We start from the raw sequence: 57,671 nt of genomic DNA on the forward strand, positions 1-57,671 counted from the left end.
GATAAATCATTTATGATAAATCGAATATCAAAATTATCTGTTGCATCAATCATAACATCAGTGTCCTTCAAATGGACTTCCATATTATCTGCACTTGCGTCCATTACTAGTGCATTGATGTTTACATCTGAATTTATTTTTTGGAGACGCTTTTTAGCGGCTATTACTTTCGGCAATTTCTCAAATGCATCTTCTTCAGTATAAAGTTGTTGCCTTTGCAAGTTACTCATTTCAACATAATCTCGGTCAATTAAAGTTAACTTTCCAATTCCAGCTCTAACAAGTGCCTCCGCGCTAGCACTTCCTAACGCGCCAGCCCCAACAATTAAAACATGTTTCTTTCTAATTAATTCTTGTCCATTTTCACCGATTGGGGTAAAAAGCTGCTGACGTGAATAACGTTCTGACATAAGATATCCTCCATTAAGAGCAGGACCTAGCGAAAGAGATATAAAGTTTTCTCCGGGTATCCTCACCATTTTTTTGCTTTTCTTATTTCCCTCTATTAAATAAAGCAGCATTAAGAAATCCTCATCATATAAGGAGTTCTGAATGCTGCTTAATTTCTCTGCTTTACGTACAGAGATACCAATCATCACTTTCTAATTTTTAGTTAGAGCATCATACAGAAATTGCATAAACTCCAAACCTTCTATTATTGGTAATGATTAACCACCTATATGGGACATTTCAATTTTATGTGATGATTTATCATTCAATTTTTTCGTATTACTTAATCGTTCATCTGAATAACGATCAGTTCGATTGCTCCAAATCGAAAGAATCGTTTCTTTTATTTGTTCATCTTCTTGGTTAGACCTTACCAATTCTCTTAGATCATAACCTTTTGTTGCAAATAAACAAGTATATAATTTTCCTTCTGCAGATATACGTGCTCTTGTACAAGTTGAACAAAATGAATCGGTCACTGATGAAATAATGCCTATTTCATCATCACTATCTTTGTAACGATATCGATTCGCAACTTCTCCTACATAATTAGCTTCTGTAAATTCTAAAGGCATGACTTCATTGATCGTATCGATGATTGTTTGTTTTCCTACTACTTCATCGAGCCTCCAGCCGTTATAATTTCCTACATCCATATACTCAATAAAACGAAGAATATGTTTTTGATCTTTAAAATACTGTGCCATTGGGATTATATCTTGTTCATTTTTACCTTTTTGAACAACCATATTGATTTTAACCTTCATTCCAATATCAGAAGCAGCTTGTATCCCTTCAAGCACAGACTTTACATTTCCTCGATTACCAGTCATATATGAAAATCGTTCTTCATCTAAAGAATCAATACTTACGGTTACTCTTCTTAAACCGGCTTCAAATAAATCTTTTGCAAACTTTTTAAGTAAAGTGCCGTTTGTTGTTAAAGCAATATCTTCAACACCATCTATTTTATTTAATCGTTCAATTAGTTTAGGTAAATTTTTACGTAATAAAGGTTCTCCACCAGTAATTCTAATTTTTCTTACCCCTAAAGATACAAAAATACGCGTAAATCTTTCTATTTCATCAAAAGAAAGTATTTTATCTTGTGATAAAAAAGAATAATCCTGACCAAAAATTTCTTCCGGCATACAATAACGGCAACGAAAATTGCAGCGATCGGTAACAGATATACGTAAATCCTGTAAAGGTCGATGATGTTTATCCAATGCAACATTTTTCATACCCATTGCCCCACTTCTTTTTATTTCATAAATGATCTGTTTTTAGTCTCTATTTCACAATACGCTTTGAATGAGTATATACATTAAGTGACTGATTTCGAATAAATCCCACTGTTGTAATACCTAATTCTTCAGCTAATTGAAGAGCTAATTCGGTTGGAGCTGATTTCGTCAGTATAACCTCACAACCAATTTTAGCTACTTTTAGTAAAATTTCAGAAGATAATCGCCCACTAAAAACAATTATTTTATCTGAAATTCGAATATTATTTTTTAGACAATATCCATAGATTTTATCTAATGCATTATGCCTACCAATATCCATTCTATTCAAAACAATCCCATTTAAATCACATAAAGCAGCATTATGAACGCCGCCTGTTTCATGAAACAAAAATGCAGACTGTTGCATCTCGTTCATTAATCGAAAACAATCTTGAAATGATAGTCGAACATTCACTTCTTTCATTTTTTTTGCAGTTAATGCATCATTTACAAAAACAAACCCTTGTCTACTCATTCCACAGCATGATGTAATATATCTTTTACTTTGAATATCTTTATAATATGGATTAATATTCTTCGTTTTAACATGGACAAAGCCTTCTTTTTCTTGAAACCAGATGTTTTCAATATCCTCGTATTTTCGGATGACCCCTTCGGATGCTAAAAAGCCTACAACCATATCCTCAATGTATTCTGGGGTACTGACCATTGTAACGAATTCTTCTCCATTGATTTTTACTGTGACGGGAAATTCTGTGACAACGCTGTCTTCACTATCGTTTGTTTCACCATTTTCAAAGCGGAGAATTCTTCTTCTCACTTCAGTTGGTAGCATCGTTAAAGATTCCCTTCTTCTTGAAATATTTTTCAAATCGTGTTTTTTAGGAAAATATTCATTAAGAGATCAACCTTTCAATTCGTGTTTTGATTAAAAGGTTCATCTCTTATTATTAAACTCTTTTCTATTAAATACAAATTGTTTTTTCTATTATTCTTTTAGACCTTTTCCCATACCTTTTAGAAAATTAATACCAAAACCAACTGCACGATTTACATCAGGATCTTTTAAAACTTTTACTAAATCAAAAATTCCTACTTTGTCATCCTTTTCAAGATGTTTATTTCCTTCATCGATTCCTTTTGTTACGGAATTAATTAGCTTTGTTGTTGTTTCTGGATCCACATTTGAAAGTGCACCAGCAGCTTCCATAATATGATTGATGATATTCGTGACTGGCTCGCGGTTCATTTGTTCTAAAGCAATTTTTGTAATTTTCTCTTTAGATTGTATCATTGAATTTGCAGCTTCAAGGACACCTGTATCATTTAATTCAGAAACGATGTTTAAAATTTTATTTAATGAATCTTCATTTTCTGCTAATAAAAGCTTCAAATCCTCAAGTTTCTGTTGGTTTTGCTCTTCTTTAGTTGGTACGTATTTTTGAATCGTCGTGATTGGTTGTGCCATTCTTATTCCCCTTTATTTTGTCGTTAAGTGGACGTATCCTTCTCGTTCCCATTTACGCTGAACCTCAACTCCATTTTGAGGGTTTCTCTTTTTATTACGTGGGTTCGACTTTGACAACGGACTTTCACCTTCTACACATAATACTTCCATCCGTACTTTAGTTTGTTTATAAGCTGGTGTATTTGTACGGTGATCTTTAGCCGGACCTGTTAAGAAATTGATTGCAGATTCTTTATTTGTTGAATTCATCGGTAAGAACAACTCATTTTTTTGTACTCGATCAGTTACTAGTGCTGGTAATTTCAGCGCTCCATACGGAGATACTAATCGAACTAGTGAGCCATCTTTAATGCCACGTTCATTCGCAAGCTCTGGTGACACCTCTACAAAAATCTCAGGCACTTTTAATTGAATACCGTATGATTTATTCGTCATATTCCCTTCATGGAAATGCTCAAGCATTCGACCATTATTAATTAATAGGTCAAACTCTTCTGCAAACTCAACTGGTTCCATCCAATCAGCTAAAGCAAATCTTGCTTTTTTATCTGGGAAATTAAATCCATCCTCATAAAGAAGTGGCGTACTTGCCCCATCTAAACTCCCCCAAAGGAAACTATCCCAGCCTTCCATCACTTCGTAGCTGGCTTGAGAGAATAGTGGTGCTAAACTTGCCATTTCGGCGAATATTTCCCCTGGATGTTGATAGTTCCAATTTGCACCTAATCGGTTTGCAATTTCTTGGACAATCCACCAGTCCGCCTTCGATTCACCAAGAGTTGGTAATGCTTGATATAATCTTTGTACTCGACGCTCAGTATTTGTAAATGTACCTTCTTTTTCAAGTGATGGCGCAGCAGGTAAAATAACATCCGCATATTGCGCTGTTTTTGAGAAGAAGAGATCTTGTACAACAAAGAAGTCCAAATCTGATAAAACTTCATCTACGTGGTTGGCATTACAATCAACAAGCGCCATATCTTCACCAACTAAGTACATAGCTTTCATATCGCCTTTTTCGATTGATTGAAGCATTTGGATATTATCTAAACCAGGTTTTCCTCCGATTTCAACTCCCCATGCTTTTTCAAACTTCATGCGGGCCGCATCATCCGTTACATGTTGGTAACCAGGAAGCCAACCAGGAAGTGTACCCATATCACAAGCACCTTGTACATTATTGTGACCACGAAGCGGATAAGCGCCAGCACCAGGGCGTCTATAGTTTCCTGTTGCAAGCAATAAGTTCGAAATCGCCGCAGATGTATCAGAACCACCAGTGTTTTGTGTCACGCCCATGCCCCATAAAATACAAGTTCCATCCGCTTCATGAATCATTTCAGCTATTTGAATTAATGTTTTCTTTGAAATGCCAGTTACACTTTCGGCATATTCAAGCGTATATTTCTCAAGTACAACTTTAAAGTCTTCAAAGAAATGAACATTCTCATAGATGAATTTTAAGTCATGCCAGCCTTGGTCAATGATATATTTCGTTACAGCCATTAACCATACTTGATCTGTCCCTTGTTTTGGTCGAATAAAAATGTCAGAGCGCTCTGCCATTTCATTTTTACGAAGATCGGCAACAATCAGTTTTTGTCCATGTAATTTATGTGCTCGCTTAACTCTTGTCGCAAGTACAGGATGACCTTCTGCTGGATTCGCACCGACAATAATAACTAGCCCAGCTTTTGCGATATCCTTTATCGTTCCTGCATCTCCACCCATACCAACTGTACGGAATAATCCATCTGTTGCTGGTGATTGACAGTAACGTGAGCAATTATCAACATTATTTGTTTCAAATACTTGTCTTGCAAACTTCTGAATTAAATAGTTTTCTTCATTCGTAATTTTCGAAGATGAAATAAATCCAACAGATCCTTTTCCATATTCTTGTTTAATGGAACCAAGCTTACTTGCAACTAAATCAAGGGCTTCATTCCAGCTCGCTTCAACAAATACGCCATTTTTTCGAATTAATGGCTTTGTAATTCGTTCTTCTGAGTTTACAAAATCCCAACCAAATTTACCTTTTACACAAGTAGAAATTGCATTAACTGGTGCATCAGAGCTTGGTTGAACTTTTAAGATTTTTCGATCCTTCGTCCAAACCTCGAATGTACAGCCAACACCACAGAAAGTACAAACTGTTTTAGTCTTTTTCGTACGTGTTTCACGCATTGCTGCTTCAACTTCTGAAACTGCAAAAATACCACTATATCCAGGCTCTACTTTTTTTACTAAATCGATCATCGGATCAAGTAACTCGTCGTTTAATCCAGTCATAAAACCGGCTTCACCAAGCATTGACTTTTCCATTAATGCATTACAAGGACAAATTGTTACACATTGTCCACAACTTACACATGAAGAATCATTAATCGAAACACCCTTGTCCCAAATGACACGTGGACGCTCAGCTTCCCAATCAATTGATAATGTTTCATTTACTTGAAGATTTTGACACACTTCCACACACTGTCCACATGCAATACATTGATTTGGATCATATCGATAAAAAGGATGTGTCAAGTCAACCTCACAAGAAGCTACCTTTGGCTGATAAGGATACTTTTGGTGTTCAATGCCCATTTCTTCAACCGTATTATGTAGCTTACAATTTCCATTGTTATTATCACAAACTGTGCAATATAGTAAATGGTTTTCTAATAAACGATCCATTGCTTCAGTTTGAGCTTCCTTTGCTTTAGGTGAAGTCAATAGAATATTCATTCCGCTCATTGCTACAGTTGAACATGAGCGCTTTAGCTCACCATTAATTTCTACAATACAAGTATCACAAGTTTGAATTGGATCGACTTCAGGAACATAACAAATTTGTGGATGACTAATTTCGTTTTGATTGATGATTTGTAAGATTGTAGAACCTTGCTCTGCGATTACTTCTTTCCCGTCAATCGTGATTGTAACCATGTTATTTTTCACGGTTTTCCTCCCCTTTTTTCCATAAAAAAATCCACCATGAAATACACATACCCGATAAATAGGTTTAATGTCTTCATGGTGGAATAGTTTATTAGCAAATCGTACTAACATACCAATCCATTTTTTTGTTTACTAAATTGATAGAGTCATAACATCTCCCATACTATGATTCCATCTCAATAAATTAATTATAATCTTAAAATGATAATTAAACAATAGATTCACGATACGGAAGTAAAACGCTTACAAATGTATACTTTATTTGTTAACAGTTGATTTTAACTTCTCAGCATTTCGATTCAGTTTTTCTACTGCCTCAACATATTCTTCTTCCAGCTCATCAATAATGTTGGCAATTGAACTGATTTTTGTAATTGCCCCAACACCGTGACCAGCAGACCATATTTCTTTCCAAGCCTTTGCACTGGATTCATTTTTCATTCCATCGAAATCGACTTTGTCTTTCTTTTTCAATGTTTCAGGATCAAGGCCAGCTTTCACAATGCTAGGAATTAACATATTCGCTTTAACACCAGAGAATGCATCAGTTAATACGATATCATCTTGCGTTGCATCAACTAACATTTGACGGTATTCATCATTTGCTAAGCTTTCCTTCGCAACAATGAATCGTGTTCCCATATAAGCTAAATCAGCGCCCGCAGCTTGTGCAGCCAAAATACTCTTACCAGTTGAAATCCCACCTGCTAACACAATAATGCCGTCCCAGAACGTACGAACACTATCAACAAACGCAAATCCATTTAAATTTCCAGCATGACCACCAGCACCTGATGCAACTAAAATTAGTCCATCTACACCAGCCTCTGCTGCTTTTTTAGCAAACTTCATATCACTAACATCTGAGAATACTAGTCCACCATAACTATGTACAAGATCAACCACTACTTTTGGTGAACCTAATGAAGTAATAACAAGCTCAGGCTTATGTTTTTTCAACAGCTCAAGTTCTTCCTGTAATCTACTATAAGAGCTATGAACGACCATATTCATTGCCCATGGTGCAATTTTACGCTCCGGCTCATTTGCACGTGCTAAAGCAAGATGATCATTTAATTGCCCCATCCATTGATCAAGTACCTCAATTGGGCGAGCATTCGGTGCTGGAAAAGACCCAATTACACCATTTAAACAGGCTGCCTCTACTAGTTCAGGACCAGAAACTAAAAACATCGGTGCAGAAATAGCTGGCACCCTCAGTTGACTCCACCATTTTTCAGGAATTTGTTTACTCATTTACATGTCCCTCTTTTCTTTGCGGAATATTCAGATTATTAATAATGATACATTAGTAAACTATTATTTTCAACACTGTCTCTGTAAAAATGCTTTTTGAATGCTAAAACAATTAACTACGTTTCAAAAAAACGATATATCGATATACTAAAATGAATAATAAAAAAGGATCCTATAGACTTCAATTACACTAATAAATTCTTACATTATCATCAATTTAACGATTATATACTTTTTTAATTTTTCATAAGAAGATAGAAAATTATTATTAGGATTACGTGCGCTCTTAATAAATAAAGTATATTTTTTATACCGACCTGCTAAAGGTAGACTTTGTATGATGTTCTTATTTCGAATTACAATGCTGCAAGTTTAAAAAAAGGTCGTGATAATAGAGTCTGAGTTGCAAATAAAATGCAATTAAATTCTAAGTTTAGAATTTTTCATTTTACATTCACCACCTACATCAGTATTCAGTTTATATGAAACGCCCTATTCTCGGCCGCACATGCATACTTTAGTTGAATAAGAATGTGTCCTAGAGCCCTAGAGCCTTATAAAATAAAAAGGGAGACGCCCATGTATCAGTTAGCCTGACTTATAGAACGCCCCTTATTGATTAGCTTATAAGTATAGATTTGCTCTTATTTAAATGAAACTCCAGCTAATGCAACTCCAATTTTATTTTGTGCTTCAGTAAGAATGCTTGAAGATGACGTATAACCGTTCATCAGTATAGCAAAATACAGATGCTCTCCATCCTTAGTAGTCACATAGCCAGACAATCCACTTACACCAGTCAGAGTACCAGTTTTAGCATGTATATTATTTTCAGCAAGTGTTTGTACCATTCGGTTTTTCAATGTACCATCAACACCAGCAATCGGGAGTGATTGATAATATACATCAAAATAAGGTTCTTTACTCATACCTACAAGTACAGATCCGATTTGACGGGCAGAAAGCATATCATACCTACTTAAACCAGATCCATCTACCATTCTATATGTCGGATCAATACCGAACTTTAGTAAACTATCTTTAACAACTTGGGCACCTGCAGAAGAGCTTCCTTCCCCTTTCTTATCCGCTCCAAGTCGCTTAAGAAGCATCTCTGCATAGAAATTATCACTATTTTTAGTCATATAGCCAAGAATATCACTTAGCGGAGGAGATGATAATTGTGATATTTTCTCGTTTCCATCTGTCACTAGACCAGTCTTTACCTCAGCTCGCTTACTAAGTTTAATGCCTGCTTTTTCCATTTCTTCTTTTATGATCGTACCTGCATACAATGAAGGCTCTTCTACAGCTATCTGTTCATTATTAGGGTGAGCGCCAATTGGTAGGTCACCTTTTAAGTAAATAATGTTCTTACCTCGTTCCTTTTCAATTATAAATGTATTGCTTGAATCAGCTGATACTGTTTTAGATTCATTTATAATTTGTATATACTCGGTTTTAGGTTCTAAATGAAAGGTTACAGGTTTCCCAACTTCACTAGGTTGATAGTTTACTAGTACCGAACTCCTATTTATTGATAGGGCACTTAATTGGGCATTATATCCATATGTTTCATCATCCCATGCCCATCCAGTTCCTAAACGCTGGAAGTCATACTGACTGTCGTCAATTAAAATATTACCAGTGATTTGAGTAATACCCTTTTTCTTTAAATCCTCAACTAGTTTTGCAACCTTTGTACCGTTTTGTTGGCCAGATGGATCTTCTGACTGCAGTGTTGGATCACCATATCCTTTAATAATGACATCCCCGTCTACTTTTCCGTGTTTATTTGGAGGTGCATTAAGATATAGTTCTGTTTTAAACGAATAGTCTGGACCAAGTTCTCTTAGTCCAGTAGCTCCTGTCAAAAGTTTCATATTCGAAGCAGGCGTAAGTAGATCATCTGCTTCTCGTTGATACAGCACTTCTTCTCCACTCTTACGGTCAAGTGAACCAACAATTATTCCAGTCGTTACACCTTTTAAATTTTCTTGATCCAATATGGGATCTATAAGCGTAGAAAGTAAAAAGGTATCAGCAATTGATTGTACTCCTTCACCTGTTTGATTTGGATACTGACTCAGCAGAACTGCAACCGCATCCTGAAATGCCGTGGCTGACGTTGAAGTACGTACGCCATTTAACAAAATTGAAAATGCAAGCTTATCCCCATTCTGATCGGTTACATAACCAGATAAACTATTGACTCCTGTCATAGAACCAGTTTTAGCATGTACATTTTTTTCAGCACTCGTTCCGATCATTCTTGATTTAAGCGTTCCATCAACACCTGCAATTGGTAATGACTGTTCAAATACGTCCTTATATTCTTGTTGAGACACATATTTTAATAATTGTGCCATTTGCTTTGGTGAAATTAAATCCATACGCGATAAACCTGATCCATCAACCTGCCTATAGTTTGTATCGATTTCTTCCTTTTTGAGAAATTCCTCAATAACGTCTGCTCCTGCAGTAAAGCTTCCTTCATTTTTAACAACTACGCCTATTTCTTTCAAAAGCATTTCCGCATAGAAATTGTCACTTTGCTTATTTAACTGAACAATCAATTCACTAAGTGGTTGAGAATTATGTACAAGAATTGGAGTACCTGTTGTGATTTTGGTCTTTTCTATTTTCACTTTTGTCTTTGTTATGTCAATTCCTTCTGTACTCAAAGCATTTTTCCAAACATTGCCCGCAAAAAGTGCAGGGTCGTCTATCGCTACATCTTCAGTATAGGCCGATGATTGTTTACCAATCGTACCACTAATCACAATAGTATTCGTCCCACGAGGTCTATCAATAACAATTTTGTTATTGCTCCCTTCAACAATTTTTGCATTGTTTTGAACGGTTACATATTTATTAATAGGATTCATCTCTAATGAAGGTGTTTCCCCTATGGAATCATCTGGAGTAATAGACAGACTTATCATATTTTCATGCACAGCTAATGCACTGATTTGAGCATTATATCCATATGATTCATCGTCCCACATCCATCCTGCTCCAAGTCGAACGTCGTCATAGTAACTATCATCTACTAATAGATCTCCGCGAATAGATGTAATGCCCTTTTTTGACAGTTCTTTTGCCATATTTCGCATATCTTCTTCTGACAATGACGGATCACCATATCCTTTGACAATTACGTCGCCATGCAGCACTCCTTGTTTGTTAATTTGACCTGTAGTGTATACTTCCGTTTTAAAACGGTAATCTGGCTTAAGTTTATCTAACGCCGCTGCTGCAACAAACAGTTTTAAGTTAGATGCAGGAACAAATGTTTTGTCCGCGTCGTACTCATCCAATATTTCACCAGTTCTAGTGTTATAAACTGCAATTCCTGCATGCATACCAATCGTATTTAAACTTTTTGATAATTTATCGACTAGACTATCAATTTGCGGGATAGTCCTGACTACTGATGTAGTTTCCGTAGACGTCGCATATGCTGGTAGCACAAAAACTTGCATAGCAAGTGCGGAACTTAACAACAATTTGCTACCAATACGTTTCATTTTTTTCATAATACCTCTCCCCTTCTTTTGTGGTACAATTATAAACATTCAAAAAATTCCAAAGATTTCCTGTTTATTTATAAAAATATTATTAGAAATCCAATTGTGAATCTATATTACTTACATTTTAAAGATCTTAAATTATGTTTAGTTCCTATTTGTATTTTTGTATTTTCAAAATAAGCTAAAATAAATAGATAAAAATTTTTACCACTAAACAAATTGTGACAAAGTTCGACCGAAGAAAATTGTAGAATAGTCACATATAAGTAAATAATGTAATATAATTGTAATATTCTAATCTAAATTTCAGTAAACATTGATAGATGGACTACTTGGTTATGGGAGGAATTGTTTTGGAAAGTACTTTAAATGTTAAAGGAAATAATATTCAACGGGGAAGATCATTTAAACGGTCCTTGCCCTGGCATTTTATTTTGATTGGCATCATTATTATTATTACGCTGATCATTGTATTCAGCTATCGAGCTAACCATTTCAATGCTCAAATCAAAGTAAACGGCATAAATTTAGGTGGTCTGAATACTAACGAGGCACTAAAAAAATTACAAACTAGTGAACTTAAAAACATCGTTTATGTGGGCGACCAGAAAATCTTGGATGGAAAAGATACAAAGATGAGCTTTACGGAAAATGATCTGCCGGCTATTAAAAAAATAGTAAAAGACCAACGGACGTTTTTTCCTTCTTCAAAAGAAAAAAATTATTCTTTAATGCCGAGTAAGCGAGATGAAGATCAAATTCACACAATGAAAAAACAGATTGAAGATAAGCTCCTCACTCTTAATAAGAGCTTAAAAGCACCAAAAGATGCGACTGTTCAATTGAAACAAGGTAAAATTATTGTCTCTAAAAGCATTAGCGGTGAGCAATATGATATCGACCGTCTATTAAAAGACTATAATGGACAAGGATATACGAGTATCATCCGTCTAAAACCTGTATACATACAACCAATCAAAGAAGACAATCAAATTGTGAAAAATGAAAAGAAAAAACTTCAAGAACTACTAGGGCGTACAGTTCAATATAAGGTTCAAGATAAAGTTTATTCTTTAAATGCGGCTGAATTAATTCAAAACGCATCAGTGTCAAAAGATATGAAAATTACGATCGACTCTAGTAATCTTAAAAACAAAATTGCTGAAATAAATAATTCTCAATCTACATTAAATAAAAATTTTAAATTTAAGACACATTCAGGATCTGTCATTTCAGTTAAAGGAGAAGGCTATGGCTGGGCATTAGATGCTGAAAAAGAATCATCATTAGTTCAACAGGCTTTTGAAACAGGAAAAAAATCTATCTCTCCTACTCATATTATCGGAAATGGCTGGAACAATGAAGGTTATGGATATAATACGACCACGAACAATGGAATTGGCGATACATATGCTGAAGTCTCGATTGCCGAACAGCGTATTTGGCTTTATAAAAATGGCAAATTGGTTATCACAACGAATGTTGTTACTGGTAAACACATCACCGGTGAAGATACTTCAAAAGGAGTTTGGTATATTCTTTTTAAACGAACACCATCGATCCTTAGGGGCTCACATGTCGGTCTTGGTTCTTATGAAGTTAAGGTCGATTATTGGGCACCATTCACAAACAGCGGACAAGGATTCCACGATGCTAGCTGGAGAAGCAACTGGTCAAGCAATGCCTATCTCACTGCAGGATCTGGTGGCTGCGTTAACACTCCACCTAGTCTAATGAAAACCGTATATGATAATCTCAGCACATATGAGCCAGTAGTCATCTACTAATAAATAGCATAATAAAAACACTGAAACCCTATGTACCGTTTCAGTGTTTTTTTATGTTTAGTCTAAGATCGTTACTTTCACTTGTTTTCTTCCAAAATTAATCGCATCTTGTTTATTTGGAATAAATACATCAATTCGATTTCCCTTGATGGCACCACCAGTATCTCCGGCTATTGCTACTCCATAACCTTCTACATTCACTTTACTTCCAAGTGGGATGACACTTGGATCAACGGAAATGACTTTTGTATTTGGATTCTTTTTTAAGTCAATTCCAGTTGCTGTAATGCCAGAACACCCATTACAAGAAGCTGTATAGGCAGATGCTTCCATTATTATTACTTTTGATCCAGCTGAATCTTTTGTTTTAGATTCGCTTTCTTTTGCTGTTGAAGCGTCAGATTTTGTTACCGGTACACTTTCTTTTACTGCTGGTGCACTTTCTTTGGTTTTTGGTACACTCTCTTTTGTTGTTGGTGCACTTTGCTTTGTTATTGATGCACTTTCCTTTGTTGCTGGTACAATTTCCTTTGTTTTAGTAGCATCTTCTCTTGATGCCGATGCAATCTTTGGAGATTCTTGTACTGACTTCACTGTTGAAGTAGATTTAGAATTTGTTGCATTTATATTTGTCATTTTTGATTGAGCTATATTTTTTACGCCTTCAAAAATTACTAGGTTTAATCCTGGTTGAATTAGATCCGTATGTATATTGTTCCATTCTTGAATTTGCGATACTGTTACATCATGATTTTGTGCAATATCCCATAATGTATCACCTTTTTTAACTTCATAATGTTTTTCTGGTGCAATGATTAGTTTATCACCAGGATGAATTAAGTCTGAAGTAATCCCGTTTAACATTTTAGTATTTTCAACGGTGGCATTATTCGCACGTGATAGATCCCACAAAGTATCCCCTTTTTTTACTTCAACGGTAGCAGCTTGCGCATTAGCACTTACAGATACTGAGAGTGCAGCAGCTGCTAAAATGGTTGTAACTTTAATTTTGTTAATCATTTCTTTTTCCCCTCCATGTTCCTTTATTTGCTAATTTTTACTAATCGTAACATAGATTTTTCTCAAAAAAGTAACAGGGAGATGATAAATCATTTCCTTTCATCGCATGTTTATTACAGGTGTTTAACTAAAATTACTGAACAAACAGCAAAAAAACGGGCTTTTTCTCAAACTCTTTTCAAAGTAAATAGCCCATATTACTCGGTATATAGCCCTTCCTTTTATTCGTTACTGACTATTACAAAATCTGACGAAGGAAATTACATAGATTACAATAGATAAACAATTTCAACAATGTGATTTTTCTTTGAGGGCTCTGTTAGAGTAGATTGCTGATTTTCTTTTCAAGTAAATTGTTGTTTAGTTAAACATGAATATTAAATTAAAAACTAAAAGAGATAAATGAGATGCTTACTCATTTACCTCTTTTTTTAAAATATATGATACATACTTATTTTGATTTAATTGAATTAGCTGGTAATTTATCAAGCTCAAGATGATTTCTCAAACTATTTGTTATTGCATTTACGCTAGTTTGATCCGGCATATAATAGTAAATTCTGTTAATATAATCGTCTTTTCCTTCCAATTTTAATGTCGTGATGTTTTTAGGATTAGCTTCTTTCATGTCATTGAATAAGTATAAGCCTTCAGACAAGCTCATATTTGTTTTGACATTTTCACTAAATACACTTGCATATTTATCTATTTTAAATAATGTTTTCGGAGACTTTAATTTATCGATAATTGCCAGCATAGCTTGTTGTTGACGTTCTTCACGTCCAAAATCACCACGTGGATCACGCTTTCTCATTCGAGCATAGGCTAAAGCTTCTGTTCCATTTAGATGTTGAATTCCTTTTTTGAAGTAAACTTTATAACGTGGTTTAGTATCCGAATATTGCCAAAAATCAAATGGAACATCAACATCAATTCCACCAATCTCATCGACAATATTTTTAAAACCACCAAAATCTACAGTAACATAATAGTCGATTGGGACATGCAAAAAGTTTTCTACTGTATTTACAGTTGATTGAAGACCACTGTTATATGCACCATTAATTTTAGATTTTCTTTTTTGATCTGGAATTTCCACGTATGTATCACGAGGAATACTCATTTTTTGTATTGTTTTATCTTTGGGATTAACAGTTACTAATATGATGGAATCAGTTCTACCACCTTTCCCCTTTGTTGCGTAGTTTTCGATTCCAAGAAATAAAATGGAAAAAGGTTGAGTATCTTTTATTTCTTGTTTACGCAAACTTGAGTGAAGAACTTTCCCCTGGGTAGCATTCTGTAATTTATAATATGTTCTTATACCCTTATATCCAATAAATGCGATAAGAATTAGAACGATCAATAGCAATATTCTAAGAGACTTTCTTTTTGTTTTTCTGATTTTATTTCTCTGTTCTGTCATTTGTTTAGCAAGAGCTCCTTTAGAGATATTTGTATGAGGCCATTAATTTGACTGATAATATTTAAAGCATTGCTTATAAGTAGAGAATTGACTAAGAGTTATTCAGCATATTTAGTATTTAAAGGCAATGATTATTTTATATCCATATTGTTAGCGGCATTAGGGGAATTTATTATATTTAATAGGTAACAAATTTTTTTGCTGGTATTGTTACTCGAACTTTATAGACTAATTCCCCTCGAAACAAGAAAAAGGACCTAAAATAGGTCCCCTGCACAAAATTAAACGCGATACTCATCCGCTCGCCAATTTTTAATATTTTGTTTAATCTCTTTCGAACTCAGTCCTTCATTTACCGCTTTTTCACTTAACGCTACAAATTCTTCATCACTTGCAAAACGTAATGCAATGATTTGCCCCATTGTTAATTGAGGATCTAACGGTTTACCAGTTAGTGTAAAATGGCGAAAATTTTCTTCCATTCGAATGACACGGTCTTGTACTTTGTTGGAATATAGTCTTGTTAGAAAAAACGATACAACTAATAAAAGCGAAGTAACTAAAATCAAGACTGCTAACCAAATATGATCGCTATTCTTTATTGCGCTGCATAGGTTAACGATTGAACCAATGATTGTGATTAACGCTAATGGTGCTCCAAAAAAGTGGAAAACTGGATGATATCTAACGTGATGATCTAAGCTTTGCGGTTTCATATGTACATCTCTCCTCTAAAATTGTTTTATGTCCTTATTCTAACATTATTATTCTTACTACTTATTTATCATTAAAGAATTTTTATTTACAATAAAAAAATCTAATAAGTCAAAAAGACTTACTAGATTTGAATTTATATTATATCCTTTTTTCAGACACAGCCTCGCTTATTACACTATACATATTTTCAACACCTTCATTAGAAGATTCAAAAGTATAAGCATTTTCTTCTAAAATTCCTAGGCTGCTGGCTTCTTTTGCTACATCTATATTTGCTCCCATGAATATAAATTCCCAATTATACTTTTCTTGTTGGAGATGGATAAGTTGTTTCACTTTATTATAGGTAAATTCAACACTCGCATTCTCTAACCCATCAGTAGTAATAACAAAAATCACTTTACCAGGTCTTTCCATCTTGTTACATAAAGACAATCTGTTGCCTACATTTAAGATGGTTTTACCTACCGCATCTAAAAGTGCAGTAGTTCCCCTTACAAAGTACTCTTTATCTGTTAATTTTACTTCACGTGCATTTTTTCCATCCCATAAGACTTCATACTGATCGTCAAAAAGAACTGTTGTTACATTCGTTTCTCCATCAAAACTACTTTGTTTTTTCATAAATGCGTTAAATCCACCGATCGTATCACTTTCAAGCCCAGCCATTGAACCACTTCTATCAATTAAAAATATAATTTCTGTTTTATTCTTGTTCATTCTAAATCAGCCCCTTCATTCTTGATGTTATAATAGTAACTGAATTAAATTGTAGATAGGTCGCCTTAAAAGAGACATTTTGGAATGGGGAATTTAAAATGCTTAACCAAGAATTTTTGATTGAATTACAACAATATGTAAAACACCATTTAGATGAAGTAAAAATAGAAGAAATACATTTTAGTAAAAATGAAATGTTTGCTGCTGAGCCTTTAGAAAATATAGAAATTGAAGCATTTATTAAAAATAAACTGAAACCAACATTTAGAGAGCTCCTATTTAACTTTATTGATCAAAAAAATGTCAGTGATCCATTAATTTATAAAAAAGCAGGAATTGACCGAAAACATTTTTCAAAAATCCGCTCCATTCCTAATTATCTTCCAAAGAAAAATACAATCATTGCTTTATCATTAGCACTTGAACTAGATAAAATTGAAACGAACGAACTCTTAAGTTCTGCTGGCTATACATTATCAGACAGTGATTTAAATGATTTAGTCATAAAATTTTTCTTAGAGAACAACGTTTATGATATTGATTTAGTCAACGAAGCATTGAACCACTTTAATTTAGATCCACTAATAAAATAAAGCAGCAAAATAAATAAAAAAACATCTTAAATCACCTTTTTCTGAAGTGATTAATAGATGTTTTTTATATTTTAGTAACTCACTTGATCTCTTCCATTATGCTTTGATTTGTATAATGCCTGGTCAGCTTGCTTTACTAATTTTAAATAATCTTGTTCAGTTTCAGCAATCAATGATGCTACACCAATACTTAATGTAACTAGTTTTTTCTCTGATTGCTCATGTTCAATCTTTAACTTTTTTATATTTTTACATAATCGATTAGCTATTTTAAGTGCATCATTCAGATCAGATTTCGGTAATAAAATTGAGAATTCCTCTCCACCATACCGTGCAACAATACCTGATTCGCTTGTCGTCTCTAATTGCAAATTAGTTGCTACTTTTCTTAAGCATTCATCACCTTTTGGGTGACCATATAAATCGTTATATTTTTTAAAATGATCTACGTCAATCATTAATAATGTCATAGGTATTGATGATTCAAAGGATTTTGAACATCCATTTAAAAGTTGTTTTTCAAAGTATCTACGGTTATATAGTCCAGTTAGACTGTCAACATTTGCGATATTTTCCATTTTCTTTAATTTTACTTCTGTATTGCGTGTTTTATAGGCTATAAAGTAACTTAAGAATAATGCTGGAACAAACATTAGAATCCAAAACCCAATCGTTTGAAGTAATCTTCCTAATACAATGTCACCAATCGGTTTTAGCATCCATTTATCGATTAAGTAAAAACCGATACATCTATACAAAATAATAATTGTAGTCAAAATAAGTATTCTCTTTTTTTCATCCCATTTTTGATAATTCATATAGAATCCCAAAAATAAAACAATCAAAAGCAAAAGAGAATCAATTACATAAACATAATTCAATCCCTTAATAAAATAAAAAGCAATAATATCGAAGAAAAACATTGTCACTAAAGTTATATTCCCAAAAAAGATTGCTGCAATTTCCATTCCAAGAGCTCTAATTTGAATATTTGTTCCATGATCCGTGATAATCGGAAAATTTATTAATACAATCGTTAAGAAACTCAATAGAATCCCGATAAAAAATTCTTGAAATTTCGATTTCCCTGCGAACCTTTGTCTTGCTTCTCCCCATAGGATGGAAGAGGTTAGATAAAAAAAACTAATGATGATTGTATGGGTTATGAAAATATTTTTTAAAAGCATAATCCCCTCCAGGAATTATCTTAAAATAAATATGATTATTTATAAATTATTAAAGAAACTGATCTATGGATTAAATTATCTTATACTTAACTTTTCCGTAATATTATTTTAACATACTTACTCAATCGTTTGTATACAATTTTTATACAATGTTCTTAATTAAAAAAGACGTCTATCTGTCTAACAATGACCTTAAGACGTCCTTTTTTAGTTCCATTCACGTTTTAATAGTTCTTCTATTCATTCGAAACATGATCTATTCAACAATTCCTGTATGAAGTATATCTAAATTAACCTTTACTTTAATTTTTGCACTCGAATACTGTTTCTCCCATTTTTTTTCATCAAATTCCCTGTAATGTGCTTCTAATTTTGAGCCGAAACCAATTGGATCAACATTATTTTTTTGAAGGAGTGAAATAAGCTCTTTTGCATCTTTTTCAATATCCCTTTCAATTGCTTTACTTATTTGTTTAATATGTTTAGGAAGTACTATTGGTTTATCACCAGTATATTCTTGAATTCTGGCATTCAACTTCATATGAATTGTAAACTCTGGTTTTCCTTTTTTGATTTTGATATCATATTTACTTTTAGATTTTATATTATCAATTGCTACATAATCTCCATCAATTTTGAACTGATGTAATCCTTGTTTATAATTTTCTTTCATCCCTTTAAAAATGAAAGCATATTTCCAAGGAATAATTGTTATAAGTTTATCTCTTTTGAAAGTTGCAAAGCCATTTAATTTAATCTTATCATCCACTATTTTTAACACAGGTAAATACGGATCCTGCCCTACTTCAAAATATTGATAGACAAACGTTGAGAAATCAGTATAGGGAAAAGGTCCAGTCTCTGAATTGTGTACAAGCATATCGTAAAGATATAAAGCTATGTTTTCATTTTTATACTGTGGTAATGAAAGTAAATCACTTGATTCACCATCAACAATAGCTAATTGTATGATATTCCCAACTGCCGGGTCCCGATTAAACGTATCAACAATTGGGAAAAAACCTTTTTTGGCTAAGTCTAGACTAAATGTAACAACACGCATCTGACCTGCCATTAACCGATACCTCATTTGACTATCTAATCTTTCCCTTACTTTCTTTATTGTTTCTCCACTTGCAGAAGACACTTTAAATTCGATCTGTCCAGTTGGTCGAAACACAGGGAAAACAACAGTCCCTTTCAGTTGTTCTGGTTTTGGAAGGTCGAAACCAGCTGCTTCAATAATATTTAGTTCATTAACATTCGCAGACGGTACAAGTGCACAGCCATTTAAAGTTAATGCAATACAAATAATAAAAAATAGAAGATATTTTTTCATTTTACTTTCCCAGACTTCATTATCATAAATAGGATTGAAAAAAGTGGTATATAAATATAAAAAATGTATAGAGAAATTCTACTTGTATAATCTGTAAATACATTAATTTGATATCGAGTTTCAAGTAATTGACAAACGATAAAACTAATTACACTAATCAATATTAATGTATACTTCTGCTTCCATTTAAAAATTAATTTTAAGCCTCTGCTTGAGCTCCATAATAATAGAGCTAAAATTGAAATAACCTTTATTAAAAAACTGGAAATTAGTATATATTCAAATCTTTCTAAAAATGGAAAATGAATTAATTTAGCTATATAGAGTCTCGCCCAGATTACATGTTCAATTTGTTTTTCACTTAATAGTAAAAAAGTTGTATAAGCCGATAAAGTGAAGACTAAAGTTGAAAAAGCGATTCCCCATTGAGCATACTTTTGAGAAGAATTTCCATTACGAATAAATGGAAAAACCATTAGTAATATTTCAAATCCCGCCATTGTATAGATTGATTTTTTTGCAGACAATAACAAATCTTTAAACGAATGATCAAGAATAGGTAAAATATTATCCATATGAATATATTTATGTGGCAAATGAAATAGCAAAGCCCAAAGCAATGCCGTAAAGATTCCAGATAGAAATGCAATCCCAACTACTACACGAAACCCACCTGATACAATATAGTAGCATAATAATAAAATGATACTCGATAATAGCCACGTTGATATAGACGGAAACATCCAAACTTGAACGATTTCAATATATAATCTTAAAACAGATATTGCTAAAATTAGATAATAGATTAGAATAACTAAACTTAAGATTGATCCAATAATATTGCCAAAAAATTGCTTATGCGCATCAATAATATCTCCTTGTGCCTTTGTTAACATTTTATACATAAACCATACAACTGCGTTAACAAAGAACCCAGCAATTATGACACTGATCCATGCATCATAACCAGCATCTTGTGCGATGAGTCGTTGAAACCCTAAAACACCTACGCCTATTTGTGAGCTTGTAATAATAAAAAATAGGAGATACGGTGAAACTTGTTGTCTTCTATACGATGCCATTAATAAACCTCTCCTTTTTTATTCATCAAAATCACTCGGTGGACCAGGTCTTTTTATATCATTTGTTGATCGAAAAAGTGTAGCTGGTCTTAAATTCGTAGGTCTTTTTTTCTGCTTTGCAAATGGTAATCTGATCCACAAATCATTAAATGCCGTTTTCCTAAACGGATACGATCCAATATAGGGTCTTCCTAAAGAGGTTAATCGAAGCAAATGCGTCATTAAATAGATAAAGCCCATAAAAATCCCTAAAAGCCCAATTAGCTGAGCCATTATGATGACTGGAAACTTTATAAATCGAATTGTATTGTTAAATTTATAGATTGCAGATGTGTAGGATGCAAGTGTACCAAGTCCTACTAAGATTAAGAGAATATTACTCGTAAGCTTAGCTTCTACAACAGCTTGCCCAATTACAATACCACCAACAATACCAAGCGTTTGTCCAATTTTTGATGGTAATCGTAGTCCAGCTTCCTTTACTAACTCGATCGTAAGTTCTAAAAATAACACCTCAAAAATTGGAGGAAATGGTACAGATGCTCTAGATATGACTAATGATTCAAGTAAGCGAGGTGGAATTAGCTCATAATGATAAGTCAAAACTGCAACATAAAAAGGCGTTATAAATATCGAAAGTGCAAAACCGAATATTCTTAGTAAACGGAAAAATGTAGCAAGTTCCCAATTGACATAATAGTCTTCCATCGCGATAAAAGTCTCATCTATTAAAGCAGGAGTCAAAAGAACATTTGGAGAACCGTCAACAACAATGGCGATTTTCCCTTCAGTTAAACCTCCGATTGTACGATCAAGCCTTTCAGTTGGAATCGATTGTGGAAAAATAGAATGCGTGTTATCACCAATCATAGACGAAATAAATGAACTGTCCGGAATATGATCATATTGGATATCTTTTATCCTCTGTGTAACTGTATTAACATTTTCATCATCAGCAATTCCACTTATATAGATAACAGCAACATTCGTCTTTGATAGCTTCCCAACTACCAATTCCTCGACATAAAGATCAGAAATTGGTAATTTATTTCGAATTAAATTGATGTTTACATCCAAATCTTCTACAAATCCAACCTGCGGACCTAAAGTAGTAGCTTCCATTATAGGAGGACCAATCGTTCTGGAAACATTATTCGATATATTAACAAGTAAACAATCAGTTATATTCTCACCATACTGAATTACCATATAACCTTTTAGCAATTTACTTTTGATTTTAGAACTATCTGAAGTAATCGTAAGTTGTTGAACTGGAAGTTGAGACATCAAATCTTCAAGAGTATAATTCTTTGACAAATATGGAAGTATTTGATCATGCATGATCTCAGACCTAATTAATGTTCGGTAAAAATAAATACTATAGTAACTATCATTCTGAAGATCACTTGAAGTTTTAAATTTAATAAAATCATTTGATTTCGATAATTCATCAATCCAATTTTCTTTTGAGGAATCTTTTTTCATACCATCTTTATAAGTTCTCATACCATTCCCCTAATTTGATTTTATTTTATGATTTGAAATGGGGTTGGAAATTATTCTAATTAATGGAAAAAAATACATCGTTTAACTAATTGAACATTTTTAAATTCAGATAATAATCGACCTACTAATACTAAAATACACCTATATTCCTTTATCAAAAATTGAATTATTTTTTTCTATAGCTTATCAATTGGATTTTTAATGTATACTATTAAGGATTAAATAAGAAGATCTTTTATGAATCAGTTAATACATTTATAGTAGGAGAATAAAATGGCAAAAGAGAAAACTTTAGAACAAATTGCATATGAAAAATTAAAAAGTTTGATCCTTTCAGGTGAGTATCAAACTGGTATGCATTTGAAGGAAACTGCACTTGTATCTGAACTACAAATGAGCAGAACACCGATTAGAAGAGCACTTGGAAGGCTTGTATCTGAAGGGTTGTTATCACATAATAACTTTCATGGAACGACTGTTACATATACTCATTTTACTTTACATGAAATTATAAATATGATTGAAATTCAATGGTGCTTTGCTGTATTTTGTGTAGAAAAATCCCAAAGGAAGCATACTCCATTTAATGTCAAACTACTTAGAGAAATGACTGCCTCTATGGAAAAAGCATACAACGGGGATGATGCCTACAATTATCACCGAGCGTTGACAGAGTTTTATAAAACATTTTTACTAAATTCTCAAAATAATTTAATCATCGAAATGCTTGATAATCTATGGAAGAGATTTACTGAAGAAGCATCGTCATCGAATGTATTTAACGTAAGAAAAAATAGAATTCCACATACATTAGATTTATATAATTCTCTTATTGATCGTGTGGAAAAATCTGAATTTGATAAAGCAACTGAAATCTTAACTCAACTGAAAGAAGAAGCATTTATGGATTTAATGTTCTAATATGAATGCAATAAAAACATCTAAAGCTTTTAAGGCTTTAGATGTTTTTTTATTGATTATCGATAATTAACTAATAAAGTTATTTTTGTATACATTTTTTATACTCAAATCAATATAAATCTAACATACCTACTTCAGTATTCTTTAAACACCAGCCTACTTCATATATCATTTGATTCATTCAATTAGATATTTCCCTTTATTACCAAATAATTGAATCAACTATTTTTCTATACTATTTAGTCAATTTTATTGTATACTTTTTGTATAATATTAGTTCTATTGGTTTGTAAGTATAATGAGTGGATTGATAAAAAATTCCACTCTGTTTAGCTGGACATTAAAATAACACTAGAAAGTAGGATGGTGAAATACTTGCCAAATAATATAACACTAGAACAAAAAGCATATGAAGAAATCAAAAAATTTATCATACAAGGGAAATACTCTCCTGGAACATATATAACTGAAGCATCACTTGTAAAGGATTTGAATATGAGTAGAACCCCTATCCGAAGGGCGCTTGTCAAATTGGAATCAAGTGGTTTAGTTAAACATTTTAAAAACCAAGGCTCAATGGTGCAAAATATTCAAATTACATTGATAGATATCGTTAATTTTTTTGAATGTCGATTATTTTTAGGCATTGGAAGCATTGAAAAAGCTAAAAGGAAAATGCTTGATTTTCCAATTAATGAAATGTATGAATGTACTCAGTTATTGAAAAATGCGGTTGCTGATGATGATCATGATTTATATTACTTAGAAGCTAATCGTTATCATAATCTTATTTTACAAACGAGCCAAAATGATTTATTAATGGAAACAATCGGAGCTTTACAAAATAAATTTGAGATTATTGCAAGTAAATATTATTCCTATAGAAGAAGTTCTGTTGAAAATCATATTAAGCAGTATGAAGAATTAACTAAATTTTTTGAAGAAAAAGAGTATGACCAAGCATTGAAACTGTACAATGAAATCATGAAAGAAAAAATACAATCATTATTTTAGAAATAAAAAAACCTTATTCATAAATTAGAATAAGGTTTTTTTTGCTGTTGAAAAAAGAAATAACAACGAAATAAGAATGTCTTGTTGATTTCCACTACGGGTTGCTCGCTTTCCATGGGGCATGAGCTGAGCCTCCTCGTTCCTGCGGGGTCTCACCCTTCCTGCATCTCCCATAGGAGTCGAACATCCCTTCGTTCCAATCAACTCTTCAAATATAAAAATTAATCTTTAAATCATTAGAATAATCATTATATAAAAAATGCTGTTTTATTGACTAAATATATCTAAAAGTCAAATTCAATTTCTACTAATGCAACTTTACATTTGCAATTAAAGTAATCGCCTTTTTGACTTTACTTTTTAAAATGAGCGTATTCATTACTTTTACATTGATTTTTGAAAGAAGTCTTAAATAATTTTCATAGAAATCATTATTTAAACAATTAAGAACGTAAAAAATAATATTTAATCAACGGGTATTAGAAACTTCTGCATACTTTTTATATTGACTCCTATATCTTTCAATACATTGAAAAAACCTTATTCATAAATCAGAATAAGGCTTTTGTTTTTTTATTGATTTTAGTACTTAAAAAAGAACACTCTAACAACTTAAGCTGTTACATCTCGTTTTGAAAATACAACTATTGATAATCCTAGGAAAATAACAAAATAGACTAATAGCATAATTACTGAGAATGTCATTGTCATGCCTTCAACTGGTGGAGTGCCATTAACGTACTGCATTAAGTTTGTATTGGCAAATAAGATAAACTTTGTCCAGTCAAAGAATCCCGACAAAATAACTGTTACTGTATTTCCGACTGTTAATAGTAAAATTGAGATCCCGATCGCAATTGTATTGTTCCTAAATACTGTTGACACCATAAACGCCATCGTAGCAAGCATAAATGTTTCGATAAAACTCATTACGTAAAGCTTTGCAGAATAGACAAGCCTACTTTGCTCTTCAACATGGCCATCGACATATGCTAAATATGAAGTATTCCCACTTCCTGCACCAAAAAGTACTAAACCAAGTAGATTCGAAACTAGAAATAATATAAATAACATAGCAAAACCAAATAGAATACTAGTTAAATACTTTGACATAATTATTTTTTTTCTAGAAAAAGGACGGATTAGTAATAGTTTAATCGTCCCCCAATTAAACTCACTCGCTACTATATTACCAGAAACTATAATCGTAAATAAACTTACTAATATAATTAAACTTGATGAAGTATCCATAAAAGTCCAAACATTAGTCTTCTCATCTGGTGATATATTATGGTCTATTCTATACTCATTAATTGCAATTGATCGTTCTAAAAACTGTCTTTGAGGGTCTTTATTACTTATACCTTTTAATTGTTTTTTATCTTCTGCTGTTTGTACTTGTAATGTTTGCTTCCAATTCTGATCTGCATTTTGCTCTTTTTTATGTTCATAATATTTTACAAAAGCACCAGTAGCACCAACAAGTAAAACAATAAGGGCAACCATCACAATAGTACCTGGTCTTTTAATAATCTTTATCCATTCATTTTGAATCAATTTTAACATATTCTAAGTTCCTTTCTTTTGGAAATTCTAAAGCATCAACAAACTAATGAGACTACTAAAGAGTTGTTAAACATTCGTAATTTCTAAGAAACGATCTTCCAATGTTTTTGCATTTGCTTTAAATCCATATACGCGAATGCGATTTTCGACTAATAACTCAATTACATTCGGTACATCTTCTCTCGTTAATTCAATATGTATTTCTCCATCAACTAATTGCGCATTATGTTTAGATAATACTTTAAGTGCAGTTTCATTATTATTCACTTCAATTGAATACGTTTGAACATCTTCAGTTGTAAGCTCTGTTACTGTTTGTACATCTACAAGCTTACCTTGTTGAATAATACCAATTCGATCACACATCATTTCCATTTCTGCTAATAAGTGACTCGATACAATAATGGCCATGCCTTTTTTCTTCGTAAGAAGCTGCAAGTGATCTCTCATTTCTCGGATACCCGCTGGATCAAGTCCATTCGTAGGTTCATCAAGAATTAAAACCTTCGGATCATGCAATAAGCATTGAGCTAAACCAAGACGCTGTCTCATACCAAGAGAATACGTTTTAACTTTTTGACGAATAGCTCCTGTTAAACCAACAAGCTCAACAACTTCATTAATTTTCTCTTTTGTTACATTCTTATCCATTCGAGCATATTGCAGTAAATTATCATAACCACTTAGAAATTTATACAATTCTGGATTCTCTACAATTGCCCCTACATTCTTAATTGCTTCTTCAAAGTTGGACTTAATACTATGACCATTAATGACAACGTCACCTTCAGAGATATTCATCAAACCAACCATCATTCTGATCGTCGTCGTCTTACCAGCTCCATTTGGACCTAAGAATCCAAAAACTTCGCCTTCAAAAATATCAAAGCTTAAATCAGAAACAATCTTCTTCCCTTTTATTTCCTTTGATAAGTTCTTAATTTGTACAATTGCCTTTTTCATTTCGTCCTCCTTATTTCCAATATTTTCTAAATTTCTAATAATATTTTAACAAAACTAATTGAAATGCAAAACGGTCTAAAGTCTGAGTTTGTTAATAAATGACATTTACTGTTACGTAAATATGAAAAATATTACATTTTTCGTTTATTTTGTAATCTTCCCTAGAATTCTTTTTATTTTTTTGCGTTCAAATCTTAGGTAGTTTTACATACTTAATTTTTACTATATTAGGAATTCATATAAGTTCATAAGTACCAAAATAAAAAATAGCCTTATCCCTTTTATTTGGGCTAAGGCTATTTTCTAGGAAATTAACTTTTTGAAATTGGAGCTAAAATTTTATACTTTTTGTGGTTGATTACAGTGTGATCATGATCGTAATAATTACGGTGGTTACGATCATTTCTCATATCAACAATGACAGAGTTTGAAAGAACTTTTGTTACAATACCTTTTACTGAATTGGGCTTGATCTCTTTTACATTATCCTCTTTTGGCATAAATTCGACTTCGTCACCTGGTCTTACATAATATTTATTCATTGTTATGATTGTTTTATTATTTTTGCACATATGTTTATCACCTTTTTATTTACTTTTATTTAATATTACAAAAATATCAGAATATTCAAAAGTGAACTCGATACTAGATTTCACCGTGACGGTGTACCTATAAATCTATGTCGATATAGTTTTAGATAACTAGTTCTTTTTTAGGTGAAGTGAAAAGAGTTTAGCGCGATCATTCCTACTTGATCTCATTGAATTAAATGATGTTTTGTCAGCATGTATATCGCCTTAAAAATAAAAAAAGACTGTAGACAAATTCGATTTTCATCGAGTAGATATTTCAGAATTAGATTCTATGTTTAAAATGGCATTTGGAATAAATCAAACATGGTTAAAAAATAGTGGTGGAACATATGTCTACTCAAAAGTATCAAATCAGATGAAACAAAACCCACCATCTATTGGTGGGTTCGATCATATTATTTAACCAACGTTTACAGTTAGCTTTATTTTTTCTGTAGTCATACCAATTAAATAATAAAATGAAATTAATTTACTGCACGGTTCAATTCTTCACGAAGTCCGTTACTAGCTAATTTATCCATATTTAGAAGCAGCGTTTTAACTTGTACAAAATCAACAGCACTTTCTAGTTCAAAGGTTGCAACTAGATTGTTGTTATTGGTTTTAGAAACTTTCATTTTGTATTTACGTTTACGGAATAGTCGTTCTACCTTTGTTCCACGAGCTACAGAAATTCTGTAGGTGTCATTATTATAGACTGTACCCGCATCAAATCCATTGTATGAAAAATTTGTATAATCCTCAGTAGGTATAGATACATCGATGTCTAGTTCTTTGTTAAGAATAAAATCTTTCAGTAGGTCTAGTTTTGTCATTTTTAATTCTTCCTCCTTAGCCACGGGTGGCTTCTCTTGTAGTCGGAAAGTCAACCTCTGAAATATTAAAGGTCAGAACTCATATAAATAGCTCTTCTTCCTATTCAAATTACCATTTACCTCAAAATGAACTTGAATAAGATTAATTTTATCATAATAGTCCGAAAACATATAATAGTACCTATTTTTTTATAAAGTCATTTCCACCATTAGATAAATCATCTTGGACGGTTGTGAATTCATTTTCACAAAGTATCCAACCTATCTAGTCTATTTGTTGAGCTTTGACTATTTAGTATTAATGGATAACGACTATTAATTTTTCTAATTTTTTTATCATAATTAACTGAATCTATATTTTCTTTAGCTGGTCAAGAGTAGCTTTTTTATACAAATCATAATTTGCTTCTTTACTTAAGAACCCTATAATTAATGGATTTTTCAATTTTGTTTTGTACCTTTTCAAAAGCTCTATTTTTTTCTTTAATATTGATCGAAATATTATTCATAATATCACCTCCTCAATACATAAAGTGAATTGATTTTAGTCTAATAAACCATATTTTTTGCAATAATTTTAGTGCAAAAATCAATATCAAAAAAAGAAAGCCGTTACCTTAAAGGCAACGACTTTTACTATAAATTCAAAAACTATGTATTAATTTATAATAGATTTCTTTCAACTCTTTCAATTATATTTCATATTTAGTTGACCTTGTTAGAGAAGAAATTGAATGAGTTGAAATTATTCCATCTTTATTTACTTTAATACCATGTAAAACTCCACCATATGCAGCAGCCCCATCAATACAGATCTTCGTTTTACAAGGTGAATACCAAATATCGAATTTCCCTTCAGTTTTGTGAAGAATTGATGTTGGTGTATGACCGAAAATAAATGTCTTATCTGTTTCATTTTTTCCGTAATGGAACTCATCGCGAATCCAGTAAAATTCCTTGTCAGTCGTTTCTTTCCAATCTTCAAGATTCAGATCGACTCCGGCATGAACAAATACATAATTTTGCCATTCGAAATACAGTGGTCTAGATTTAATAAATTGTAGTTCAGCTTCAAATTGCTCTTTCATTAATTGCGCTACTTCATTAGGACCTCTTTTATTTGTAATTTCAAATTTAAAAAATGAATTAATTGTTTCTAAACCACCTTGTCCGTAGTAATACGCTTGTTTAAACTCAGGTTGCTCAAGCCAGTCCAATAACATTTGCTCATGATTTCCTAGTATAACAACCGCTCCGTCTTCTTTTTCTAATTGCTGCGCTCTTATCAATACCTCGTATGGATTCTCTCCACGATCAACTAAATCTCCTAGAAGTACTAGCCTTTCATTATCTGGGTTCCATTGTTTAAGTAATGTTTCTAATTCATTTATGCTTCCGTGTATATCTCCAATTGCAAAAACCGTATCCTTATCCATACATCCAACCCCTTCTGTAAACCTATTATTCCCACTAAATTGTTTAAATAATATAAATAGTTTAACAAATGTAAATTACTAAAGTAAGTTATCCGTCTTATAGCCTTTTTACTTAATAAAATTTTATTTAATTGTCCAATTATAGCTAGGATAGTTTCTATAGCACAGGGAATAATGAAAAGGTAAAATTTTGGTAAAGGGGATTTTTGAAATGAGTAATGAGAACAAAGATTTAAATAACAGTGACTTTTTTATTGCAGATTTAACTAATGATGCGAAGAGTAAGATTGAGAATTTGGAAGAGGAATTGGATATTACTTTGGTTGCTTATGATTGTAAGAAGTGAGATTTAGCTCATTAGGTAAAACGACTGCTATTAGTTAGTCAGTCGTTTTATTTTGATAGCAGAAGTTACTTTTTTCTTTTACAAAATAGAATCCTGTCCGGTTTTCTTGTGGAACAAATCCTTGTTGTGCCGAACTATTTTCAACCATATTTTGCCCTTCAACAGCAACAGTTGTAATGATATCTCCACCACCAAAACCTTCAGAATAATTTTCTTCTTCTACAATTTGAACACTTTTAGAAGAACCGCTAATTTCATTACTGGCTGGTTTTAAAAAGAAAATCAACAAAATAACAATCACAATAAACGTTAAAATAAGAAATAATATTATTCTAAAAAACTTCTCCATTATACTCACCTATTCCTTGAAATTACTATTTAAAACCATTTAAACCCCAACATAAACTAAGTTAATCCAAAGAGATGATACTAGAATTAAACTCAAACTAAGACCAATGTTGACCTTTTCCTTCCATCTCCTATTTGATGAAATGATTGAAACTAGAAAACTCAGCAAGCTTAATAAAATACTAATACAATTTAAACTTAAAAATATATCGAAGTTGTTAAATCCGTTGAAGGTGACATTTAAAATGAAAATTGAGTAACTAAAAATAAGATAGTAGAAACTTTTCAAATTTAACACAACCCCCAGAAAACGTTTTGATTTTTTGATTATATTAACATATTAATTTCTGGTAAAATGTTCTAAATTTGAAAATTGTATGAAGGTGAACTGATTATTAACGTTTGTTCCTTAAATTGTAACAATTACTCAAAATCTCTTTTATAATAAGTGTTAATTTAAAAGGGGAATTGAAAGCAGATGAGAAGTTATTGTTGAACAACGAATTGATTATGAAAGAAGTAACAGAGCTTTGAGGAAGATGGACGCTGAGGATATTTTTTAATTCCCGAAAATTCATATGTAATCGCAACTAATATAAAAGAAAAAGAACGATATCGAATTATCGTTCCGTTAAAAGGAAACACAAAAGTTAAGAGTAAAAATGACAGAATTCCAAATGAGGTGATTCTAAAAGAATTTAATGAAGCATTAAAGAAATATAAAGAAAACAGTAAGAACGAATTATGATTAAAGCTACGCCTCAAATATTGAGGATTTAAATCAATTAGAATCACCACATTTGAAGGTTTCCTAGGATCACTTCATTTGATGAAAAAATTCATCCAATGCTTCTTTCATCAATTTATTCGGATAAGAACGTAACTTGTATAAAGGGGTATCATTAAGATCAAGATTCAAATGAAGTAAACTAATAATTTCTCCTTCTTCAGCCTTGTGATAAACATAAGATTCAGCAAGATAGATCATATCATTCATTTTTGAAATAATACTTCGATCGCTTGTCGCAGTGTATTGAACTTCAACTAGTTGTTTCATATATGCATCAACTTTCTCAACATCAAATTCGTTTGCCAGAAAATTTGTCACAATACTTCTCTTCATTAACTCTTCAAAATTTGTAAAATCCTTTTTAATAGACCATACATAACAAAACAATATCTAGTTACATTATTCATTACCAATACACACTTTTTACGGCCAATTTTAAAGATATTAGCATGCCAGCAAAAAAGTTGATTTTCATTTGATAAATCTGGTTTCTCTACTTTTATTTTCATTTCATCTGAAAGCTTTTTTGTTAGTTGAATGTACATGTTTAAGATCCTCGTTTATTAATTATTTTTAGTTATATTCTAACATCGCATCAACTAAATCCAGTATATAAAAGTAAATTTAAGATTATTTTACTTTATATATTGGTCTATTTAAAAAGCGATTAAACAGTAGTATCCCTCTTTGTCATTAATATGAAAGGTTCTCAAAAGTTTCATCATAAAAAAAAGAGAATCGTCAAATGATTCCCTTCTTTTATAATATAAAAAAGTTAACACTTAAAGCTTAACGCTCTTGATTGTTGTCCAACCACTATATACTTTAGTAGTTCCAACTGTTCGATACGCTCTTACTTTATAGTAGTATGTCTTTCCTTTTGTTAAACCGCTATTTGTATAAGACGTTGAAGTTGTTCTTTTTACTAAACTATATGATCCAGCACTTGAGGTAGATCTGTAAATTTCATAACCGCTTGCTCCACTCACAGAACTCCAAGATATTTTTGAACTAGTTGAATTTACTTTAGCGACATTGAAATTAGTTGGAACAGATGGAATTGGTTTTGCGCTTACTATTGATGAATAATTACCATAGACCTTCTTACTTCCGACTATTCTGTATGATTTTACCTTGTAATAATAAGTTTTATTTGTTGTAAGCCCTGTATTATTAAAGCTTGTTGAAGTGGTTGTACCAGCAAGTGAATATGTTCCCGTGCTTGTCGTTGAACGGTAAACTTCATATCCACTTGCTCCACTTACAGCTGCCCAGCTCGTTTTTACACTATTGTATGAAGAAGAAGCTGCTTTTACGGATGTTGGTGTAGACAGGACCGGTTTTGCAGATACTGTCTTACTATAATCACTGTATTGTGTAGGTGTTCCTGTTTTATACGACTTAATCTTATAATAATAAGTTGTACCTGTGTTTAAAGATGTATTAGTATACGAAGTACTTGAAGTAGTTGCTATTTTCGTATACGTACCTGTACTGGAAGTAGAACGATAAATCTCATAACCTGTCACATCATCCGCTTTTGTCCAGCTTAATTTAACGCTATTATATGAACTAGCTGCTGCCTTTACGTTAGTAGGTGAAAGAATAGGCTCCACATAATTTGGATCTGTTGAGAACCATCCATATATCGTTTGATCTGCACGAGAGTCATAACCCATCCCGATTCGAATGAGAGGATAGCCAACTGTTTTTTTCACTAAAATACCGTAATAAACTTCAGATTCAGCACCTGGATATAACTCTACATCGAATTCATCTAAACCTTCAAACTGGCCTGAAAATATTGCTGTATCAATTGGGTTAACTTTTTGTCCAGACTTCGTATAAAAACTATCGTAACTATAAATTACATCATAAGCGTATAAAGGTTCTTCTGGTCCTGAGACATATTTTAAATTAAAACCCATCACAATCCATTCTTCATCATCTGCAGGTTTCGTATTATACATATTTTCATTCGCCACAATTTCATTTGCTTCGTCACCTGTATACATATCAAATAATTGCAATTCTACTTCTTTAGGTGTATCCCACTCATATTCTTGAAGTGAAAAGTTATAATTAAACCATGCACTATATGGCGTGATACGGTCTCCTATTTCAGCAAAAGCTGATTTTGAATTAAATGAAAACATAATTAAAAATGTTAAAAATAAGTACATAAAACTTCTTTTATTCATGATTTTCCCCCTATTGTCTTTCATTCTATTGCACTACTACATACCTAAACGCTCTACTATTTATACCTCCTAAACTTGATAAATTTATTATATAAAGCAAGGTGTTCAAAAATTTGAACATCAAAAAAGAGAATCAAATGATGATTCTTAGATTATTCGCATATGATAATAGTTTCATATTTTACCAAAACACTCCCAAATACTTAAGGAGTTTAATTGATTTAATAATATAAATTCCAATTAAAATCGTCATAAATAGTCTTATTTAACTTAATTACTTTCAAATTCTATTATTAAAATTTCATTAAACAAGCCTATAGTCTTTCTAATTGTCGAAAAATAAATGTGTATTGAAGCCCATAGTTGTACCTGATTATTTGTAGTAGCATTAGAGACCTCAGTGTTCTTAATAATAAACAAGGGGTGGTTTGGTGCTTAATAAAAAAATCTTATCATTGGTTACTTTAGGATTATTAGTTTCACCATTGTCTTTAGGAACTGTTAAGGCAGAAGGAAAGGGATACGATTTATCAAAGAAGATGATTGAACATCAGGTTAAAAAACCTCTTCAAAAAGGAATCCTAGATTTTCATACGTTTAATCAGCTTGGAAAAGAAGTAAAATATGCTCGATCCTTTTCAGTAAAAAGCTTTAATAAAACGGGTACTATGAATAAAGATAATGTCACTAGTGCAGATGATGATTTTATTTATGAGACGGAATATAATGATGAGTTTGCTTATGCAGATAATTCATCATATGAGAAAATCTTGATTGGGCAGTTACTTCCTTTGTATGATTTAGATTTACATAAAGTAGTCATACCGACTGATGGAGTTTTATATATAGCTGGGGCAACTAACTCTATTAATATTGATCTTTTATTTGCAGCTGTAGAAAAGGATTTTGTTGAGAGTAATAAGTTAGTATACTTAGGTTCGGAATATGACGATGACGGGACTGAGTACCAAGCGTATCAAGCTAAAGCTGGTACTTATTATATAGGAGTTATGGATTATGATAATGCAGACGATATTGACAATAATACTGAAGATGACTTATATGCTATCGCAACTGGTTTCGAGGACAATGTTGCCCCAAATAAACCGATTGTAAATAAAGTTGATAATAATGACAAAGTTGTGACTGGAAAAGCAGAGGCTGGTTCTACTGTTTCTGTAAAAAAAGGGACTACTGTATTAGGATCTGCTAAAGCTAACTCGTCTGGAAACTATTCGGTCAGTTTAAAAGTCGTTCAAAGTGCAGGAACAAAGCTGACTGTAACCGCTAAAGATGCTGCTGGTAATACTAGTGCAGCAGCAACTACAACAGTTATTGATGTTATAGCCCCAGCTAAGCCTGTTGTAAATAGGGTTGATAATAATGACAAAGTTGTAACAGGAAAAGCAGAGGCTAATTCTACTGTTACTGTAAAAAAAGGGACTAAGGTGTTAGGAACTGCAAAAACTAATTCGTCTGGAATCTATTCGGTTCCATTATCAGCCGTTCAAAGTGCAGGAACAAAACTGACTGTAACCGCTAAAGATGCTGCAGGAAATGTAAGTGTAGCAACAACTGTAACCGTTGTAGATGTTATTGCACCAGTAAAGCCAAAGGTTAATAAAGTAGATGACAACGACTTGAAAGTAACTGGAAAAGCTGAAGCAAACTCAACTGTAACCGTGAAAGTTGGAAGTAAGGTTTTAGGTACTGCTAAAGCTGATTCAAAAGGAAACTTTTCAGTTAAGATTAAAGCCCAGAAAAAAGGTACCACTATTGCTGTAACTTCAAGGGATGCTGCTGGAAATACTAGTCAAGCAACAACTTTAAAAGTTGTAAGACATTAAGATAGGTGTTTGAGCCAAGGATTAAATCCTTGGTTCTTGTTATTTAGTCCTACTTTTTTTAATAAATACTCATCAATACTTCTCCTAAAAGTTTCGTAGAATTCATAAAAACAATTAAGTTGTCCATCTTTAAAAATATAGATTACTCTTCTATCTTTCGTTTGATATTCTCTAACTTTAAGACTATTTAAAATTTTAGTTCTAACATTTTTCTCACCTTCGTAATCTAAGTAATTTGATGAATGAATACTTATATTAATTTCATTTGAAAGATGCACTTCAATATGTGGTGAAAGTAAACCATCATCTATTAGATATACATTTTTCACTTCAAATTCAGTAGGAATAAGAATTGTTTGGTTACTATTTAATTTTTTACTTATTTCATTTTTATCTATTTTAATCTTTGTATCTAGGGTTGGTAGGAAAAATAGTATATATAAAAATATTATTAAACCCATCCCTACAATTGAAATAAAAGAAAAGAAAATTACCCTTAGCATCATTCACAAACCTCACATCATTTTTAGTAAAAAATAGTTTCATTTTGTGAAAACAGTAACATATTTGAATGAATATTAATTAAAGTAATTTTGAAGTTAATATGAATGTTTTATTAGGAAGCACTCCCTTTTCCACGTAAAACGCATCAAACGAACAGAAGATGATCGCTGTTTTTTACGGATTCGCGATTTTGAAACAGTATTGTTCCAACAGTTACAACGTCACAAGAATGATAATCCCCTAATCTTTTGAAAGATGTATTGTATCCAAGATATAACTCGAGTAAACTGAAATAAGACAGATAGAATTTTCTGAAAACAAAGAGAGACAGCATGAACTACACCTACACCTATGACCAACAAGACGTGATGAGATTTAACCTCGATTTGTACGCGACCAATCGAAAAACAAGCCAGTTCTGGGAGAATCAGATCGCTTCAGCTATAAATTATGTTGCTTTGCTATTTGTGTATGCGTATGTATTCGATGCAAATATCAAAGAAAACCTTATTTGGATTGGCCTTTTCACTTTAGTATATTTTGGTTACCTACCCTTCCATCATAAGTATGTACTAAAACAAAGTGTAAAAAGCTTCGTTAATAACCCACTTAATAAGCAATCGTTCGGGGAAACTACCGTTACGCTCGATGAAAACGGGATCCATGAGATCACACCTGTGGAAGAAACCAAGATCAAATGGGAGAACGTCAATGAAGTACGTGAAGGAGCCGAACATTTCTATTTCTATTATTTAAGTAACCGTTGCATCAGTTTGCCGAAACGAGCAGTAAACGACCAAAACGAGATTTTCGCTTTGATCACGGAAAAAAGCGTGCCGCATCGCAAACTTTGAACCTAATCCATAAACGATTGGAAATTTATCTTTCCTAAGCCTATTTAAAATTTTGTTTATTCCTTTAGAAAACATACTGCCGAAATAGACAGTATGTTTTTTTACGTTATGAAAAAAGAGCATCCCCGAAAGATACTCTTTTTAGTAAAAACTTATTGTTGCAAATTCATACTATACAACTTACTCATCTCAATAATTTGTTCCTGAACTTTATCAATCACCGATGGTGGACTTATAACCTGAGCATCTTTACCCCATGTTAAAATCCAAGTAATCAATCCATCACTAATCGCAGCTTTTGTAGTTAAAATGAAATGATCCTCATCCACTTTTTGAATATCAGCCTTTAATCCAAAACGATCTAGTACGACATTTAATAATCCTTTTTTGAACTTGATCTTTACGTAATCTGGTTCACCGGCGAACATATTAAAAACAGTACTCAAATATTCATCTACGTTAAAGCGTTCATCTTGAAATTTCTCTTCTGTTCTCTTAACTTTTCTCATTCGATCTACTCGGAAGTGTCTAAGTTGATCATCTGGTAAACTTCTTGTAATTAAGTAATAGTAGTCGTTTGACCAAATTACTGCGAGGGGCTTTACTGAGTACTCTTTTCCATCATGGCTTAATTCAAATTTTTTCTTAAAATTGTATCGGCCATATTGAAATGTAAGTAATTTTTTCTCAGCGATGGCTTGATGAATTTGATCGATTGAGAAGTGTATTCGATTGCTTTCACTCTTAATGGCTGTGTCTGGGATAATACCATTGTGAAGCTTTTTGGCTTCATTTTCACTTGTAAGGTTTTTTAATTTATCGATAATCTTTTTGGTTTCTTGTTTGTTTAAAAATCTTGAAGCTGTAACAGCATCTACTAATAAACGGAGTTCATGTAATTCAAATAGTCTTTCTTGGTGACTATATGTAGTTGCCTTACCATCTGAAGCGTTTTCAATTACATCAAAACCTACATGTTCTAATACCGATATATCTTTTAAAAATGTATTTTTACTATACGAAAAGTCCTCTTCTCCTGCTGCTAATCTCTTTTTGATTTCATCAAAGGTAAACTCATTATCAATATCTGTTTTTCTTTCTAGAAGCTTCATTAAATTATAAAAGCGTACACGGTTTTTATCCATGGAATCCTCCGTTTATTTAGTAAAATTCATAAGATGTATTTTATATGTAACTTAATCTGATTTTAATTTTAACATATTTAATTGGTAAAAATGATGGTTAAAAAATACTAGTCTATTTTTACTAGAAAAATACCCTATTAAGTAGCTTTTTTACGAGCTTACTCAATAGGGTATTTTTTAGGTTGGAAATGCCTTTTTTATTATTTTAAAATTATTCAATCAACGTACGTCCTTATATATTGTAACAAATTCCCTATCGGCTATTATTAAGTCTCTCGGAGTTTTTAAATCAGTTAGTGTAATTTGGCGTTTTTCTCTAATTGGGTAGTCTTCTTCAGAATTCCAAGAAGCGAAAAACTCGATTACACCACTCTCATTTACAGCTTCTCTAATGTATTCGTATAAAATTTTTAAACATTTTTCACCTTCTGGAGTGATTCGTTTCTCTCCTTTAAGTGGTACTTGTGTAGAGACCATACTTACTTGATACTTGTATTTAAAATGTTTAGAGAAACTAAAAAATTTCTTTTCTTCTGGGTCATAATTTCTCTCCATATAGACATGTGTAAAATCTAGTTCATTTTCATAAACATTAGGAGAAATGGCATTTTCACCAAAGGAACCCTCTTTCAATATTATTGGTGAAGAAATGAAATGATACTGTGTCATAAATATCCCCTCTTTTCTAATTAACCGGCCCGCCATAGAAAGCGTGCGATTTTGGAGTACGCATTGCCGGATGATAGTGATAATAATAACCTTTTTTAGGTTTCCCGTTTAATTTATCAACCTCATGTAATGGCTGCCCTGTTGGATTAGCTGAAGCAGCAACACCCTTAGCCTGGTTTTTAGATATAGACCACGTATCTTTATTAGACTTTAACCTCGTTACAGCCTCTGATTTTGATAACCCCTTACCAATATATACGCCTCCCGATTTCACGGTAGCTGAAAAGTGACTGTATTTTTTATCTTTTTTAGCTTGAGTTGCTATTACATAAGCTGCCCCACCGACAATAATCATGGCTCCAGTATGGAATAATGCAGTTAGTATAGCTGGTGTCATAACAATCCCTATAGGTATTAAGAATATTAACGATGCCGTACCTAATTCTGTATCATATGAAAACTTTTGTTTGGTATCTACATCTGTAAATATCCCTTTAAAAGAATTTTCATTTAATTGCATATGCGCAAGATCAATTTTATATTTTTTAGATTCTTTTTTTCCTAATTCAGTAACTTCTTCAGAGTTAACAGTAATATAACTTTTCCCAGGTACAATTTCAACCTCAACTTTGTTTACATCCCCTGTAGCATCTTTCAAAGATGTGCTTAGAGAAAGGTTTGAAGAGGTAATATCTAAATCTTCTACAATTATATTTTCATCTTTTAATGTTTGTTGTAAATTTTCTTGAATAGTATTTATAGTTGCTTCTTCAACTTCAGCTGCCTTTACAGACAAATTCGGAAATATTCCTATAATTACTGTAAATACTAGCGAAACAATAAATAGATTTATCATTTTTCTTATCATTATATTTCTCCTTTAATAAATTAATTTATTATGGGTATTCCATTGCCTACTATTTTTTTAGAACCACTAATTACCTTTGAATTTATTTTTAAACAATTATAAATTTTCATTTGTCTTACATTATTTTTAGTGAAATTTTCATAAGATAAATATTCAGCAACTACTCCAGTAATAAATGCTGTAGAAAACGATGCACCAGTATAATATGAATATAATTTTTGGTTATTAGTAGAAAGTATATTTTCTCCTGGGGCAACAAAATCAATTTTACCTATAACTGACTGCTTTAATGGTTTTAATCTCTGATTAATCATCCCTACTGAAATAACTTCTTTATATTTAGCTGGATATGATGCATTTTTACCGTAATTATTACCACTGGCAGCAACAAGAATAATCCCTCGTTCTATAGACCTTTTTACTAATTCTTTTAATTCTGGAAACTCTTTACTAAAACCTAAACTTATATTAATAATGTCAACATCATTTAAAATCGCCCATTCAAATCCTTTTATAAAGTCTTGTTTATAAATCTTTCCGTTATCTCTCATAACTTTAGCTGAATAAATCTCAATATTTTTTCTCACCCCAACAATACCTATATCATTATCATTTGCTGTTAATATCCCAGCTATAGCTGTTCCGTGACCTAGTTTATCTGTATTAGGTAGATTAGTAGCATTAAATTCTTTAATAATTTTTCCCTTAAGATCTGGATGTTCTTTATCAACTCCACTATCTAAAATTGCAACTTTAATAACTTTTTCATTTTTACTAGTTTGACCAATTAATCTGACTCCCCAAGGAGTGACTTGTTTATTCTTTAACTCTTCATTAGTAATAGATAGATCATCCTGATATTGTCTGTAAAATACTATATTTTTTGATATGTACAGGATGATACCTATAAAAACAATACTCCCCAATATCACTAATACCTTTTTCTTAAACAATTTTAAATCACCAGAATTCACTTTAATTTTTACTAGATTATTTTTTTGTTTTTCTTTACAACTATCAATGCGTCTCCTAAAACTAGCAATTACAAATAGACTTAGCTTTTGCTATTTTTTTAGCTTTCCTCAAACTTTTTAGTAAAAATTTGAGTTGATAGAATCTGTTCATTCTCTAGTATTAAACAGCTTCTAGTTACTTTTATAACTTCATAAACAAATATCAAATATCTTTCATTGTGCATTCTCCTTCCTTTAATGAGTAAAAATTTACTAATATGTGAAAATCTTAACATACTAATTTGTAGAAAATTATGGAATTTATGATAAAATAATGAATTTTTTTAGTGAATTTTTACTATTATAATTAATCTTTAAAATCTTATTGTCTCACTACTTTGACGAATTTCTTCCCTTTATATTGCTAGGTAATCCCGTTTATCTACATCGAACAATACTGTTTGTTTCTTTCATGTGTCTAGTACAAAAGTCCTCGTCCAAAAAGACTAAAAACGAAATAAACGTGATATGTAAATGTAAACAAGCATACACATAAAATATTGATTCCCAAAATTCTCCATTTTACATAGTCAATAAAATTGTACAGGAGGTCAGGAATGATTGAATTTAAACATGTAAATAAGTTTTATGGCGATTTTCAAGTCTTGAAAGATATTAATCTCACAATCAATAAAGGTGAAGTTGTTGTTGTGATTGGCCCGTCCGGTTCTGGTAAGAGTACTTTGTTGCGTTGTATCAATCATCTAGAGTCAATTAATGACGGGACACTTACTGTTAGTGGTATTTCTGTTGGGGATAAAAAAACAGATCTCAATAAGTTAAGACGCAATATTGGGATGGTTTTTCAGCATTTTTATTTGTATCCGCACAAAACTGTGCTTGAAAATATCACTCTCGCTCCTATGAAAGCACTGGGCCAATCTAGAGAAGAGGCTAATGAAACAGCAAAACATTTTCTTGAAAAGGTAGGAATTTTAGAGAAGGCGAAATCTTATCCTTCCCAGCTTTCTGGTGGTCAGCAACAACGTGTGGCAATAGCTCGCGGGCTTGCGATGAAACCGGATATTATGCTTTTCGATGAACCTACTTCAGCACTTGATCCTGAAATGATTGGTGAGGTGCTCGATGTAATGAAGACCCTTGCTAAGGAGGGCATGACGATGGTTGTCGTTACACATGAAATGGGATTTGCCAGAGAGGTTGCCGACCGAATCGTCTTTATGGACGAGGGTCGCATATTAGAGGAAGCAACTCCGGCTGAGTTTTATGAGAACCCGCGTGAAGAACGGGCTCGCTTATTTCTCAGTCGTATATTAAATCATTAATAGGAGGTAATGGAATGTTTTTAAAAAAATTTATGAAAATGGCTTTGGTTTCAACTACGGCCGCCTTAGTTCTTGCAGGTTGTGGTGGTAAGGATGACTCAAAAAGCAAAGATGCTCTTGCACGCATTAAGGATGATAAGAAAATCGTATTTGGTGTAAAATATGACACTCGTTTATTTGGATTGAAAAACCCTTCAACAGGTAAAGTAGAAGGATTTGATATTGACCTTTCTAAGGCACTTGCAAAAGAAATGTTTGGCAATGATGTTAAACCTGAGTACATAGAGGTTACGTCAAAAACTAGGGTTGGCCTCTTAAATAACGGCAAAGTTGATGCGGTAGTCGCTACAATGACCATTAATGAAGAACGTAAAAAAGAAGTTGATTTTACTGATGTTTACTTTAATGCGGGACAATCTTTACTTGTGAAAAAAGGTAGCAAAGTTCATGGACTTGCTGATCTGAAAAAAGGGACAAAAGTACTTGCAGTTAAAGGGTCAACTTCTGCAGTAAATATTCGCCAGAAAGCTCCTGATACAACAGTACTTGAATTTGAAAACTATGCTGAAGCATTTACAGCCTTAAAAGCTGGTAAAGGTGATGCCTTAACGACTGATGATTCAATCCTTTACGGGATGAAAGAAGAAGATCCTTCATTTGAATTAGTAGGTGGAACTTTTACGCAAGAGCCTTATGGAATTGCAGTTAAAAAAGGCAATAAAGATCTTGTCGACGCGTTAAATAAAGCATTAAAAAGCCTAAAAGATTCAGGTAAATATGATGAAATTAAGAATAAATGGATTAAAAAATAATTATTGATGTTGGGAACTGCAGAGTCCGTAATTTTACGGACCTGCTTTTCCTGATAATTAGGAGGAAATCCTTTGATTGATTTCTCGATACTAACAGAACATATGGAGTATTTTTTAGAAGGATTAAGAGTAACCATTTTAACTAGTTTAATTGCGTTACTATGTAGCTTTATTTTAGGAACTATTATTGCTGTCATGCGAATTGCTCCAATTAAACCACTTAACTGGTTAGGTTCGATTTATGTGGAATTTATCCGTAATATCCCAGTACTAGTGGTCGTATTTTTTACTTACTTAGCTGGAAGTTTTAGTGGAATGGTTGCAGGAACAATCGGATTGACCATCTATACAGCAGCCTTCATTTCCGAAGCAATCCGTGCCGGTATCCTCTCTGTTCCAAAAGGACAAATGGAAGCTGCTCGCTCAACTGGATTGACTTACGGACAGGCAATGAGATTGATTATTCTCCCCCAAGCGATAAAAATCGTCATCCCTCCTCTTGGCAACCAATTTCTAAATTTAGTAAAAAATTCATCATTATTAGCAGTCGTAGCTGGTGGAGATTTAATGTATCAAGGCGATCTAATATCTGCAATGACATATGTAACTTTTGATACTTATATTTTTGTAGCTTTATTTTACTTAGTCTTAACGATTCCTTTAAGTATTGGTGTAGGCTATTTAGAAAAACGCTTGGCTAGAAGTAATTAAGGAGGTGGATGAATGGATTTTCTGCAGCCGTTCGCTGATGTTTACACACTTGATCATATAAAATTTTTACTAGAAGGATTTTGGGTCACCCTTAAGGTCGCTGCCATTTCAATTGTACTTAGTTTTATTATTGGTGGACTTATTGGTACGCTTAGATATACGAAGATTCCTGTTGTTACTCAATTACTAACCGCGATTGTTGAGATCATTCGGAACCTGCCTTTGCTACTGATTATATTTTTTACGTATTTTGCCCTACCAGAAATCGGGATTGAAATGAAAATAATCACAGCCACAATCGCTGCATTGACGGTTTTTGAATCAGCTATGATTTCGGAGATTATTCGAAGTGGTTTGAACTCGATTGAAAAAGGACAGATCGAAGCAGCACGTGCATCTGGACTGAATTATATCCAGACATTGCGTCACATCGTTCTGCCCCAAGCATTGAGACGAATGGTTCCGCCGCTTGTTAGTCAGTTTATTTCTTTACTTAAAGATACGTGTTTAGCTGTTGTTATTGCGTTACCAGATTTATTGCATAATGGACAGATTATTTATGCGCAGAAGGAATCTTATGTGATTCCTGTTATGGTGATGGTTTCGTTGATGTATTTTATTGTTAATTATGTTTTATCGTTGGTTGCGCGTAGATTGGAGATTAAGCAGTCTTGAGGAATCTGGTTCATTTATTGGGCCGGATTTTTTATTTTACATATAGTCACATCTTCTTAAGTAGCACCTGGGTGTTCGTATTTTCATAAACACAAAAAAAGATAGTTTCCTTACTAGGAACTATCTTTTTAAATTCTTGTTAAACTTATCTTTCACACGCTATTAAATCTTTATCTCGATCCATTTTTTTATTAGCGTCATATAGAGCTTTTGATGCATACGGTTTATATTTAGTTTTACCGCCTTTATTTTTAACGGATGAACTACGGGCAACTCCACCCTTGAAATCTTTATTCAATTCAGTACAGTTTTTATAATGTTTCACAGCTGCACTAGCATTGTCAGTTGATATCATTGAATAACTTTGAATAAGTCCAATTGTAAGAATACCAATAACAAGTTTTTTCATCTTTAATAACTCCAATCTATTTTTTTGTAATAAATGCTACCTAATTTATAAAGTTTCCAGTAAATAAATACTTTAAATAGTTTGCTAAGAAACAAGTTGTAATTCACATTTATCTTAATCTATTTATAATTTTATCATAGAAAATCTTGTTATTTTAGTAAAAATTAACCAGATTAATTTAGGGATTATTCACTAATTTATTACCTCTAATCAATTTTTCAGTGTAGAATGTTGTCTGGAGCGTTGTAACTAGAACTACGACTCCACCGTTTTTGGAATCTAGAGTTTTTCTCGCTAGATCATCATTTTGTTTGGGAATACTATTTCTCCAAGTGTTGTTGATGGTCTGTCTATATAAAAGAAAAAATGTGCACAGACTTTGCTGTACACACTTCTTAATTAGTATATCATTTTGTTCTAATCATTACCATTTTTGGATTAATATGGGCATTATTGCAAATTAAAGAATACTTGACCTCCAATGAACTCTTCATATCGTAATTGCGCCTTTTCCCCAGTTTTTACTAAATTAGCAATGTATCCTTCTTTTTCATTACCAACATACATTTCATAACTAAAATCAGGATTCGTTGTTCCATAAACATCTCCGCTATAAATATCTCCACTTTCACTTACTACTTTAAAGTTCATGATTCCATCAATATTAAATGCTAAATCTTCAGTAGCTGATTTTACAAATTTAACTTTTACCTTAGTTAATATCCATTCATAACCAACTGGCGCAGGATCATTAAATTCATTCATACTTTTTAACTTAGCATATGCAGAATCTCCACGTACTACTTCTTCTACCGTTAAGTTAAACTTAATTGGAAATGAATCTCCATTGTCATTATATAATTCGTCATCAACAGTAGCAGTTTTCTTAAATGGGACTGGATTCGTTCTTGAACCAAGTTTGGATTGTTTTGGTTTTTCTGTTTTTTTAGTTGTTTTTACTTCTTCTTTTTTTGGAGTGTCTTCTTTTACAGTCACATCTTTTGTACCTTGGCCACATGCTGATAATAACGAAATCGTTAATAAAGTTGTTCCTAATAAACTTACTACCTTTGAATATTTTCTGTTCATTTTTTTAACCTCACTTTTAATTTTTTTGTTAGTCTAATGAAATTTTCAAATTATTTATCTTTAAGCGAATCTGGGTAAACGATTTTATCAAACTCTTTTTGAGTATCTTGATCTTTTACTAAAATGGTAACTTTATAATCATTTGGATCTACCCCGTTATAAAGCTGATACATCATTCCGGACATCCCAAATGTAAACGCTGCAAGACCATCCATGCTATTTTCATAGGCTGATTTGTCTACAATCAAAGTAAACTCTGTAAAATCGTTGTTGTAGGTAATATCCTTTAATGAGATAAAATCTTTACTTTCTTTTGTTTCATTGACAGTTTTAATGATCTCATCTTTAATACTCTTTATCATTTTCTTGTGTTGAGATTTAGACATTTTGTAAGTTAGAGAGCCATCGGTGTTTTTCGTTACTTTGATCCCTTCTTTTTCTGCATCGGCGATGACTTTATTTATGTCATCTCCCTCGAACATTGAAGCTGGTAATGTAAGTTTTACGTTGAATAAACCTTTGTCTACGGCTACTGATTCTTCTTTTGTCTTTGGATCTTTGGTTGTATGCTTTGCTTGGTTGTTTGATGAACAGCCATCTTGTAGGGTAATTAGAAGTGCTAATAATAGGTAAGTGAATTTTTTCATGGAAAATCCTCCTTCAGTTTTTTTAGATTAGGGTTGATTGAATTTGGATTAATCTTAACTGATGGGATGGTCAGAAAATTGAGTGGGTAAATGAAAGTATTGGTTCTATTTGGGGGATTGGTGTTTTTAGTAAAAAACATAAAAAACCTGTTCAAAAAATTGAGCAGGTTTGTATGTAAAATATCTTTACTTAATTTAATAACTTCCAAATTTTGAAATGATTACCTTATTACTATTATTTTCAGTCGAAATATTCAGCTACAATAGTCATTTATAAAATTAATATTTTACAATTTAAAATATTAAACTACCAATCTGAATTAATAGCATTAGTATAAAAATTGGTATATAATCATATTAATTATTACGTACGTAAAATGAGGTGTAGTTAATGGACTTTGGTTTCAGTTACGTATTTCCAGCAGTTCGTGGAAAACAAGCTTTAAAGGAGTATTATGTTGTAATGTGCCCTTTAAAACTCATACCAAAAATTTTCCTATTTGATGAAGAAGAAATCCCAGCGGAACATAGGTCGCAAAGAATTTTAAATAAAAATCGTATACCTGAAATAACAAACTATATTATCGAAAATAGTAAAGATTATGTTTTCTCTTCTTTGACTGCTTCTGTAGATGGAGAAATGCAATTTAATTCAATCAATGCTGATGGTGGCTTTAAAGATATCGGTCAATTACATGTTTCACTAGATGCTAGATTTTTAATTAATGATGGACAACATCGTAGAGCTGCGATTGAAGAAGCACTAAAAGTTGATCCAGAACTAGGAAATGAAACAATTTCTATTGTAATTTTTCAAGATACAGGATTAAAAAAATCACAACAGATTTTTTCAGATTTAAATCGTCATGCGGTTAATACCACTACCTCGATTGGAATTTTATATGATCACCGTGATAAATTATCAATTCTTACTAAAGAAATTGTTGCAAATAACACACTGCTATCAAGATACACAGATAAAGAACGTGTTACATTATCTAAGAATTCTCCAAAAATCCTGGCTCTAAACCATATTTTTAATACGAATCTTAGATTAGTTAATAGATCAAAAGGTGAAAATTTATTAAATGAAGAAGAAGAATTTTTACTTGATTTTTGGAATGAATTGACTCAAACACTTCAAGAATGGAACTTAGTTTTCGAAAAGAAAATGAGTGCTAGAGATTTAAGAATGAATTATATCAATGGTCATGGTGTTTGCCTTGAAGCGATTGGTTTAGTTGGTTATTTCTTAATAAAAAACTACTCTAATGAATGGAAAGATTATATTCATCAACTTAATTCCATTGATTGGAGTAGAACTAATGAAAAAGATTGGTTACATCGAGCAATTAGTCCAAATGGTAGAATTCAAAAAACTCGCGATACGATTTTATTAACAGCTAATAAAATTAAACAATTGCTTAATTTACCATTAACTGAAGTAGAACAAAAAATAGAAGAAAAATACGGGTTAGGTGATTTTAATGACGTTAAACTTATTTGAGAGTTTAAAAAATAATACATTTATTACTGTTGCAAAAGAACATATTAAGAAAGTATATCTTGCTGATTCCAGGCCTTGGGTTGTTGGTTATAGTGGTGGGAAAGATTCAACTGTGGTAGCGCAGTTAGTATTTGAATCTCTTTCAGAACTACCTAAAGAGAAACTTCATAAGAAAGTGTATATAATCTCTTCTGATACTTTGGTAGAAACACCTTTAATTATTCAATCGATTAATACTACATTAAACAGAATTCAAAAAGAAGCTTTAACTAGAGATCTCCCTATTGAAACACATAAAGTTAAACCAATAATAGAAAATACATTTTGGTCTCTTCTAATTGGAAAAGGTTATCCTTCTCCAAACCAAAAGTTCCGTTGGTGTACGGACCGATTAAAGATTGAACCAGCTGATCAATTTATTATGGATAAAGTTGATTCATTTGGTGAAGTTATTATGGTTCTTGGTGTTAGAGAAAACGAGAGTGCTACAAGAGATAATGTCTTAAAGTCTCACACTATTGAAGGTAAAGATCTAATGAGACACTCAACACTTTCAAATGCATATGTATTTGCACCAATTAAAAGCTTTAGTCTAGATGATGTTTGGGATTATTTATTAAATCACACATCTCCATGGGGCGATGACAATTTTGAACTTCATAAACTTTATCAGGATTCAAGTAGTGGAGAATGTCCACTAGTAATCGATAAAAATATTAAAGAAAGTGCTGGCTCATGTGGTAATAGCCGATTCGGTTGCTGGGTATGTACAGTAGTAACCGAAGACAAAGCATTAAATGGATTTATTAATAGTGGTAGTGATTGGATGAAACCATTACTAGTATTTAGAAATTTCATTGCAGATATTCGTGATGATCGCACAAGACGTATGAAATACAGAATGAATGGTCAAATGTATTTAAAAGAAGTAAAAATTGAAACAATCGATGGCTTGGAATACGTTATCATACCTAAAAAATCTAGAAAAGGTAAAGAAACGATCCTATTAAGTGAATATACACAGTTAGAGAAAAAGGATTTAAAACATTATATAAAAGAACATAATATTGATTTAAGTGCACCTTATGATCCAAAGATATTAATTAAATTAGAAAGTGGAAAATTAGGACGACTTGGTGTTGGTCCATATACAATGGAAGCTCGAAAAGAAATCTTAACACTATTATTAGAAACTCAACGTGATCTAAAACATCCTTATGAAGAAAATTTTGAGCTTATAAGAGAAGAAGAACTTCGTATGATCAGAAGATATTGGCTTGAGAATGGTGATTGGGAAGATTCACTTCCAACAATCTATAGAGATGTTATGGGAAAAGGTCTTGATTGGGAACAAGATGACCGCCCTCTTTTTGACCAGGAACAAGTTTTTGATTTAGAAACACTTTGCAGAGAATACAATGTTGATTTAAAAATGTTAAAAAAACTAATTTCTCTTGAAAAAGATTATGCTGGTTATAAAGTTCGTCGAGGTCTAATGCAGGATCTTGAAAAAGTACTTAAACAAGATTATTTACACATTTAACTAGAAAGGTTCTAAAATCATGAAATTCAAAAAACTTATATTAGAAAATATCGGAGCTTATCGTGGAACCAATTCTTTTGATTTAGAAACTTCTCCAGGTCAAAATGTTGTATTAATTGGTGGAGAAAATGGTGCAGGGAAAACAACATTTTTAAATTCGATTAAATTAGGACTATTTGGAGCGTTCGGCTTTGGTTTTAAAAATAGTTCAGAATATGATAAAAGAGTTTATGCCAGTATCAATTCAACAATAAGAACGATTAATAATAGCTCTGCAAGTATTCAAATAATTTTTACTGAAATTGAAAATTATCAGAAAAACGAATACAAGATCATTAGGGGTTGGAAACTTTTAAATGATAAACCAAAAGAATATTTTATGGTTTATAAAAACGAACAATTTTTAAATGAAGCAGAAACAGATAATTATTTTTCAAAACTTAAAGAGCTATTCCCTCCTAAATTATTCGATTTATGCTTATTCGATGGTGAAGAAATATCTAAAATTATTAATAATAATGAGTTATCTCAATATTTAAAAGAACTATCAACAATAGTTTTTAATTTGGATTTATTTAATAATCTTCATTCAGATCTTACAAATTATTTACAAAAAGAGATCGATGAAAAAAAGTTCAATCAAACTGAGGAAGAATTATTTGAAGAGCAAAAAAATAAAGCATCAATCGTTGAAAAAGTACAAAATATTGAGCTTGAAATAAACCAATATAATGAAAAGAAAACGCAATTGAATGAATTGTTTTCCTCAAATAAAAAAAGCTTTGAAATCCATGGTGGTCTTAAAGATGAGGAAAGAAACGAACTACTAAGAAAAGAGTCCGAAATTGAATCTGAACGTAAAAAGTTAAATGAAAAAGTAAAAGGATTCATTTCTGTTTTCTTACCATTTTACATGAATAAAAAATTACTAAATGAGTCTTTAAGTCAAATTAATTCAGAAGACCAACTAATTTTGTTTAAACAAGCAAGTAAATTTTTATCAGTGACTGATATTCAAGATATTGTTGAACAATTAGATAATAAAACAATTCAACCAAGCGAACTACAATCTTTAATACTTGATAAATTTAGACCTAAACAAGAAGTTAATACAATTCATAACTTATCTCCTTCTCAAAGAGGACAAGTTGAACAGATTTCGAATTTTATAAACAATGAAAACCATATAAAATATTTAGAGACAATTAGTAAAAATCGTGAACTTTTATCTGATGCACAAGAAATCCGTAAAAAAATAGCAACAAATGATAAAGCAAATGATTTTAACAAAATGCTTGAAGAAATGGAACGAATTACAAAAGAAATTAGTAAAATTGAATTTGAACTTCAAACTTTAGAAGAAATGCGATTAAATCTTAATAACAAGCTAACTGAATCCGAAAAAGTTATTCTTGCTAAAGAGACATATTTAAAGCAGGAAACACGTACTGAAAACACTTTTGAAATGGCTCAAAATATTATTAAACTAAGCCAACGCTTCCAAGAAGTACAACATCAGAAAAAGTTGCAACAAGTACAAATTGCTGCAACTGATATGTTAAATAAATTAATGCGTAAAAATCAATATATTTCTTCTATAAGAATAAACTCAGTTACATTTGACGTTAAATTATATAATGCTACTAATGAAGAAATAGAAAAGATCACTCTTTCTGCTGGCGAAAAAGAAATCTTATTACTTTCTATAATTTGGGCAATGTTTAAATGCTCAGGTAGACGAGTACCATTTATATTTGATACTCTACTTGGTCGTTTAGATAATACACATAAACAACGAGTATTAACTGACTTTATTCCTAAATGTGGAGAGCAAGTATTAATCTTATCTACAAATTCGGAAGTAAACTCTACCCAGTTTAAACTTTTGGACGAGCATATATCAAAACAATATTTATTGCAATTTAATACTGAAGAACAAAACATAAAAGTAACTTCAGGATACTTTCAATTTAATTAAGGAGGATTGAAAATGATCCATCGATTAAAACTATCTAATAATACATCAGAAATTCTGAAAGAACTTCAATCCTCTACTCAGCTAACACCAAATATATTAGCACGTTTAGCAGTTGGAGCTTCACTTACAAATAATTCAATACCTGAAATTCCTAACTATAGATCGAATAATGGGTTAGAAATTAACAGGCAGACTTTTACTGGAGAATATGATCAAATTTATAAGACATTAATCTCTCAACATGCTGGGAAATTACTAACAGATGAAGAATACTTCCCTACCCTTTTTAATGCACATCTTGAGCGTGGTATTACAATTATTCAAAATGAATATAAATACGCTGGAAATGCGGATAAATTTTATGAAAACATGTTAAAATTTAATGCGGAGTGATTAGAATGCTATATTTAGATAACAGTGCAACTACCCCAATTCATCCAGAGGTAAAAGATGCAATGTTACCTTACTTACTCGAGGAATTTGGTAATCCCTCGAGTAAGTATTATACATTAGCTGAAAATGCCAAATATGCTGTTGAGAATTCTCGTAAACATATTGCAAATCTACTTGGATGTGACACAGATGATATCATATTTACAAGTGGTTCTACAGAAAGTAATAATATGATTTTAAAAGGTATTGCAGAATACCATGGTATTAGTGAGAACAAACATATTATAACTTCCAGAACTGAGCATCCTTCTGTATTAGAAGTATGTGAATACTTACATTCAAAAGGATTTAAAATAAGCTACTTAGACGTTGATCAATTTGGAAGAATTAAATTAGATGAACTTGAAGAACTTCTTCAAACCGTCCCTACCCTACTCGTTTCTTTAATATGGGGTAACAATGAATTAGGATCATTAAACCCTATGGATGATATTCAAAAGCTTTGTCAAAAATACAAAGTATTTTTACATACTGATGCAACACAAGTGGTTGGGAAAATTGAAGTATCATTAAACGATTTAGAAGGAATAAATTTTTTATCCTGTTCTGCTCATAAGTTTCATGGTCCAAAAGGTGTTGGTGTAGCAGTTCTTCGAAAAGATTCATTAGGTCTCCCTATTCCAATTACTCCTTTACTACATGGTGGTGGACAAGAGAAAAATTACCGAAGTGGTACATTAGCTGTCCATAATATTGTTGGAATGGGCAAAGCAGCTGAAATTACATTGAAAAATTTAAAGTGTAATATTGAAAAACTAAATTCACTTGAAAATGCACTTAAAGATATTTTAATTAAAAAATTTGGCAATTCAATTATTTTTAATAATGATACAGAACAAAAAATACCAGGAATACTTAATGTACAATTTGTAGGGATTAATAATGAAATACTAGTAAAAAAATTAGCACCTTATATTGCAGTTTCTACTGGTTCTGCTTGTAGCTCTAGTAAACCGAGTCACGTACTCCAAGCAATTGGTTTAAGTCTAAATGAGATTAGGAATACGATTCGTTTTTCTATTTCTTCCTTACTAAAGCAAGAGGACTTCAAAATATTTAATGATTTGTAAATTTAATTTTTAAAGGAAGAAAAAAATGGCGAAATACTATCCAGAGTTCCCAGTATTTAGAACAAATGGTGAAAAAAAAGTTTTTCAAAAACTAGTAGAGACACTTGATGATGATTGGCATGTTTTTTATGAGCCCATCATCAACTACTTTGAACCTGATATTATAATTTTTTCAAAAAAATACGGTGTTTTGATATTAGAGATTAAAGACTATAAGATTGATACCATATTTTCAATGTCACCATATCAGTGGGTTTTAAAGTTGGATGATGGTTATACTAATACACTTTCACCATTTAAACAAATCAAAAACTATTCAAGAAATTTGATTGATTTATTAAGTACTAATAACATATTAATTTCAAATGAAAATAAAAAACTAACTTTTCCTGTATCTTTTATTATTTGTTTTACAAATATGACTGATGAAGAAATATATGAAAAAAAAATCAACGAATTTATACCAAGTCAATTTTTACTCTCATATAATGATTTGGAAAATGGGAATTTATTGAGCAAAATCGAAAAAAGCTTCCATACTTTTTTCCGGATTAAACCATTAAGTACCGAAGTAGAAAATGCTATAATAAAATTCATTTTCCCATCCTACAATCACACTTTTAAAAGTAATACGGCTATAAGATCTAGTGGGTCTTTGATAACAACAGAAAAGAAAGTAATAGTAAATTCAATTCTTCATCAACCATCTGGAATAGATGAAATCATGTATATAGTGAATGAAATAAATCACTTAAAAAATGAAAAAAATATGTATTTTTCGGATTTTGCTATCGTTGTACCTACAAACTTTAAAATTAAAGATACTGAAATTATTTCAATTTACAATATGGCTCATAAGAATATTTTAAAATATACTCCTTTAAATGACTCTGAGATAATCAATATTATTACATTAAGTGAGTTAGAGGACTTACCAATTACAAATAATATTTTTTACCCTCACCTAAATTATCTAACAATGGATTCTACACAAAATAATGCTTTGGTACAGTTAATGTGTACAAAAGCATTATCTCAAGTTTATTTTAGCTATAGTAATTCTACCAATTCTTTTATTGATTTATTAGTAAAAAGGTTTAATACAATCTAACCAATTCTGAAAACAACTTTCTTGACTAGGGCAGGAGTTCCTTCCAAAAAAGACTAATTTTTCTTCTGCCCTAGTCAATGCTACATATAATACCCTTAATTCCTCAGAATAAAGATCTGTTTCATATTGATCAATTATACTATCATAGTTACTACTTTTTAATTCAACATAATTACCATTATATGCACGATAATAAAAACCCAAACCTAATTTATTATCTACTAAAATACTAGGATTTTTAATAAATTTTCCATACGGTTGATCTAATTCCGGTAAGATAACGATTGGAAACTCAAGTCCTTTGGCTTTGTGAATAGTAATTAATTCTACTTCATTTTTTTTGTACATATTCTCCACGATCGTTGCCTGAGTTTCCTCAATATTTGAATTAATTTGGATCGATAACCAATCTGCACATGCATATATTCCGATATTTTCCTGTTTATTTAATTTACGTACTAATTCCTTTAATTTTAATAAATTAGCATACTCTTGTTGATTCATAATAGTATTAATTTTTGATATTGAAAACAACATATCTAAAAATTGAGCTGGAGTTAGTTCTTGTATTGCTGATTGATTATCTAACTTACTAACAAAAGTTAACAACAGGTCCTTATTATTGTTAAAAAATTTTGATTCTAGAACTTCTAACTCTAATATTTCATTTTTAAAACTTGTATAATATTTTAAGACTTTATAACAATCTATTACTTCTTTTTGGACATAAAAATCTCCAGCGCCAACTAAACTATATGAAACATTTAATTCTTTTAATTTTTTTGCATAAGAAAGCATACTTCTATTTTTTCTAAATAAAATTGCAATATTACCAGGATTTTCTCCTTCTACTATCAACTTTTGAACATATTTTGTAACCTCTTCTGAATAATCTGCCTCTTTATCAATTAGTATCCATTCGTATGCACTTTTTATATCTATTTCAGGTTTAAATTTGAATTCAGGAATTCTTAAATTTTCAGGTTTAAATGAAATTATTGGAAATTTTTCTCGAATACTTTGAAATATAACATTAACAAGCTGTATTAATTCAGGAGTTGATCTAAAGTTTGTATTTAAAGGCAAAACCGAACCAATTGTTCCAACCCAATTAGCTGTCTTATTGTAGGAAGATTGGTCGGCTCCTCTAAATTTATAAATGGATTGTTTTGCATCTCCAACTAAAAATAGATTCGGACTTTTTTCATTACTATTGCAAATTAATCTTACAATTTCGGTTTGATACATTGAAGTATCCTGAAATTCATCAATAAATAAGTATTTAATACTATTTTGCAATTCTTCAACGATCCACTTATTATTTTTCAATAATTGAAAAGTGTATTCTAACAGTTCTTCCGTATCTATCGATCTATTTTTTAAATTATAATATTTTTTATTGACCTTTTTTAATACTAAATTAAACTCTTCTCGTATTTCTTTTTTATTCCTATGATCTTCAAGTACAGGAGGAAAAATTTCTATTACTTTTTCCAAGTTATAGCCCTTACTTTTAATTTGATTAAAAGCCTGTTTTATATATTTTTCAAATTCATATACTTGAATATAATTAAATGTAACAATACTTTTATTTAGATTTTTTTTCTCTTGTATAAACTCTTCAATTGATAATTTAATTGTTAAATCCAGAACATTATTTTTAATAGAATAATTTGATGAATATGAATAATTGTGTTCTGAAATCGGTCCTGCCTGATTCAATATATACTTACAGAATTTATGAATTGTTGAAATGTTTGCAGAGTTAATATTCTCTAATTCATATCTAAAACGTATCTTTTCTTGTCCTGATGAACCTTGCCACTTAGAATATAAATAGTCTTTAATTCTTGATTTTAAATTATCAGTAGCTTTATTTGTAAAAGTAATTATTGCAAAATCTGTAATAGATAAATTAACGTTTTTTTCTAATAAATGGAGTATTTTCCTTGCTAAAACTTCTGTTTTACCAGTTCCTGCACCCGCTTTTACAAGAACGATTTTTTCATCTTTCTCGACAACAATCTGTTGTTCTTTCGTAAGTTTCAAATTACGAACTTCCTTTCTCTTTACATATATATTCATATGGACAATAAATACAATACGCTCCCGCTTTTTTATTAAACTGCTTACTAATAATATTATTTATTGTTTGTTCTATTTCTGCTGTTACAGTATTACTCTTTATTTTCGTTTGTTGTTTAAAATACCAACTTCTGATTTCGTCCATTTCTTCAATTAATTCATCACTATCTACTTTAGCAGTAAATAATAGAAAATGTTTTAAATTGCTTAAATTATAGCTCTGAGTGTATCCATTATTAAACTTTACTTGTAATTCTTTTAGAATCTTTACCGTAATTCCATTTATATTAATTTTGTTTTCAATATTTTTTAAATTGAACGCAATTAAGATACTTTCCGGATTATTAATCCCATTAAGATATTCATTTTTAAATAATAATTTATTAAACAGATCCTCAACATTTCGTCTTACACGCAGTTTTATATTTTCCCATGATCGTCCGTTAATAGGAAATGCTTCATGAATCGAGTTTACCGCTTCACTGATATAAGAAAAAATATTACTTCTTATTTTATTAATATATTTACTTCTTAAATAACCAACTGATTGATTTTCTTCTAACTTATTCTTTTCTACTAACAGCTTAATTGTCTCCTCGTATAAACAAGAACTTATATAAAGCATTAATTGATATTCATCCTTATATGCGCCATTACTTAATTCTAAATTTTTATAATAAAATCGTCTTGGACAATATTGATAAATTGCCAAATCTTCTAATATATACTCATTTTTAGAAAGGTTTTTATATTCTATATTTGCTTCTCTACTCTCATTATTGTCATTAAAGTTATCTACTGGATTTTTGAGAACATTGTATACTATAAGTTTTTCCTCAAGAGTTTTTGCAGATTTGTTTTCTAATTTATTCTCTTCCTCAATACCGAACACTTTAGAAATATCGTGTAAATAATGAGAATGCTTAAGTTCTTTTCCATCATCTTGAAGAGCATACGAGATAATTAATTTCTCTGAACAAGCATTTATTGCCGAATAAAAATAATATAAATAGACATCTAAATAATATCTCTCTAACTCTTTATTGTTTTTAAATTTTAAATTTGTATATTTATTAAAAACATATCTCTCATAGTCTAAAGTCTTCAGCCAATTTCTACTCTGACCAGAAGGATACATATCTTGAGTAAATTGACATAAAAATACGTATTTATAATTAGCATAATTTACTGTATTTGGAGTAGTAACTAGTACACTTCTCTTGATAATATCTCCATTTTTATATTCAGGCAATATTTCCTCGTCTGGTTCCTCTTGATCAATTAACACTCTTCTTAAAATACTTCCGAACTCTTCAGAAGAAATTAATATATTTTCCTGATTAGTAATATTTTCTAGAATATTTTTCAGTCTAAGTAAAATAATATCAGAAATATGGATATCTGATTTTATTTCAAAATATTCAACTAAAACATTTAGATGGCTATTGATAGTTTGATCCTTTATTGCATAAAGATCTCTATAAATTTCTTCTATTAAATTGATGAAGTTCATAAATATCTCTAATTCATGATCATCAATATCTTTTAATGGGTGATATTTATCATGTTTGATATTAGACACTTTATTCTTTGATGTAATTAATTCATTAGTTTTAAGTTTCCAATCATTTAGATTATAACAGTCTAAATAAAAAGCTTTTATTGTTTCAAAAATTTTCTTACTTTCTAGACTATTTTTTAATATTTCACCATTCAGTATCTCTTCAAAACGACTTTTGTCTAAATATGTTTCTGACTCAAAAAGTTTATCAACAAATATGCTATATAAATTTGCTATTGCTCTTCCCTCTTTTAATTTACTTACTGATTTTTTAGGCAAATTTGATATTAGTCCATAAATTTCAAATCTTTCTCTAAATGAAGCTCTCAGTTCAAGTGCTTTTGGTGATATAATTACAATCTCTTCCTTTTTTGCTTGTTGCATCTTTAGCAAAAAAGAAATTTGCTTAACAATCCAATCCATTTCCTCTTCAGTTGTATTGAAACGATTAATAGTTAATGATCCGTCTAATTTCGACTGTTCTACTTTATCACTCAATAAATTTGATTTTAAATTTTGAATAAAAAATTGATTACTTCTTACCTCATCTACTG

The 57,671-nt window shown here is 31.4% G+C and carries 50 protein-coding genes and 1 pseudogene (2 of these 51 running past the window's edge); 18 read left to right on the forward strand and 33 right to left on the reverse strand.

The features are described from left to right. From BED47_RS14365 to dacB, 7 genes are all read right to left on the reverse strand, one after another. Positions 1-410: the beginning of a molybdopterin-synthase adenylyltransferase MoeB gene (locus BED47_RS14365; protein ID WP_069034323.1), read on the reverse strand. It extends 607 nt beyond the left edge of the window; the window shows 410 of its 1,017 coding nt (coding positions 1-410); its start codon is at positions 408-410; its stop codon lies beyond the left edge, outside the window. A 258-nt stretch (positions 411-668) separates the two neighbouring features. Then, a complete protein-coding gene (gene moaA / locus BED47_RS14370; protein WP_069034226.1) occupies positions 669-1,694 on the reverse strand; it encodes a GTP 3',8-cyclase MoaA in 1,026 nt (341 codons plus the stop codon). A gap of 49 nt (positions 1,695-1,743) precedes the next feature. After that, positions 1,744-2,535: a formate dehydrogenase accessory sulfurtransferase FdhD gene (gene fdhD / locus BED47_RS14375; protein WP_069034227.1), complete on the reverse strand. Its 792-nt coding sequence runs from the start codon at positions 2,533-2,535 to the stop codon at positions 1,744-1,746. A 153-nt stretch (positions 2,536-2,688) separates the two neighbouring features. Next, positions 2,689-3,168, reverse strand: coding sequence for a DUF1641 domain-containing protein (locus BED47_RS14380; protein WP_069034228.1), 480 nt, complete (start codon positions 3,166-3,168; stop codon positions 2,689-2,691). Positions 3,169-3,180: 12 nt separating this feature from the next. Further along, entirely contained in the window at positions 3,181-6,108 is a 2,928-nt protein-coding gene (gene fdhF, locus BED47_RS14385; protein WP_084006941.1) for a formate dehydrogenase subunit alpha, read from the reverse strand. Positions 6,109-6,378: 270 nt separating this feature from the next. Further along, positions 6,379-7,377, reverse strand: a complete 999-nt coding sequence (locus tag BED47_RS14390; protein WP_069034230.1) for an NAD(P)H-dependent flavin oxidoreductase — start codon at positions 7,375-7,377, stop codon at positions 6,379-6,381. A gap of 644 nt (positions 7,378-8,021) precedes the next feature. Then, entirely contained in the window at positions 8,022-10,916 is a 2,895-nt protein-coding gene (gene dacB, locus BED47_RS14395) for a D-alanyl-D-alanine carboxypeptidase/D-alanyl-D-alanine endopeptidase (RefSeq protein ID WP_069034231.1), read from the reverse strand. Between the two features lie 332 nt (positions 10,917-11,248). Here dacB and BED47_RS14400 point away from each other — a divergent pair, with 332 nt between their 5' ends. Then, positions 11,249-12,697: a L,D-transpeptidase family protein gene (locus BED47_RS14400; RefSeq protein WP_069034232.1), complete on the forward strand. Its 1,449-nt coding sequence runs from the start codon at positions 11,249-11,251 to the stop codon at positions 12,695-12,697. 57 nt (positions 12,698-12,754) lie between these two features. On the opposite strand, the gene BED47_RS14405 is transcribed toward BED47_RS14400, so the two are convergent. The 4 genes from BED47_RS14405 to BED47_RS14420 all read right to left on the reverse strand — a co-directional run bounded on the left by BED47_RS14405 (position 12,755) and on the right by BED47_RS14420 (position 16,580). Then, positions 12,755-13,717: a LysM peptidoglycan-binding and 3D domain-containing protein gene (locus BED47_RS14405; RefSeq protein ID WP_069034233.1), complete on the reverse strand. Its 963-nt coding sequence runs from the start codon at positions 13,715-13,717 to the stop codon at positions 12,755-12,757. A 451-nt stretch (positions 13,718-14,168) separates the two neighbouring features. Further along, positions 14,169-15,143, reverse strand: coding sequence for an LCP family protein (locus BED47_RS14410; protein WP_069034234.1), 975 nt, complete (start codon positions 15,141-15,143; stop codon positions 14,169-14,171). 281 nt (positions 15,144-15,424) lie between these two features. Next, entirely contained in the window at positions 15,425-15,859 is a 435-nt protein-coding gene (locus tag BED47_RS14415; RefSeq protein WP_069034235.1) for a DUF6526 family protein, read from the reverse strand. Positions 15,860-15,998: 139 nt separating this feature from the next. Then, the gene (locus BED47_RS14420) at positions 15,999-16,580 is read right to left on the reverse strand and encodes a vWA domain-containing protein (protein WP_069034236.1); all 582 of its coding nucleotides are present in this window, start codon (positions 16,578-16,580) and stop codon (positions 15,999-16,001) included. A 98-nt stretch (positions 16,581-16,678) separates the two neighbouring features. Here BED47_RS14420 and BED47_RS14425 point away from each other — a divergent pair, with 98 nt between their 5' ends. Next, a complete protein-coding gene (locus BED47_RS14425) occupies positions 16,679-17,173 on the forward strand; it encodes a hypothetical protein (RefSeq protein ID WP_069034237.1) in 495 nt (164 codons plus the stop codon). A gap of 71 nt (positions 17,174-17,244) precedes the next feature. Here the strand turns inward: BED47_RS14425 and BED47_RS14430 are convergent, their stop codons facing one another. From BED47_RS14430 to BED47_RS14445, 4 genes are all read right to left on the reverse strand, one after another. Continuing rightward, positions 17,245-18,360, reverse strand: a complete 1,116-nt coding sequence (locus BED47_RS14430; protein ID WP_069034238.1) for a GGDEF domain-containing protein — start codon at positions 18,358-18,360, stop codon at positions 17,245-17,247. A 256-nt stretch (positions 18,361-18,616) separates the two neighbouring features. Next, complete coding sequence (locus BED47_RS14435) at positions 18,617-19,699, reverse strand: Ger(x)C family spore germination protein (RefSeq protein ID WP_069034239.1); 1,083 nt, start codon at positions 19,697-19,699, stop codon at positions 18,617-18,619. Then, positions 19,696-20,781 carry a GerAB/ArcD/ProY family transporter gene (locus BED47_RS14440; RefSeq protein WP_069034240.1) on the reverse strand — a complete coding sequence of 362 codons (1,086 nt, stop codon included), beginning with the start codon at positions 20,779-20,781 and terminating at the stop codon, positions 19,696-19,698. The genes BED47_RS14435 and BED47_RS14440 overlap by 4 nt, the downstream gene beginning before the upstream one ends. Before the next feature lie 18 nt (positions 20,782-20,799). Then, a complete protein-coding gene (locus BED47_RS14445; protein WP_084006925.1) occupies positions 20,800-22,287 on the reverse strand; it encodes a spore germination protein in 1,488 nt (495 codons plus the stop codon). A gap of 273 nt (positions 22,288-22,560) precedes the next feature. Here BED47_RS14445 and BED47_RS14450 point away from each other — a divergent pair, with 273 nt between their 5' ends. Together BED47_RS14450 and BED47_RS14455 are read left to right on the forward strand one after the other, a co-directional pair. Further along, entirely contained in the window at positions 22,561-23,208 is a 648-nt protein-coding gene (locus tag BED47_RS14450) for a GntR family transcriptional regulator (RefSeq protein ID WP_069034241.1), read from the forward strand. Between the two features lie 375 nt (positions 23,209-23,583). After that, positions 23,584-24,222, forward strand: coding sequence for a GntR family transcriptional regulator (locus tag BED47_RS14455; RefSeq protein ID WP_069034242.1), 639 nt, complete (start codon positions 23,584-23,586; stop codon positions 24,220-24,222). Positions 24,223-24,834: 612 nt separating this feature from the next. Here the strand turns inward: BED47_RS14455 and BED47_RS14460 are convergent. From BED47_RS14460 to BED47_RS14470, 3 genes are all read right to left on the reverse strand, one after another. After that, entirely contained in the window at positions 24,835-25,788 is a 954-nt protein-coding gene (locus BED47_RS14460; RefSeq protein WP_069034243.1) for an ABC transporter permease, read from the reverse strand. Positions 25,789-25,854: 66 nt separating this feature from the next. Next, positions 25,855-26,751 carry an ABC transporter ATP-binding protein gene (locus BED47_RS14465; protein ID WP_069034244.1) on the reverse strand — a complete coding sequence of 299 codons (897 nt, stop codon included), beginning with the start codon at positions 26,749-26,751 and terminating at the stop codon, positions 25,855-25,857. A 311-nt stretch (positions 26,752-27,062) separates the two neighbouring features. Then, entirely contained in the window at positions 27,063-27,323 is a 261-nt protein-coding gene (locus tag BED47_RS14470; protein ID WP_069034245.1) for a DUF2187 family protein, read from the reverse strand. Positions 27,324-27,615: 292 nt separating this feature from the next. Here BED47_RS14470 and BED47_RS24405 point away from each other — a divergent pair, with 292 nt between their 5' ends. Then, on the forward strand, positions 27,616-27,747 hold the full coding sequence (locus BED47_RS24405) for a hypothetical protein (protein WP_286143714.1): 132 nt from the start codon (positions 27,616-27,618) through the stop codon (positions 27,745-27,747). A 61-nt stretch (positions 27,748-27,808) separates the two neighbouring features. Here BED47_RS24405 and BED47_RS14475 read toward each other — a convergent pair whose 3' ends face one another. Together BED47_RS14475 and BED47_RS14480 are read right to left on the reverse strand one after the other, a co-directional pair. After that, positions 27,809-28,159: a hypothetical protein gene (locus BED47_RS14475; RefSeq protein ID WP_069034246.1), complete on the reverse strand. Its 351-nt coding sequence runs from the start codon at positions 28,157-28,159 to the stop codon at positions 27,809-27,811. 692 nt (positions 28,160-28,851) lie between these two features. After that, positions 28,852-29,595: a metallophosphoesterase family protein gene (locus BED47_RS14480; RefSeq protein WP_069034247.1), complete on the reverse strand. Its 744-nt coding sequence runs from the start codon at positions 29,593-29,595 to the stop codon at positions 28,852-28,854. Between the two features lie 211 nt (positions 29,596-29,806). Between BED47_RS14480 and BED47_RS24410 the strand changes: the two genes are divergently transcribed. Continuing rightward, complete coding sequence (locus BED47_RS24410) at positions 29,807-29,941, forward strand: hypothetical protein (protein WP_286133442.1); 135 nt, start codon at positions 29,807-29,809, stop codon at positions 29,939-29,941. 34 nt (positions 29,942-29,975) lie between these two features. Here the strand turns inward: BED47_RS24410 and BED47_RS14485 are convergent, their stop codons facing one another. From BED47_RS14485 to BED47_RS14495, 3 genes and pseudogenes are all read right to left on the reverse strand, one after another. Beyond that, entirely contained in the window at positions 29,976-30,290 is a 315-nt protein-coding gene (locus BED47_RS14485) for a hypothetical protein (RefSeq protein ID WP_069034248.1), read from the reverse strand. 816 nt (positions 30,291-31,106) lie between these two features. After that, positions 31,107-31,624: pseudogene (locus BED47_RS24580) on the reverse strand (DUF6933 domain-containing protein). Positions 31,625-31,861: 237 nt separating this feature from the next. Continuing rightward, entirely contained in the window at positions 31,862-33,280 is a 1,419-nt protein-coding gene (locus BED47_RS14495; protein WP_069034249.1) for a fibronectin type III domain-containing protein, read from the reverse strand. A 431-nt stretch (positions 33,281-33,711) separates the two neighbouring features. On the opposite strand from BED47_RS14495, the gene BED47_RS14500 reads away from it, so the two are divergent. Further along, the gene (locus BED47_RS14500; RefSeq protein WP_069034250.1) at positions 33,712-35,127 is read left to right on the forward strand and encodes an Ig-like domain-containing protein; all 1,416 of its coding nucleotides are present in this window, start codon (positions 33,712-33,714) and stop codon (positions 35,125-35,127) included. On the opposite strand, the gene BED47_RS14505 is transcribed toward BED47_RS14500, so the two are convergent. After that, on the reverse strand, positions 35,124-35,633 hold the full coding sequence (locus BED47_RS14505; RefSeq protein ID WP_069034251.1) for a hypothetical protein: 510 nt from the start codon (positions 35,631-35,633) through the stop codon (positions 35,124-35,126). The two genes, BED47_RS14500 and BED47_RS14505, sit on opposite strands and share 4 nt — an antisense overlap. A 330-nt stretch (positions 35,634-35,963) precedes the next feature. On the opposite strand from BED47_RS14505, the gene BED47_RS14510 reads away from it, so the two are divergent. Then, positions 35,964-36,485 carry a YcxB family protein gene (locus BED47_RS14510; RefSeq protein WP_069034252.1) on the forward strand — a complete coding sequence of 174 codons (522 nt, stop codon included), beginning with the start codon at positions 35,964-35,966 and terminating at the stop codon, positions 36,483-36,485. Positions 36,486-36,637: 152 nt separating this feature from the next. Here BED47_RS14510 and BED47_RS14515 read toward each other — a convergent pair whose 3' ends face one another. From BED47_RS14515 to BED47_RS14530, 4 genes are all read right to left on the reverse strand, one after another. Beyond that, a complete protein-coding gene (locus BED47_RS14515; protein WP_069034253.1) occupies positions 36,638-37,630 on the reverse strand; it encodes a helix-turn-helix transcriptional regulator in 993 nt (330 codons plus the stop codon). Positions 37,631-37,849: 219 nt separating this feature from the next. Further along, positions 37,850-38,299, reverse strand: coding sequence for a hypothetical protein (locus BED47_RS14520; protein ID WP_069034254.1), 450 nt, complete (start codon positions 38,297-38,299; stop codon positions 37,850-37,852). Between the two features lie 16 nt (positions 38,300-38,315). Then, the gene (locus tag BED47_RS14525; RefSeq protein ID WP_069034255.1) at positions 38,316-39,167 is read right to left on the reverse strand and encodes an SAR2788 family putative toxin; all 852 of its coding nucleotides are present in this window, start codon (positions 39,165-39,167) and stop codon (positions 38,316-38,318) included. Between the two features lie 20 nt (positions 39,168-39,187). After that, the gene (locus tag BED47_RS14530; RefSeq protein WP_175403501.1) at positions 39,188-40,120 is read right to left on the reverse strand and encodes a S8 family serine peptidase; all 933 of its coding nucleotides are present in this window, start codon (positions 40,118-40,120) and stop codon (positions 39,188-39,190) included. Between the two features lie 617 nt (positions 40,121-40,737). On the opposite strand from BED47_RS14530, the gene BED47_RS14535 reads away from it, so the two are divergent. The 4 genes from BED47_RS14535 (at position 40,738) to BED47_RS14550 (ending at position 43,664) form a co-directional block, all read left to right on the forward strand. After that, a complete protein-coding gene (locus tag BED47_RS14535; RefSeq protein ID WP_069034256.1) occupies positions 40,738-41,466 on the forward strand; it encodes an amino acid ABC transporter ATP-binding protein in 729 nt (242 codons plus the stop codon). Positions 41,467-41,480: 14 nt separating this feature from the next. Then, on the forward strand, positions 41,481-42,278 hold the full coding sequence (locus BED47_RS14540; protein WP_069034257.1) for a transporter substrate-binding domain-containing protein: 798 nt from the start codon (positions 41,481-41,483) through the stop codon (positions 42,276-42,278). Positions 42,279-42,350: 72 nt separating this feature from the next. Further along, positions 42,351-42,989 (forward strand): amino acid ABC transporter permease, encoded by a 639-nt coding sequence (locus tag BED47_RS14545; RefSeq protein ID WP_069034258.1) that lies wholly within the window; start codon positions 42,351-42,353, stop codon positions 42,987-42,989. Between the two features lie 12 nt (positions 42,990-43,001). Then, complete coding sequence (locus BED47_RS14550) at positions 43,002-43,664, forward strand: amino acid ABC transporter permease (RefSeq protein WP_069034259.1); 663 nt, start codon at positions 43,002-43,004, stop codon at positions 43,662-43,664. A 145-nt stretch (positions 43,665-43,809) separates the two neighbouring features. Here BED47_RS14550 and BED47_RS14555 read toward each other — a convergent pair whose 3' ends face one another. The 3 genes from BED47_RS14555 to BED47_RS14565 all read right to left on the reverse strand — a co-directional run bounded on the left by BED47_RS14555 (position 43,810) and on the right by BED47_RS14565 (position 45,809). Further along, on the reverse strand, positions 43,810-44,073 hold the full coding sequence (locus BED47_RS14555) for an excalibur calcium-binding domain-containing protein (protein ID WP_069034260.1): 264 nt from the start codon (positions 44,071-44,073) through the stop codon (positions 43,810-43,812). Positions 44,074-44,523: 450 nt separating this feature from the next. Next, positions 44,524-45,162: a hypothetical protein gene (locus tag BED47_RS14560; RefSeq protein ID WP_069034261.1), complete on the reverse strand. Its 639-nt coding sequence runs from the start codon at positions 45,160-45,162 to the stop codon at positions 44,524-44,526. Between the two features lie 50 nt (positions 45,163-45,212). Then, on the reverse strand, positions 45,213-45,809 hold the full coding sequence (locus tag BED47_RS14565; RefSeq protein WP_069034262.1) for a hypothetical protein: 597 nt from the start codon (positions 45,807-45,809) through the stop codon (positions 45,213-45,215). Between the two features lie 391 nt (positions 45,810-46,200). On the opposite strand from BED47_RS14565, the gene dndB reads away from it, so the two are divergent. From dndB to BED47_RS14595, 6 genes are read left to right on the forward strand one after another with little or no spacing between them, the layout of a single operon-like run. Then, on the forward strand, positions 46,201-47,316 hold the full coding sequence (gene dndB / locus BED47_RS14570; RefSeq protein WP_069034263.1) for a DNA sulfur modification protein DndB: 1,116 nt from the start codon (positions 46,201-46,203) through the stop codon (positions 47,314-47,316). Then, positions 47,297-48,859 carry a DNA phosphorothioation system sulfurtransferase DndC gene (gene dndC, locus BED47_RS14575; RefSeq protein WP_069034264.1) on the forward strand — a complete coding sequence of 521 codons (1,563 nt, stop codon included), beginning with the start codon at positions 47,297-47,299 and terminating at the stop codon, positions 48,857-48,859. The genes dndB and dndC overlap by 20 nt, the downstream gene beginning before the upstream one ends. A gap of 19 nt (positions 48,860-48,878) precedes the next feature. Continuing rightward, complete coding sequence (dndD, locus tag BED47_RS14580) at positions 48,879-50,837, forward strand: DNA sulfur modification protein DndD (RefSeq protein WP_069034265.1); 1,959 nt, start codon at positions 48,879-48,881, stop codon at positions 50,835-50,837. A 12-nt stretch (positions 50,838-50,849) separates the two neighbouring features. Then, positions 50,850-51,230, forward strand: a complete 381-nt coding sequence (dndE, locus tag BED47_RS14585; RefSeq protein ID WP_069034266.1) for a DNA sulfur modification protein DndE — start codon at positions 50,850-50,852, stop codon at positions 51,228-51,230. Between the two features lie 5 nt (positions 51,231-51,235). Continuing rightward, positions 51,236-52,360: an aminotransferase class V-fold PLP-dependent enzyme gene (locus tag BED47_RS14590; RefSeq protein WP_069034267.1), complete on the forward strand. Its 1,125-nt coding sequence runs from the start codon at positions 51,236-51,238 to the stop codon at positions 52,358-52,360. A 25-nt stretch (positions 52,361-52,385) separates the two neighbouring features. Next, positions 52,386-53,471: a nuclease-related domain-containing protein gene (locus BED47_RS14595; RefSeq protein ID WP_069034268.1), complete on the forward strand. Its 1,086-nt coding sequence runs from the start codon at positions 52,386-52,388 to the stop codon at positions 53,469-53,471. Here BED47_RS14595 and BED47_RS14600 read toward each other — a convergent pair. Next, the gene (locus BED47_RS14600) at positions 53,445-55,520 is read right to left on the reverse strand and encodes a UvrD-helicase domain-containing protein (protein ID WP_069034269.1); all 2,076 of its coding nucleotides are present in this window, start codon (positions 55,518-55,520) and stop codon (positions 53,445-53,447) included. The genes BED47_RS14595 and BED47_RS14600 overlap by 27 nt on opposite strands. A gap of 1 nt (position 55,521) precedes the next feature. After that, positions 55,522-57,671 carry the 3' portion of a hypothetical protein gene (locus BED47_RS14605; RefSeq protein WP_069034270.1) on the reverse strand. The gene runs 706 nt beyond the window's last position, so 2,150 of the gene's 2,856 nt are visible here — the last part of the coding sequence; its start codon lies beyond the right edge, outside the window — the gene reads right to left on this strand; its stop codon occupies positions 55,522-55,524.

Source organism: Gottfriedia luciferensis, from assembly GCF_001712755.1.
GTDB classification, from domain to species: domain Bacteria; phylum Bacillota; class Bacilli; order Bacillales; family Bacillaceae_G; genus Gottfriedia; species Gottfriedia luciferensis_B.

What these genes read in the sequence shown, in the direction of transcription:
- BED47_RS14560 (WP_069034261.1), bottom strand. Translation starts at nt 45,162, where the DNA reads ATGAACAGAAAATATTCAAAGGTAGTAAGTTTATTAGGAACAACTTTA.
- BED47_RS14520 (WP_069034254.1), bottom strand. Translation starts at nt 38,299, where the DNA reads ATGACACAGTATCATTTCATTTCTTCACCAATAATATTGAAAGAGGGT.
- dndC (WP_069034264.1), top strand. Translation starts at nt 47,297, where the DNA reads ATGACGTTAAACTTATTTGAGAGTTTAAAAAATAATACATTTATTACT.
- BED47_RS14450 (WP_069034241.1), top strand. Translation starts at nt 22,561, where the DNA reads ATGGCAAAAGAGAAAACTTTAGAACAAATTGCATATGAAAAATTAAAA.
- BED47_RS14515 (WP_069034253.1), bottom strand. Translation starts at nt 37,630, where the DNA reads ATGGATAAAAACCGTGTACGCTTTTATAATTTAATGAAGCTTCTAGAA.
- BED47_RS14510 (WP_069034252.1), top strand. Translation starts at nt 35,964, where the DNA reads ATGAACTACACCTACACCTATGACCAACAAGACGTGATGAGATTTAAC.
- BED47_RS14540 (WP_069034257.1), top strand. Translation starts at nt 41,481, where the DNA reads ATGTTTTTAAAAAAATTTATGAAAATGGCTTTGGTTTCAACTACGGCC.
- BED47_RS14535 (WP_069034256.1), top strand. Translation starts at nt 40,738, where the DNA reads ATGATTGAATTTAAACATGTAAATAAGTTTTATGGCGATTTTCAAGTC.
- BED47_RS14425 (WP_069034237.1), top strand. Translation starts at nt 16,679, where the DNA reads ATGCTTAACCAAGAATTTTTGATTGAATTACAACAATATGTAAAACAC.
- BED47_RS14525 (WP_069034255.1), bottom strand. Translation starts at nt 39,167, where the DNA reads ATGATAAGAAAAATGATAAATCTATTTATTGTTTCGCTAGTATTTACA.
- BED47_RS14380 (WP_069034228.1), bottom strand. Translation starts at nt 3,168, where the DNA reads ATGGCACAACCAATCACGACGATTCAAAAATACGTACCAACTAAAGAA.
- BED47_RS14590 (WP_069034267.1), top strand. Translation starts at nt 51,236, where the DNA reads ATGCTATATTTAGATAACAGTGCAACTACCCCAATTCATCCAGAGGTA.
- BED47_RS14415 (WP_069034235.1), bottom strand. Translation starts at nt 15,859, where the DNA reads ATGAAACCGCAAAGCTTAGATCATCACGTTAGATATCATCCAGTTTTC.
- BED47_RS14420 (WP_069034236.1), bottom strand. Translation starts at nt 16,580, where the DNA reads ATGAACAAGAATAAAACAGAAATTATATTTTTAATTGATAGAAGTGGT.
- BED47_RS14440 (WP_069034240.1), bottom strand. Translation starts at nt 20,781, where the DNA reads ATGGCATCGTATAGAAGACAACAAGTTTCACCGTATCTCCTATTTTTT.
- dndD (WP_069034265.1), top strand. Translation starts at nt 48,879, where the DNA reads ATGAAATTCAAAAAACTTATATTAGAAAATATCGGAGCTTATCGTGGA.
- BED47_RS14470 (WP_069034245.1), bottom strand. Translation starts at nt 27,323, where the DNA reads ATGTGCAAAAATAATAAAACAATCATAACAATGAATAAATATTATGTA.
- BED47_RS14475 (WP_069034246.1), bottom strand. Translation starts at nt 28,159, where the DNA reads ATGACAAAACTAGACCTACTGAAAGATTTTATTCTTAACAAAGAACTA.
- BED47_RS14445 (WP_084006925.1), bottom strand. Translation starts at nt 22,287, where the DNA reads ATGAGAACTTATAAAGATGGTATGAAAAAAGATTCCTCAAAAGAAAAT.
- BED47_RS14485 (WP_069034248.1), bottom strand. Translation starts at nt 30,290, where the DNA reads ATGGAGAAGTTTTTTAGAATAATATTATTTCTTATTTTAACGTTTATT.
- BED47_RS14390 (WP_069034230.1), bottom strand. Translation starts at nt 7,377, where the DNA reads ATGAGTAAACAAATTCCTGAAAAATGGTGGAGTCAACTGAGGGTGCCA.
- fdhF (WP_084006941.1), bottom strand. Translation starts at nt 6,108, where the DNA reads ATGGTTACAATCACGATTGACGGGAAAGAAGTAATCGCAGAGCAAGGT.
- BED47_RS14495 (WP_069034249.1), bottom strand. Translation starts at nt 33,280, where the DNA reads ATGAATAAAAGAAGTTTTATGTACTTATTTTTAACATTTTTAATTATG.
- BED47_RS14430 (WP_069034238.1), bottom strand. Translation starts at nt 18,360, where the DNA reads ATGCTTTTAAAAAATATTTTCATAACCCATACAATCATCATTAGTTTT.
- fdhD (WP_069034227.1), bottom strand. Translation starts at nt 2,535, where the DNA reads ATGCTACCAACTGAAGTGAGAAGAAGAATTCTCCGCTTTGAAAATGGT.
- BED47_RS14465 (WP_069034244.1), bottom strand. Translation starts at nt 26,751, where the DNA reads ATGAAAAAGGCAATTGTACAAATTAAGAACTTATCAAAGGAAATAAAA.
- BED47_RS14435 (WP_069034239.1), bottom strand. Translation starts at nt 19,699, where the DNA reads ATGAAAAAATATCTTCTATTTTTTATTATTTGTATTGCATTAACTTTA.
- moaA (WP_069034226.1), bottom strand. Translation starts at nt 1,694, where the DNA reads ATGAAAAATGTTGCATTGGATAAACATCATCGACCTTTACAGGATTTA.
- BED47_RS14410 (WP_069034234.1), bottom strand. Translation starts at nt 15,143, where the DNA reads ATGACAGAACAGAGAAATAAAATCAGAAAAACAAAAAGAAAGTCTCTT.
- BED47_RS14400 (WP_069034232.1), top strand. Translation starts at nt 11,249, where the DNA reads ATGGGAGGAATTGTTTTGGAAAGTACTTTAAATGTTAAAGGAAATAAT.
- BED47_RS24405 (WP_286143714.1), top strand. Translation starts at nt 27,616, where the DNA reads ATGTTTAAAATGGCATTTGGAATAAATCAAACATGGTTAAAAAATAGT.
- BED47_RS14405 (WP_069034233.1), bottom strand. Translation starts at nt 13,717, where the DNA reads ATGATTAACAAAATTAAAGTTACAACCATTTTAGCAGCTGCTGCACTC.
- BED47_RS14460 (WP_069034243.1), bottom strand. Translation starts at nt 25,788, where the DNA reads ATGTTAAAATTGATTCAAAATGAATGGATAAAGATTATTAAAAGACCA.
- BED47_RS14595 (WP_069034268.1), top strand. Translation starts at nt 52,386, where the DNA reads ATGGCGAAATACTATCCAGAGTTCCCAGTATTTAGAACAAATGGTGAA.
- dndE (WP_069034266.1), top strand. Translation starts at nt 50,850, where the DNA reads ATGATCCATCGATTAAAACTATCTAATAATACATCAGAAATTCTGAAA.
- BED47_RS14480 (WP_069034247.1), bottom strand. Translation starts at nt 29,595, where the DNA reads ATGGATAAGGATACGGTTTTTGCAATTGGAGATATACACGGAAGCATA.
- BED47_RS24410 (WP_286133442.1), top strand. Translation starts at nt 29,807, where the DNA reads ATGAGTAATGAGAACAAAGATTTAAATAACAGTGACTTTTTTATTGCA.
- dndB (WP_069034263.1), top strand. Translation starts at nt 46,201, where the DNA reads ATGGACTTTGGTTTCAGTTACGTATTTCCAGCAGTTCGTGGAAAACAA.
- dacB (WP_069034231.1), bottom strand. Translation starts at nt 10,916, where the DNA reads ATGAAAAAAATGAAACGTATTGGTAGCAAATTGTTGTTAAGTTCCGCA.
- BED47_RS14550 (WP_069034259.1), top strand. Translation starts at nt 43,002, where the DNA reads ATGGATTTTCTGCAGCCGTTCGCTGATGTTTACACACTTGATCATATA.
- BED47_RS14565 (WP_069034262.1), bottom strand. Translation starts at nt 45,809, where the DNA reads ATGAAAAAATTCACTTACCTATTATTAGCACTTCTAATTACCCTACAA.
- BED47_RS14505 (WP_069034251.1), bottom strand. Translation starts at nt 35,633, where the DNA reads ATGATGCTAAGGGTAATTTTCTTTTCTTTTATTTCAATTGTAGGGATG.
- BED47_RS14555 (WP_069034260.1), bottom strand. Translation starts at nt 44,073, where the DNA reads ATGAAAAAACTTGTTATTGGTATTCTTACAATTGGACTTATTCAAAGT.